The organism is Alteromonas sp. ABH4_452, from assembly GCF_056311825.1.
Window position 1 is genome coordinate 922,742 of sequence record NZ_CM149973.1, and the last position, 49,759, is coordinate 972,500.

At 40.8% G+C, this 49,759-nt stretch carries 43 protein-coding genes (1 of these 43 only partly in view); 36 read left to right on the forward strand and 7 right to left on the reverse strand.

The genetic code is table 11. The features are described from left to right. The 16 genes from secY to ACYX4N_RS04085 all read left to right on the forward strand — a co-directional run. On the forward strand, window positions 1–748 hold the 3' portion of the coding sequence (gene secY / locus ACYX4N_RS04010; RefSeq protein WP_012519218.1) for a preprotein translocase subunit SecY. Its footprint begins 572 nt before the window's first position; 748 of the gene's 1,320 nt are visible here — the last part of the coding sequence; the start codon falls outside the window, past its left edge; its stop codon occupies window positions 746–748. A 38-nt stretch (window positions 749–786) separates the two neighbouring features. After that, entirely contained in the window at window positions 787–903 is a 117-nt protein-coding gene (rpmJ, locus tag ACYX4N_RS04015; protein ID WP_012519217.1) for a 50S ribosomal protein L36, read from the forward strand. Window positions 904–1,078: 175 nt separating this feature from the next. Beyond that, window positions 1,079–1,435: a 30S ribosomal protein S13 gene (gene rpsM / locus ACYX4N_RS04020; RefSeq protein WP_012519216.1), complete on the forward strand. Its 357-nt coding sequence runs from the start codon at window positions 1,079–1,081 to the stop codon at window positions 1,433–1,435. 14 nt (window positions 1,436–1,449) lie between these two features. Further along, the gene (rpsK, locus tag ACYX4N_RS04025) at window positions 1,450–1,842 is read left to right on the forward strand and encodes a 30S ribosomal protein S11 (protein ID WP_012519215.1); all 393 of its coding nucleotides are present in this window, start codon (window positions 1,450–1,452) and stop codon (window positions 1,840–1,842) included. 24 nt (window positions 1,843–1,866) lie between these two features. After that, window positions 1,867–2,487: a 30S ribosomal protein S4 gene (rpsD, locus tag ACYX4N_RS04030; protein ID WP_012519214.1), complete on the forward strand. Its 621-nt coding sequence runs from the start codon at window positions 1,867–1,869 to the stop codon at window positions 2,485–2,487. A 19-nt stretch (window positions 2,488–2,506) separates the two neighbouring features. Beyond that, complete coding sequence (locus tag ACYX4N_RS04035) at window positions 2,507–3,496, forward strand: DNA-directed RNA polymerase subunit alpha (RefSeq protein ID WP_474890166.1); 990 nt, start codon at window positions 2,507–2,509, stop codon at window positions 3,494–3,496. Between the two features lie 41 nt (window positions 3,497–3,537). After that, on the forward strand, window positions 3,538–3,939 hold the full coding sequence (gene rplQ, locus ACYX4N_RS04040) for a 50S ribosomal protein L17 (RefSeq protein WP_012519212.1): 402 nt from the start codon (window positions 3,538–3,540) through the stop codon (window positions 3,937–3,939). Between the two features lie 280 nt (window positions 3,940–4,219). Next, window positions 4,220–5,566: a flagellin N-terminal helical domain-containing protein gene (locus ACYX4N_RS04045; protein ID WP_476055676.1), complete on the forward strand. Its 1,347-nt coding sequence runs from the start codon at window positions 4,220–4,222 to the stop codon at window positions 5,564–5,566. A 220-nt stretch (window positions 5,567–5,786) separates the two neighbouring features. Beyond that, window positions 5,787–6,848 carry a glycosyltransferase family 61 protein gene (locus ACYX4N_RS04050; protein ID WP_476055677.1) on the forward strand — a complete coding sequence of 354 codons (1,062 nt, stop codon included), beginning with the start codon at window positions 5,787–5,789 and terminating at the stop codon, window positions 6,846–6,848. A gap of 59 nt (window positions 6,849–6,907) precedes the next feature. After that, the gene (locus tag ACYX4N_RS04055) at window positions 6,908–7,957 is read left to right on the forward strand and encodes an HAD family hydrolase (RefSeq protein WP_476055678.1); all 1,050 of its coding nucleotides are present in this window, start codon (window positions 6,908–6,910) and stop codon (window positions 7,955–7,957) included. Between the two features lie 2 nt (window positions 7,958–7,959). Further along, window positions 7,960–9,876 carry a rhamnan synthesis F family protein gene (locus ACYX4N_RS04060; RefSeq protein ID WP_476055679.1) on the forward strand — a complete coding sequence of 639 codons (1,917 nt, stop codon included), beginning with the start codon at window positions 7,960–7,962 and terminating at the stop codon, window positions 9,874–9,876. A gap of 4 nt (window positions 9,877–9,880) precedes the next feature. Then, window positions 9,881–11,134: a glycosyltransferase family 2 protein gene (locus tag ACYX4N_RS04065; RefSeq protein ID WP_476055680.1), complete on the forward strand. Its 1,254-nt coding sequence runs from the start codon at window positions 9,881–9,883 to the stop codon at window positions 11,132–11,134. Window positions 11,135–11,145: 11 nt separating this feature from the next. Continuing rightward, window positions 11,146–12,267: a hypothetical protein gene (locus ACYX4N_RS04070; RefSeq protein ID WP_476055681.1), complete on the forward strand. Its 1,122-nt coding sequence runs from the start codon at window positions 11,146–11,148 to the stop codon at window positions 12,265–12,267. 2 nt (window positions 12,268–12,269) lie between these two features. Next, a complete protein-coding gene (locus ACYX4N_RS04075; RefSeq protein WP_476055682.1) occupies window positions 12,270–13,187 on the forward strand; it encodes an acyltransferase in 918 nt (305 codons plus the stop codon). 329 nt (window positions 13,188–13,516) lie between these two features. Next, window positions 13,517–14,602: a GSCFA domain-containing protein gene (locus tag ACYX4N_RS04080; protein WP_476055683.1), complete on the forward strand. Its 1,086-nt coding sequence runs from the start codon at window positions 13,517–13,519 to the stop codon at window positions 14,600–14,602. A gap of 15 nt (window positions 14,603–14,617) precedes the next feature. Beyond that, on the forward strand, window positions 14,618–15,367 hold the full coding sequence (locus ACYX4N_RS04085) for a hypothetical protein (protein ID WP_476055684.1): 750 nt from the start codon (window positions 14,618–14,620) through the stop codon (window positions 15,365–15,367). Between the two features lie 186 nt (window positions 15,368–15,553). Here ACYX4N_RS04085 and ACYX4N_RS04090 read toward each other — a convergent pair whose 3' ends face one another. Genes ACYX4N_RS04090 through ACYX4N_RS04105 form a run of 4 tightly spaced genes read right to left on the reverse strand, consistent with a single transcriptional unit; the run spans window position 15,554 to window position 18,823 of the window. Continuing rightward, on the reverse strand, window positions 15,554–16,486 hold the full coding sequence (locus ACYX4N_RS04090; RefSeq protein WP_476055685.1) for a KpsF/GutQ family sugar-phosphate isomerase: 933 nt from the start codon (window positions 16,484–16,486) through the stop codon (window positions 15,554–15,556). A 2-nt stretch (window positions 16,487–16,488) separates the two neighbouring features. After that, on the reverse strand, window positions 16,489–17,253 hold the full coding sequence (gene kdsB / locus ACYX4N_RS04095) for a 3-deoxy-manno-octulosonate cytidylyltransferase (protein WP_476055686.1): 765 nt from the start codon (window positions 17,251–17,253) through the stop codon (window positions 16,489–16,491). 1 nt (window position 17,254) lies between these two features. Then, window positions 17,255–18,097: a 3-deoxy-8-phosphooctulonate synthase gene (gene kdsA, locus ACYX4N_RS04100; RefSeq protein WP_476055687.1), complete on the reverse strand. Its 843-nt coding sequence runs from the start codon at window positions 18,095–18,097 to the stop codon at window positions 17,255–17,257. A 21-nt stretch (window positions 18,098–18,118) separates the two neighbouring features. Next, a complete protein-coding gene (locus ACYX4N_RS04105) occupies window positions 18,119–18,823 on the reverse strand; it encodes a hypothetical protein (RefSeq protein ID WP_476055688.1) in 705 nt (234 codons plus the stop codon). Window positions 18,824–19,109: 286 nt separating this feature from the next. On the opposite strand from ACYX4N_RS04105, the gene ACYX4N_RS04110 reads away from it, so the two are divergent. From ACYX4N_RS04110 to ACYX4N_RS04180, 15 genes are all read left to right on the forward strand, one after another. After that, the gene (locus tag ACYX4N_RS04110) at window positions 19,110–21,467 is read left to right on the forward strand and encodes a hypothetical protein (RefSeq protein ID WP_476055689.1); all 2,358 of its coding nucleotides are present in this window, start codon (window positions 19,110–19,112) and stop codon (window positions 21,465–21,467) included. A gap of 3 nt (window positions 21,468–21,470) precedes the next feature. Next, the gene (locus ACYX4N_RS04115; protein WP_476055690.1) at window positions 21,471–22,319 is read left to right on the forward strand and encodes a glycosyltransferase family 2 protein; all 849 of its coding nucleotides are present in this window, start codon (window positions 21,471–21,473) and stop codon (window positions 22,317–22,319) included. A 49-nt stretch (window positions 22,320–22,368) separates the two neighbouring features. Then, window positions 22,369–23,502: an NAD-dependent epimerase/dehydratase family protein gene (locus ACYX4N_RS04120; RefSeq protein WP_476055691.1), complete on the forward strand. Its 1,134-nt coding sequence runs from the start codon at window positions 22,369–22,371 to the stop codon at window positions 23,500–23,502. 5 nt (window positions 23,503–23,507) lie between these two features. Beyond that, window positions 23,508–24,206: a hypothetical protein gene (locus ACYX4N_RS04125; RefSeq protein WP_476055692.1), complete on the forward strand. Its 699-nt coding sequence runs from the start codon at window positions 23,508–23,510 to the stop codon at window positions 24,204–24,206. After that, complete coding sequence (locus ACYX4N_RS04130) at window positions 24,203–25,276, forward strand: GSCFA domain-containing protein (protein WP_476055693.1); 1,074 nt, start codon at window positions 24,203–24,205, stop codon at window positions 25,274–25,276. Before ACYX4N_RS04125 ends, ACYX4N_RS04130 begins: the two co-directional genes overlap by 4 nt. Before the next feature lie 35 nt (window positions 25,277–25,311). Further along, a complete protein-coding gene (locus ACYX4N_RS04135; RefSeq protein ID WP_476055694.1) occupies window positions 25,312–28,425 on the forward strand; it encodes a hypothetical protein in 3,114 nt (1,037 codons plus the stop codon). Beyond that, window positions 28,377–29,900: a hypothetical protein gene (locus tag ACYX4N_RS04140; RefSeq protein WP_476055695.1), complete on the forward strand. Its 1,524-nt coding sequence runs from the start codon at window positions 28,377–28,379 to the stop codon at window positions 29,898–29,900. Before ACYX4N_RS04135 ends, ACYX4N_RS04140 begins: the two co-directional genes overlap by 49 nt. Window positions 29,901–29,913: 13 nt before the next feature. Beyond that, window positions 29,914–32,085 (forward strand): glycosyltransferase family protein, encoded by a 2,172-nt coding sequence (locus tag ACYX4N_RS04145; RefSeq protein ID WP_476055696.1) that lies wholly within the window; start codon window positions 29,914–29,916, stop codon window positions 32,083–32,085. Between the two features lie 6 nt (window positions 32,086–32,091). Next, complete coding sequence (locus ACYX4N_RS04150; RefSeq protein WP_476055697.1) at window positions 32,092–32,898, forward strand: sulfotransferase family 2 domain-containing protein; 807 nt, start codon at window positions 32,092–32,094, stop codon at window positions 32,896–32,898. Between the two features lie 3 nt (window positions 32,899–32,901). Then, window positions 32,902–33,780, forward strand: a complete 879-nt coding sequence (gene rfbA, locus ACYX4N_RS04155; protein ID WP_476056415.1) for a glucose-1-phosphate thymidylyltransferase RfbA — start codon at window positions 32,902–32,904, stop codon at window positions 33,778–33,780. A 26-nt stretch (window positions 33,781–33,806) separates the two neighbouring features. After that, entirely contained in the window at window positions 33,807–34,352 is a 546-nt protein-coding gene (gene rfbC / locus ACYX4N_RS04160) for a dTDP-4-dehydrorhamnose 3,5-epimerase (RefSeq protein ID WP_476055698.1), read from the forward strand. Window positions 34,353–34,375: 23 nt separating this feature from the next. Beyond that, the gene (gene rfbD / locus ACYX4N_RS04165) at window positions 34,376–35,245 is read left to right on the forward strand and encodes a dTDP-4-dehydrorhamnose reductase (RefSeq protein WP_476055699.1); all 870 of its coding nucleotides are present in this window, start codon (window positions 34,376–34,378) and stop codon (window positions 35,243–35,245) included. Between the two features lie 35 nt (window positions 35,246–35,280). Further along, window positions 35,281–36,363 carry a dTDP-glucose 4,6-dehydratase gene (gene rfbB / locus ACYX4N_RS04170; protein ID WP_476055700.1) on the forward strand — a complete coding sequence of 361 codons (1,083 nt, stop codon included), beginning with the start codon at window positions 35,281–35,283 and terminating at the stop codon, window positions 36,361–36,363. A 103-nt stretch (window positions 36,364–36,466) separates the two neighbouring features. Beyond that, a complete protein-coding gene (locus ACYX4N_RS04175; RefSeq protein ID WP_476055701.1) occupies window positions 36,467–38,185 on the forward strand; it encodes a glycosyltransferase family 2 protein in 1,719 nt (572 codons plus the stop codon). Window positions 38,186–38,228: 43 nt separating this feature from the next. After that, window positions 38,229–39,416, forward strand: a complete 1,188-nt coding sequence (locus tag ACYX4N_RS04180; protein WP_474804501.1) for a nucleotide sugar dehydrogenase — start codon at window positions 38,229–38,231, stop codon at window positions 39,414–39,416. Between the two features lie 104 nt (window positions 39,417–39,520). Here the strand turns inward: ACYX4N_RS04180 and ACYX4N_RS04185 are convergent, their stop codons facing one another. Further along, window positions 39,521–40,927, reverse strand: a complete 1,407-nt coding sequence (locus ACYX4N_RS04185) for a mannose-1-phosphate guanylyltransferase/mannose-6-phosphate isomerase (protein ID WP_476055702.1) — start codon at window positions 40,925–40,927, stop codon at window positions 39,521–39,523. Window positions 40,928–41,301: 374 nt separating this feature from the next. Here ACYX4N_RS04185 and ACYX4N_RS04190 point away from each other — a divergent pair, with 374 nt between their 5' ends. Further along, window positions 41,302–41,958, forward strand: coding sequence for a YkgJ family cysteine cluster protein (locus tag ACYX4N_RS04190; protein ID WP_476055703.1), 657 nt, complete (start codon window positions 41,302–41,304; stop codon window positions 41,956–41,958). Window positions 41,959–42,124: 166 nt separating this feature from the next. Beyond that, window positions 42,125–42,853: a transposase gene (locus tag ACYX4N_RS04195; protein WP_476055704.1), complete on the forward strand. Its 729-nt coding sequence runs from the start codon at window positions 42,125–42,127 to the stop codon at window positions 42,851–42,853. On the opposite strand, the gene ACYX4N_RS04200 is transcribed toward ACYX4N_RS04195, so the two are convergent. Next, entirely contained in the window at window positions 42,819–43,709 is an 891-nt protein-coding gene (locus tag ACYX4N_RS04200; protein ID WP_476055705.1) for a LysR family transcriptional regulator, read from the reverse strand. The two genes, ACYX4N_RS04195 and ACYX4N_RS04200, sit on opposite strands and share 35 nt — an antisense overlap. Window positions 43,710–43,911: 202 nt before the next feature. Between ACYX4N_RS04200 and ACYX4N_RS04205 the strand changes: the two genes are divergently transcribed. From ACYX4N_RS04205 to ACYX4N_RS04215, 3 genes are read left to right on the forward strand one after another with little or no spacing between them, the layout of a single operon-like run. Further along, window positions 43,912–45,657: an ABC transporter transmembrane domain-containing protein gene (locus ACYX4N_RS04205; RefSeq protein ID WP_476055706.1), complete on the forward strand. Its 1,746-nt coding sequence runs from the start codon at window positions 43,912–43,914 to the stop codon at window positions 45,655–45,657. Further along, window positions 45,658–46,710, forward strand: coding sequence for an HlyD family secretion protein (locus ACYX4N_RS04210; RefSeq protein ID WP_476055707.1), 1,053 nt, complete (start codon window positions 45,658–45,660; stop codon window positions 46,708–46,710). Then, the gene (locus ACYX4N_RS04215) at window positions 46,704–48,158 is read left to right on the forward strand and encodes a TolC family protein (protein ID WP_476055708.1); all 1,455 of its coding nucleotides are present in this window, start codon (window positions 46,704–46,706) and stop codon (window positions 48,156–48,158) included. Before ACYX4N_RS04210 ends, ACYX4N_RS04215 begins: the two co-directional genes overlap by 7 nt. Window positions 48,159–48,351: 193 nt before the next feature. Here ACYX4N_RS04215 and ACYX4N_RS04220 read toward each other — a convergent pair whose 3' ends face one another. Then, the gene (locus tag ACYX4N_RS04220; protein ID WP_474804523.1) at window positions 48,352–49,164 is read right to left on the reverse strand and encodes a hypothetical protein; all 813 of its coding nucleotides are present in this window, start codon (window positions 49,162–49,164) and stop codon (window positions 48,352–48,354) included. Window positions 49,165–49,759: the final 595 nt, after the last annotated feature.

The following is a 49,759-nucleotide window of genomic DNA, read 5'->3' on the forward strand; positions in this document are numbered from 1 at the left end:
TGTTGCCGGTCTGCCAACAGCGATAGGTCAGACTGCGGAACAAGCAAGGCAGGGCGACATTAACTTGTTGTTCCTACTGTTGATTGGCGCAATTGTTATTGCTCTTACATACCTAGTTGTATTTGTAGAGCGCGGACAGCGCAGAATTGTGGTAAACTACGCAAAACGTCAGCAAGGCCGTCAGGTTTTTGCTGCGCAAAGCACCCATTTACCGCTAAAAGTCAACATTGCTGGTGTAATTCCACCAATCTTTGCTTCTAGCATTATTTTGTTCCCGGGTACCATCGCAGGATGGTTCGGACAGAATGAATCAACAGCGTGGTTGCAAGATGTAGCGCTTATGCTATCTCCTGGTCAACCGCTGTACGTGATGTTATACGCAGCTGCGATTATCTTCTTCTGCTTCTTCTACACGGCGTTGGTATTCAACCCGCGTGATACTGCAGATAACTTGAAGAAATCTGGCGCGTTCATCCCAGGCATCCGCCCGGGTGAGCAAACGTCACGATACATTGACAAGGTAATGACTCGCCTTACACTGGCTGGCGCACTGTACATAACCTTTATTTGTTTAGTGCCTGAATTCATGCTAATCGCTTGGAATGTTCCGTTCTACTTCGGTGGTACGTCGCTTCTAATTATTGTAGTGGTTATCATGGACTTTATGGCACAAGTACAGACACATTTGATGTCTAGTCAATATGAGTCTGTGCTGAAGAAAGCTAACCTTAAAGGCTACGGCCGATAAGTTAGCCCCTTAATATTGATAGAAAGGGGAAAGATGTAATGAAAGTTCGTGCATCAGTAAAAAAGATTTGCCGTAACTGTAAAGTTATCAAGCGCAACGGTGTTGTGCGTGTAATTTGCAGTTCTGACCCAAAGCATAAGCAGCGTCAGGGCTAATCAAAGCGGAACAGAATATTTGCAAGACTAAGTGAGCAGAACCTGAATTATACTTGTCAGGTTCTGCTAGTTTTGTTTAAAAGTATTTTGAACCTTAATTTGCAATTTAGTCGACGGGTAAGTATCCTATCGGGCTTTTTAGGTCGTCGACAAATAAACAAGAGGAGTGCTGTTAATGGCCCGTATCGCTGGCATTAACATTCCTGAGCACAAGCATGCTGTAATCGCTATCCAAGCGATCTATGGCGTTGGTCCCACACGTGCGAAAAGCATTTGTGCGGGTGCTGGTGTTGCAGAAAATACAAAAATCAAAGAGCTAGACGAAGCTACTATTGATAAGCTTCGTGACGAAGTGGCTAAATTCACCGTTGAAGGTGACCTACGCCGTGAAGTCTCTATGAGCATCAAACGTTTGATGGACCTGGGTTGCTTCCGTGGTATTCGCCACCGTCGTAGCTTGCCTCTACGTGGTCAGCGCACTAAAACTAATGCGCGTACCCGTAAAGGTCCTCGTAAGCCAATTAAGAAGTAAACGGGGAGTAAGTTATGGCTAAAGCACCAGCTCGTAGCACGCGTAAGCGCGCTAAACGTCAGGTTGCAGACGGAATGGCTCATATCCATGCGTCTTTCAACAACACAATTGTGACTATTACAGACCGTTCAGGCAATGCACTAGCATGGGCGACATCTGGTGGTTCAGGTTTCCGTGGTTCACGTAAATCTACCCCATTTGCTGCACAGGTAGCTGCTGAGCGTGCAGGTGTTGCTGCACAAGAATACGGTCTTAAGAACCTTGAAGTATTCGTTAAAGGTCCAGGTCCAGGCCGTGAGTCTGCGATCCGTGCTCTTAACGCTACAGGTTATAAGATCACAAACATTACCGATGTGACCCCTATTCCTCACAACGGTTGTCGTCCACCGAAAAAACGTCGCGTTTAATCGACGGACAGTTGGAGAAAGATCATGGCAAGATATTTGGGTCCTAAACTCAAACTTAGCCGTCGCGAAGGAACTGACCTGTTCCTAAAAAGCGGCGTTCGCGCAATCGATTCTAAATGTAAAATCGATACAGCGCCTGGTCAGCACGGTGCCCGTCGTGGCCGTCTGTCTGACTACGGTGTTCAGCTGCGTGAAAAACAAAAAGTTCGTCGTATGTACGGCGTTCTGGAAAAACAATTCCGCAACTACTATAAAGAAGCTGCACGTCTAAAAGGCAACACAGGTGAAAACTTGCTACAGCTTTTAGAACAGCGTCTTGATAACGTAGTTTACCGTATGGGTTTCGCTAGCACTCGTGCTGAAGCACGTCAGCTAGTTAGCCACAAGGCGATCATGGTAAATGGTCAAGTTGTGAACATCCCATCGTTTAACGTTTCTGCCGAAGACGTGGTTTCTGTTCGTGAAAAGGCTAAAAAGCAAGCGCGTATCGTTGCTGCTTTGGAACTGGCTGACCAACGTGAGAAGCCAACCTGGATTGAAGTAGACAGCAGCAAAATGGAAGGCACTTTCAAGCGCGTTCCTGAAAGAACTGACCTGTCTGCGGAAATTAACGAACAGTTGATCGTCGAACTTTACTCTAAGTAAAGCTAACTAAAGAGGAAGCATTGTGGGTTCTGTGACTGAATTCCTAAAACCGAGATTAGTTGAGATCGAAAACGTTTCTCCTACTCGTGCCAAAGTAACTTTGGAACCACTAGAGCGCGGCTTTGGCCACACTCTAGGTAACGCCCTACGTCGTATTTTACTGTCATCTATGCCAGGATGTGCAGTTACCGAGGTAGAAATTGACGGCGTTCTTCACGAGTACAGCACCAAAGAAGGTGTTCAGGAAGACGTAATTGAGATTTTGCTAAACCTTAAAGGTTTAGCGGTTCGCCTTGAAGGTAAAACTGAGGCAACCCTAACTCTAGTGAAATCTGGCGCTGGCCCTGTTGTTGCTGGTGATATTCAGCATGATGGCGACGTAGAAATTGCAAACCCTGATCATGTTATTTGTACTTTAACTGGCGAAGCTGAAATCAGCATGCGCATTAAAGTAGAAATGGGCCGTGGTTATGTACCAGCTTCTACCCGTCGCTCCTCTGAAGAAGATGATCGTCCAATTGGTCGTTTGTTAGTTGACGCTTCATACAGCCCAGTTGAACGTATTGCTTACAGTGTAGAGTCTGCACGTGTTGAACAACGCACAGACCTAGACAAACTAATCATCGACATGGAGACGAACGGCACTTTAGATCCTGAAGAAGCGATCCGCCGTTCTGCTACTATCCTAGCTGAACAGCTAGATGCATTCGTAGACCTACGTGATGTATCTGAGCCAGAAGCGAAAGAAGAGAAGCCAGAATTCGATCCGATTCTGCTTCGCCCAGTAGATGACCTAGAGCTAACAGTACGTTCTGCAAACTGTTTGAAAGCAGAAGCTATCCAGTACATTGGTGACCTGGTACAGCGCACTGAGGTTGAGCTACTTAAAACGCCAAACCTTGGTAAGAAATCGCTAACTGAAATCAAAGATGTTCTAGCATCTCGTGGTCTTTCTCTAGGTATGCGCCTAGAAAACTGGCCGCCAGAGAGCATCGCTGAAAAAGATTAATCAGGTTTTTATCAAACTGATTTGTAGAGAAGGATAAAACTATGCGCCATCGTAAGAGTGGTCGTCAGTTGAATCGCAACAGCAGCCATCGTCAAGCTATGTTCAAAAACATGGCCGGTTCTTTGGTCAAGCACGAAGTGATCAAAACTACGTTACCAAAAGCGAAAGAATTACGTCGCGTAATCGAGCCTCTAATCACTATGGCTAAAGAAGACAGCGTTGCAAACCGCCGTCTAGCTTTCGCCCGCACTGGTGACAAAGAGGTTGTAGGTAAACTATTCAACGAGCTTGGTCCTCGTTACGAAGCTCGTCCAGGCGGTTACACTCGCATTCTTAAATGCGGTTTCCGTGCTGGCGACAATGCCCCAATGGCATATGTTGAGCTAGTTGACCGTCCAGTTGTAGAAGCTGAAGAAGAAGCAGTAGAAGCAACTGAAGAGTAATTAATACTCGATTAGAAAAAGGGGCCTGAGTGAAAACTCAGGCCCCTTTTTTTGTACCTAAAGAATAATGGGGTCAGAGTTGCAACTCTGACCCCATTATTGTTTTTTATCTCACAATTGCTCATCAAGCTTACGAAGTATTTTGTCACACCGTAATAATCACTTTGGCTTGTTGCTTGCTAAAAGAAATAGGTAAGTTTTTAGTCCATGCATTGAAAGGGCCGTTCTCTGTAAGGTTTTTGGCACTTGGTTACTTCTGTTATTCATAGCAAGGAAGTTTATGTTAACCGTTTCATCATTTACACAGTCGCTATCTTCAAATCCTGTGTTTAGTAAAACGCTCTCTACCGCGTATGAAAGGCTAAGTTCAGGGCTTAGAATAAATAGTGCTGCAGATGACAGTGCAGGTTTACAGATATCAAATAGGCTCACGTCAGAGTCTATTGCTAAGGATCAGCTTCGCCGTAACTTAAACGACGGTATTAGCTATGCACAAATAGCGGAAGGCGGGCTGCAAGAATCTGCCGATATATTGCAGCGTATGCGGCAATTAGCCATGCAGTCACAAAATGGCATTAATACTGATTCAGATAGGCGCGCACTAGATAGAGAATTCCAACAGTTAAAAAACGCACTCAATGGCATTGCCTACAATACCGAAGCATTTAACCGATTGCCTTTGCTTGGTGATAACGACTTATTGTCAGATAACGTCCCTTCAATAGGCGATACCTTTGTAAAGGGTAATACAGTTCAATTGAGCAGTGGCTTACGTTCTGTAGCGTACATTCCCGCAGGTTCAACAAATATATCCATAGATATTGATAGCTTTACTGCAGACGATGATTTGCAGGTATTCACAACAAGCGGTAGGCATCTAGTTGGCACACCACTGTCTGATAATGTCTGGAGTAGTAATAACGTAAACTCGATGAGTGACATCAAACGTTTTCTATTCTTACCTGAAGAAGGGTATGCACCCACAGCAAGCTACGATGGTAGTTCACTGATTACAAGTGGTTCTGGTACGATTAACGGAACAACATTTACTTTTTCTGGCGACCAACACCCAGGCGTTACAACAGAAAGTTTAACCATTGATAACACTAGCGAGCCGCTCATTATTTCCGTAGTGGGGCAAGGCGTTTTTGATGCTACCGTAGATTGGGATACGTTAGGTGCTGCAGGGAGCGGTGGAAACAGCTTTGAAGCGGGCCCTGTGGATATCACTGCTACTAACTCGCTAAGCGATGGCACAGACTTCATAAACCTAACTAAAACGCCAGTGGGTTTATCTGACCTAGACATGGTTGAAAGTGATGTGCTTACCTTTGAAAATGCAGAAATAGCGCTACAGCAAATTGATAATGCCTTAGAGTATGTTAGCGAGAGTCGCGCTTTCTACGGCGCAAAAATGAATCAAATGGAGTCAGCGCTCAAACTAAATGACCGTATGCACGAAGGCGTAATGGCGGCCCGTTCTCAAATCCTCGATACTGATTTTGCTGAAGAAACTGCTAAATCCACACAGGCGCAAATAGTTGAACAAGCGAGCATTTCTGTTCGGGCCCAGGCTAAGTCTAGCGATGAGCAGGTATTGGGGTTGTTGAATGAGGTTGTAAGCTAAAAACCAGTCTTAATAATTAGATTAGCTATAAAGCTTTCACTTAAAATATAGATATCCTGCAATTCAATAAAAACGAGTTCTTCATATCACCTAATTTAACCCAGTAAAGTTAAACATTATATCTGTATAAACATCGAGCTCTGGAGAGCTGTGCATAGGATCGAAATTTAATGTATTATTGCCACCTTTGTGACTCAGTCAATGGCGAAAGGGATATAAGTTGGCATTTACAATTGACATAGAAAAAAACAGAGAAATATCTGAGTTATCTGTTTTATCCGCAGAAGGTGTATATTCCGAAAAGCCTGTATTTAACGATAAGCGCCTTAGTACTCTGTCTGAAGATTTCCGAGAAAGTTTGCCTTCAGTAGGTTTAATTAAACTTAACAATGTTTATGTGTTTGGTAATGGTTGTCTATTGACTGAGTCTAGGGAAAGAATTCAGTCACCTTTCTTACCGTACACCTACCTAAAAAGTGAAGAAGGAATAAAACAAAGTTCAGCAGCTATAAGGAACTTGTCTCCCACTCAGTGGCGCACACGACCTCTTAGAATCACTGAGGTCAAAGAAACTGCAGCTTTACTTACCCAACCTGGTGACAGGATTTTTGGGCATTGGTTGGTTGACCTCATTCCTATGTTTTCCCTTATCAAAAAGTACTATCCCAATGCATTGCCAATCGTAAAATCCAGTGTTTTAAATGGCGAAGCAATTCCAGATATACTTGAGGCATTCGAAATAATAGGTTTGGATAAGGAAAAAGCATTAGGTCTCACTGAAAATCTTGATGCGTATTTCTGCAGAGAGCTTATTGTCCCTACTTCTGTTCGCTATGGTCAGCAGTTGCATCCCATTGTAAACGAAGTATACGGTAATCTAAGAAAACCAGTGGTTTCCAGTAAACCCAACAGAAAACTGTATCTATCTAGAAGGAAGTGGGAAAAATCAGGTTCTCACCGGGTCTTGATCAATGCTGCGGAAGTAGAAGCGCACTACGAGTCATTAGGTTTTGAGATTATACATCCCGAACTACTTACTTTTCGCGAAAAAATAGCACTTTTCCAAAATGCTAGCGAAGTGGTTGGAGAGAAAGGAACTGCATTGCACTTAAGTCTTTTTACAAACAGTATTAAGAAAATGACTGTTCTGCTAAATCCTTATGAGAGGATGACTGGTCTCCCATTGCTTCAAGGTGAAATATGTAAATTACAAAACTGTGATGTTAATTACATAATGGGTGAAGAAGTGAGTTTTGATAGTGGATATACCATCGCCGTTTAAAGCAGTGCAACGATTTTAAAGGTCGTACAACGGTATCAACGTGGAATAGTTGAATTAACATGTTAAAAAATAAGTCTTTGGAAGAGTTCGGGTATAACTTTTTAGGCCCTGTTTTAGCCTCTTATATCATTGAAGTATCAAACAAATTATCTTTTTTGTCTAACAACAAAAGCATAAAGGTTTTTCATCTAGCTAGAGAGGGGTATGCTTTTGAAAAAGCTTTCGATTTAGTTAATAGCGATGCATACCCATCGTCATACTTAAACGTGTCGCGCACGTTTTTATTCAGAATATTGTCAGATATTGAATCATCGTGGCAATACAGTGTTAAGCATAGTTTTGAAGGCTCGCTCGCTGACTTTCTACATGCTCGATTCGCTTTTTCAAAAGAGCAAATTTCAAACCTTTTAGACGAAGGACAAGCGAAAGAAACTATTGTTTTGCCAGATGACTATGAGCGAGTTTGTCAATTCTTAAAAACAAAGCAAACCCAAATAAGTGAGTTGGTGGCACCAGTAAGGGCAGTTTACCTCGAGTATCTGAACTCAATTGGCTTTGTTGATCCTGAGGTTACTCCTGTTCTGCTTGATGTCGGTTATTCTGGAACTATTCAAAAGCTGCTTACCCTACTTGTTAGTAAAGACACTTTTGGTATTTACATGATAACGACTACCTCAGGTGACGAGAAAGTTGGTGACAACATCGCAAATATTGACCATGTTTTTAAAACTAGTGTCAAAATGGGCGGTGGGTATTCAATGCTCGATAGATCAATGTTCTTAGAGGCATTACTCACCGCTCCGAATGGACAATTTATCGATATTTTAAAAGACTTAAATACCGAAGATTTTCATTTCTGTTATGGAAAGCGCACATATACTCAGGAGCACTTTTCAGATCTTGAAATTGTTCAGAAAGGCGCACTCGCTTGTCTGAAGAATTGCATCAAATCAAGTACAGTTTATTCGACGGATGAAGTTGAAGAGATATTTTCCGCATACGTTACTCAGAGAAACTTGTTGCCTCGTGCGAGCTGGCCATTATTTGTTCTTGATGACGCGATATCGGGACAAGGCAACCTGAACCCACTTACTTTCTTTGGGCTGTAAATATGAAAGATAACGTTAGAAAAATTGTAAGACGTGCGCAGCAATCGTTAGAAATGACATCTAACCCTAAGATTGCAAAGGCATTTAAAACAGCAAAGTCAGAGGGCTATTTTGATTACCAGTGGTATCAAGAGCACTACGGGCAATTCCCACATGAGCTAGCAGCATTTTCTGATTATTTAGAAAAGTCTAAATCTTCAAATGTAAATCCTTCTGCGAGATTCGATACTGAATTCTACCTTCGAAGTAACGTAGATATTTACTTAAACGGTGTTAGTCCTTTAATTCATTACCTATATCACGGGCGTTACGAAGGCCGTGCTTCGTCTGGAGTAATAAATCGTTGGCTACCCTCAACGGAATTATTAGCCAAAGAGTCGGCGACGTGGCGTAAGCAGAAAATTGCCATTGTGCTTCATATCTTCTATCCCGATTTTGTAGAAAAGTTTGCTAATACCATCAAAAGCTTCCCCACGAATGTGGATATATTTGTAACAGCAGCTTCACGTGAAATAGAAATAGAATCTCAGGATAAGTTCACCAAGCTTGGGAACGTCAATCAAGTAAAAACGGCTATTTGCGAAAATAGAGGCCGAAACTTTGGCCCATTTTTAGTTAACTTCAGCAAAGAGTTATTAGACTACGACTTAATGTGTCATTTGCACTCGAAAAAATCTCTGTATAGCGGTAGAGAGCAAACGCAATGGTTTGACTATCTGAATAACTTTTTACTCAAAGATAAACATGTAGTGAAATCAGTTCTCAGGTTATTCGATGGTAATCAAGAGTTGGGAATGTACTATCCTTCCTCATTTTGGATGATGCCGGCATGGGTTAACCATTGGACTTGTAATAAACCTCATGCGGTGTCTTTTGTAGATGAATGGCAATTAGATATTTCCGAGAACTTTGTTAATTATCCTGTTGGTGGAATGTTCTGGGCAAGGCCAAAAGCAATTGCTCCATTATTAGACAAACAATACGTTTACGAAGACTTTCCTGAAGAACCGTTGCCAAACGATGGAAGTTGGTTACATGCCCTAGAGCGAACTTTAGGTCTGTTAACTGAAAAGCAGGGATATAAACAGTTTTTCTACTATCCACCGCAAGGTAAGTTTACGCTCGATAAGTCTTATATATCTTCAAGTTACTTTAAAACGCCAGAGTCACTTCTTGCCGATATTCAAAACTTCGAAATAGTTTCTTTTGATGTGTTCGATACGGTACTGCGACGCGAATTTACTGCCCCAGATTATGCAAAGTTCAAGTTAGGAAAAGAGCTAGTTGCGGAAAAATTCTTTAATTCCCCAGAAGATTTTATTGAAAAAAGAAACGACGCAGAATTAGCGTGCAGAAAAGCCAGAAATTTCGAGGGCGATGTAAATATCTTCGAGGCATATGAGCAATTGGCAAAAACGTTAAACATCGATACAGAAGTAGCAAAAGAATGGGCTGAAAGAGAATTTTATTTTGATCTCGAAATGTCGCTACCCAAAGATGAAATGGTAAAAATCGTGCATGAATTAAGTGCAATGGGAAGAGATATTTGGTTTGTAACTGATATCTATTACACCAAAGATCAAATTTCTAAAATGTTAAGAAAAATCGGTATTTCAGTACCCTATACACTTCTGGTGAGCTCCGAGTTGCGTAAGCGCAAAGATGCCGGAACAATGTGGACCTACGTTAAAGACCACGTAGCAAAACTAGGAAAAAGCTTCATTCATGTAGGGGATAATGTGCGATCTGATGCTCAAATTTGCGGGGATTTTGGCCTTCAAAACGTTCATATTTTAAACCCATTAGACAAATGGGCTATCGCAGGCTTTAAGGCACCAGATTTCGATAGAGAAGATCACATACTAAAGTGGGGCAGTATCATTGGAAACTTTGGCCGCTACCCTTACTTTGGTGAATAACTGAATGGATGTATCAAATAAAATGAATGTCGCAATCTTAATGATGCAAAAGAATGAAGATGAGCTGTTAGATAAGTGGATTGCTTATCACTCTTATCTTGTCGGCCATAGAAATCTTTTCATTTATGATAACGGAAGTACAAGCGAACGGACACTACATAAGTTACAAAACGCGCAAAGTAGTGGCATTAATGTACTATCTCAATTTTCATCCAAAGCAGACTATGAAAATCGGGGAAGAATATTTTCAGACCATATCAAAGAGCTTGATAAGAAGGGCGAATTCGACTTCTATATGCTTATTGATTGCGATGAATTTTTAGCGTGTGTAGATAAAGAAGGGGTGATCAGTTGTGATCGCTTGGCGCTAGAACACAGCTTAAAACCATTAAGTACGTGCGACGATGTACTTATGATTGATGGTCAATACTACAACTCTTCTATATCTAAATCGTGGTTCAACAAACAGCCATATAGAAAATGTTACTTTCGAAAAGGTAATATCGAAAGCTTAGACCAGGGTTTTCACTGGGGAAAAGTGACAACGTCGCAGGAAGAATTGCGTACAAACTTAGTCCACATTCACTTTCACAATAAGCCTTTCGAGATTGCTAAAAGCCATGCAAAAGAGAAGTTAACTGGACGTGTGGAAAGCTTTGATCTCGAATATTTAAAGAATTACAAAGGGAAGGGATTTCATTTAACACGATTCTTTTTTGAAGATGAGGAGGAATTCGTATCTCGCCAAGTTAAGCTAAATCACGTGTTTTCTTCATCTTTATCGGGTAAGTTTGACGAGTTGAACATAAGCTGGCCTTATGAAGAAGAAGTGAATAGCTCAAGAGAGAAACTTGGAGTGCAAAATGACCTTTCTCTATTCAATAACGTGCTACCAGAGTTTAGGGGGTCGATAGATACAATTACACGCCAGGGAGAAGATATTCTTTTTCGGGGGTGGGGTATCTTAAGGCATAGTCGACCCGTTCAAAACCTTCTTGTTGAAGTGAACGGCCAAACTTACACAGCAGAGATAAAATCCCGCTATAAGCGAGATGACGTAAACCAGCTTCTTAATGTAGCTGGTGTAGAGCTAGGCTTTGACGCCTACATTTCAGCAAAATCTTTCTCAAGTCTTCCTACAACTCCTGCTTTTGGTGAAGTAAAGTCTTACATTGACTTTGATCGCACTTTTTACAGCTTCGACATGAGAGCAAGCTTGAAAAAGTTTGATTTTGTTTCTTGCCAGGTTATTAGTTAAACAAGCTGTATATGAAAAAACATGTAATTTTGCACATTGGTCCGCCAAAAACAGGAACTTCTGTATTACAAAACTGGTTCAATGCTAATAAAGAGATATTAGCAAAGCATGGCGTTTTATATCCTGAACACAGAGTAGATAAAAATGGTGTTAGTTCTGGCAATAAAGACCTTTTTTTAGATAAGTGCAATGAATCTGGCGTTACTAAATTCAACAACACAAAATATCAGACGCTTCTAGATAATTTCAAAAAAGGAAATTTTAGTCGGTTATTACTAAGCTCAGAGTTTTTCTTTTCAGCTTTGCCACAAATTATTGAGGCTTCCAAAGGCGTTAAGGTAGAAATTGTCGCTTATATTAGGCCTGAATATGAATTTTTAGAATCAATTTACAATCAGTCAGTAAAAAGAAATAAGCAAACTGAACCTATTGCTTTAAAAGAATCCTTGCCGGCGAGCTACTTAGACCGACTCATGGACTATATAAAGACGTATGGAAGTGAAGAGTTTCATTTAAGAGGGTACGGTGTAGGTGATTTTTTTCAAAATGGTATAGTCGCCGACTTTCTAAGCGTTCTTGATATCGATGAAGGGTATGCTACATCGAGTGATAATCAGTATATTAATCGCTCTTACAGTTTTGAATGTTTGGAATTTAAACGTTGGACGAACAGATTTCAGTTAAACGGTTTAGATCGTGAGCTAGACTCACAACTTCAGGCTTACGACAAAGGCATCAAACAATATACGGTTATCCCGTTTAAAGCTTATACCAGATATCAAGAGCAGAGTAAGAAAAAGATTGATGTGCTTAATAGTCTAGCCCCAATAGCAAACTTTAACGCACTTTTTGATTACATAGATAGCAGTAAGCGCGGTGATTATTACCACCAAGACCTTTATGATTCCCACATTGTGCATGTTATTCAATTTATATTGGAACGCGACGCCTCTTTAGTTCAGTCTTTGATTAAATCGATAGAGAAACAGGCCAAAGACGAATTCGATAAAGAGAAGCTGCACGTTATAAAGCAATGTTATTTAAAAGACGCTGAAAGCGCTAAGCTACAGAAAAGCCTATGGAGCCGAGTGGTAAGAAGGTTTAAAGCTATAGCTTCGAAAGTAGGAATTTAGTGATGCATAACCTCGATGATGCAAGTTGGAAATATAGAAAGGATGCAATAGAAATATGGGAAGCCAATGTTTCTGATTCAAGCGAGCAAGAGGCGATTAAAGGAGTACTTAGCCGTAACGCAAATGCTTCTTTTGGGCGAAACTGTTACATCGCTCCAGACTGCAACTTTTTTACTCACAAAGCGACGTTAGCAAATAATGTTCGAATTGGTTCACAAGTAACATTAAGAGGGAATTTAGTTTTCGGAAGCGATGTTACGGTTAATCCAATGGCTAACATTATAGGGAATGTAAATATTGGAGATGCTGTTAGAATTGCTAGTGGCGTTCAAATATTTGGTTTTAATCATGGCTACGATAGAGTTGACCGCTATATAAAAGACCAACCCATCACATCAGAGGGTATTGTTATCGGAAAAGGTACTTGGATAGGTGCTGGCGCCAGCATCGTTGATGGGGTGACGATAGGCGCGAATAGTGTAGTCGCTGCGGGCGCTGTGGTTACAAAGTCTTTCCCTGAATTTTCGATAATAGGTGGAGTGCCAGCAAAAATTCTAAAAAATAGATTGCAAGGTAATGGACGAAAACTAGAAATAAAAATGCATAATGCGGACAGTTTTCCTGCTTTAGTTCATTTAGAAGTGCCTACTACAGGATACGTAGATAATAAGAATCCGTACGTAAATGGTTGGATAGCCTTTAATGATGAAATATGTGATTTGTTTGTGACATCTGCTCAGACCGAGTTGCCCGTTGAATTGAAAGAAAACAGGCCAGATGTTGTGGACTTTCTAAATAGAACTAATCAAAAATTTAGGCAATCTCGCGTGTTCAGTTTTAGAATTCCAGTTTTAGCAACCCCTGTTACTCTGATGGCAAAAAGCATAGGGAAAACGACAGAATTTGTTTCGATTTTGTAAGATTGACAATGTCTCGTTAAACAGTCCTCTTACTGTAAAATGAGACAGATTTAATTGGAGTTTTCTGCAATGATTAATGTAGGAGATGAGCGTAAAAAATTACGCTATACAGAATCTCAGATCATTGCAGAATTAAAAGAAGTTGACAAATGATCTTCTGCCAGAAGAGTATGAAGCCCCCCTCATTAAATGGAAAAAAGAATAAAAACATGATTTTCTAAATTGTTAAAGCCTTTGATAGTGCATGGTGTTAAGTTACTTTTAGTAATATGATTAATTTATTAGTTTAGTAAGTCGCGTCTGGCGCGCAATAATGTACGGAGTTTTTTATGACCTCACAGAACTCACATCCTTACAAATATCTTTCTGAAAAAGCGTTCTGGAGGAAGTCTATTCAGCAACCAAATATGTCAGAAGTTGACCCTGTGGCTAACTTCGGTTTGAAAATTGACAAAAATACTAAAGTTGCCACCGCTGGGAGTTGCTTTGCACAGCACATAGCACGCTACCTCCAGAATTCAGGTTATAACTATTATGTAGCTGAGGCAGCGCATCCTTTAATACCAGAGCATATTGCTCAAAAGTTTAATTACGGCACCTTTTCCGCAAGATATGGCAATGTTTACACGTCACGCCAATTATTACAGTTATTCAGAAGAGCTTTTGGACTGTTTACACCTCAAGAAGTAGCATGGCGAGAAAGTGACGGAACATTAAAAGATCCATTCAGACCCAATATACAGGTTGGTAACTTTTCTTGTCTAGAAGAATTGGAAGCTGATAGAAAACAGCATCTAAGTTTAGTAAGGGAAATGTTTGAGACCTTGGATGTATTCGTCTTTACTTTGGGATTGACCGAGTGTTGGAGATCTAAGAAAGACGGAGCTGTATTTCCGGTATGCCCCGGTACTATCGGTGGTGACTTTGATTTAGAAAAATACGAATTTTATAACCAAACATTAAACGATGTTACGGAAGATTTACAATCTTTTTTGAGTCATTTAATGGAGATTAACCCTAATTGCAAGGTAGTCTTGACAGTCTCGCCTGTACCATTAGTGGCGACAGCAGAAAAAAATCAACATGTTTTGCAAGCTACAACTTACTCTAAGTCAGTTTTAAGAGTTGCTGCTGAACAAATTATTGGTCAGTATAGCTTTGTTGAATATTTCCCATCTTACGAAATTATCACGGGTAATTTTAATCGAGGTGAGTACTATGCAGATGATTTGCGAAGTGTTTTAGAAAATGGCGTAGCGCATGTAATGAGCCTTTTCATGAAATATACCACAGGTGAAGATATCAAGACAAAGCCAAATAGCAAAGCTGCTCGTTTGAAAAACGTACAATTGAACAAAAACTCTCTGCTGGTAGAGGTGGAATGTGAAGAAGCTGCACTTGATGATGGAAATTGAATAGGAAGTGATATCTTGTTAAATAAGATTTTGATAGTCGGAAACAGTCACATAAGTGCCATCAGAAAAGCTAAGAAATTCGAGGCCATATCGTCCCAGATATTAGCGAAAGTTGATACCTATAAACTAGCTGTTGATAAAAGAGGGGTAGGGCTCAACCAAATTACGTTTAGTGACTTCTTGGGAATCTGCGATGATTTAGAGCACGAGGATAGGGTGTTATCAGTAATAGGTGGTAATGTATACAATATGCTCGGTTTAGCTCAGCATGACCTTCCTTTTCACTTGATCTCCAACTCTAATGATGAGAATCAAAACGAATCACAATTATTGCCGCAAGCGTTAATTAAAGAAGTTTTCGAAGAAATGATAGAAGACAACTTTTTATCTAAGTTGAGGAAGCTTAAACTCAAGACAAATGCCAAAATTTTTCACCTATCTTGCCCTCCACCGAAAGAAGATAATAAGTTTCTTGAAGAAAATTTGTCTGGACGCCTTAAAGAACGAAATATATTAAACAATGGGTTTTCTGCTCCTAGGTTGAGGCAAGAACTCTGGAAATTGCAATGCGAGATTTCGAAGAAAAAATTAGAAGAAATTGGTATCAGATTTATTGATTTTCCTTCATTCGCAATCGATGCTGACGGTTATCTAAAAAAGGATTTTTATGCATTGGACGCCACTCATGCTAATCAAAAATACGGAGCAGAGTTATTAAGAAACCTTGAAGATATTCTTGATCTAAATTGTGATAGTATTCGGTAGTTAGTTTTCTAAAATATTCTCTTGTTACTAATTTCTACTCAAATTGTTCGCAAGGTTCATTTAAATATAGCTTTGGCTCATTAAAGGTTGCTCCCTAGGTCGTTTTTGCATAAAGCTTTCTAGAGAGCAACGTGATTTGCAGGTACCAACTCAAATGCGACGTGAATGAAATACGTGTTTTGTTTTTTACTTTCTAAGAATTCCTACAACTTCTTTGTTTTCTTCAACAATAAGCTTGTTTAAACGATTCTTTTCCATAAAGTCGCGGCCGTATCCTGCCAATTCTTTTCTTGTTATCGTATACGGGTTTTTGGTCATTAACATACCAGCATTTAGCATAAAAACGTTTGCACCATGCTTTTCCATTGCGCGGCGAATATCACCATCAGTAATAATTCCGAGTATTTTATCATTACTGTCAGTGATAATTGCAAGACCTTGTTCTCCCTTTGAAATACAGTCGATTACATTGATTAGCGATGACTCTTCTTCGATGACTGGCAAGTTAGATGTCACCATCTCATCTTCGACCTTCAGAAGAAGCTTTCTTCCAAGGCTGCCTCCTGGATGAAAACGCGCAAAATTTTCCGGCATAAAATTACGTTCTTCCATTAATGCTACAGCTAAGGCATCACCCATTGCTAAAGTTGCCGTCGTCGATGCGGTTGGAGCAAGTCTTAAAGGGCATGCTTCTTGAGGAACAGCAATGTTGAGGTGGTAATGGCTTTCTCTCGCTAGAGTTGATGCAGGATTCCCTGTCAACGAAATTAGAGTATTTCCATTGTCTTTTAAAAATGGAAGCAATTTTAAGACTTCCTCAGTTTCCCCTGAATTGGAAATAGCTAGAAATATATCTTCACTCGCAACCATTCCAAGGTCACCGTGAAATGCTTCGCCCGGATGCATTGAGAAGCTGGGTGTACCTGTACTGGCCAATGTTGCTGATATTTTCTTACCAATAATTCCTGATTTGCCCATTCCGCAAACTATTACTCGACCACTTGTGGCTGTAATAACCTTGATTGAACTTGAAAAATCGTCTGTGAGTAACCTCGAAAGATTGCTTATTGCTTCAGATTCGATTTCAAAAACTTGTTTTGCTCGTTTGATAAAATCCATTCTCATTCCAAAATCTTTCTAATTCTTACATAATCTTCCCACGTATCAACTCCATGAGGAACAGCGTCGATAACCTTAGCAACACTGATGCTCTTGCCTAATTGAAGAGCACGTAATTGCTCTAAAGCCTCTAAATTTTCATGCGATGACACAGGGCTATTACTCAGAAGTTTTAATGTACTCACTCGGTATGCGTATAATCCAATGTGTCTGAAATAAGAGTTGCGTTCTATCGATATCGCTGTAAGGTCTTGGATGCTGTCAAACTTTTCACGCTGCCATGGAATTGGGGCACGACTAAAATATAATGCTGAAGAGTTTGAAGCCGTAACTACTTTTACTATATTTGGATTAAAAAGCTCCTTCGCCGTATTGATAGGGCACATCAATGAAGAGATATCTGCCCAGTCATTTTTTTTTAGTTGTTCAACAACGGTAGTGATATACTGGGGATCAATGAGTGGTTCATCTCCTTGTAGGTTTACCACAATGTCTTCATCGCTAAATTCCATTTTAACTGCAACTTCAGCAAGTCGGTCGGTACCGCTCTCATGTGTGTCTTTGGTAATAATCGCTCGACCACCGAAGGCCTCCACCGTGGCATAAATTCTCTCGTCGTCGGTGGCAACAATGATTGAATTTATATTAGTCTCCAATGCTCGCTGAAAAACGTGCCACACCATAGGTTTACCATTGATTTCTAACAAAGGTTTGCCTGGTAATCGAGATGAGTTATACCTTGCTGGAATTATTATATGTACGCTCATTTTACTTTGAAGTATCCAGTTGGCTAAACGATTTGACTAAGTCGTCTATTGCTTTCATTTGATAAAGGAACGGTTTGAGTAAATGTAAAGGCAATGCACTTGGGCCATCACACTTTGCACTATCAGGGTCAGGATGAGACTCTAGAAATAAACCAGCAATTTTAGTTGCAATACCAGCGCGAGCAAGTTCACACACCTGATTGCGTCTTCCTCCTGACGATGATGCGCCCGAGTCCCGTTTCTGCAGCGCGTGAGTGACATCAAATATGATAGGTTTGTTATTGCTCACACTTTTCATTACACCAAATCCGAGCATATCAACTACTAAATTGTCGTAACCATGAAGAGTACCGCGGTCACAAAGCATTAGTTTATCATTTCCCATTTCTTCAAATTTGTTGACAATGTTTTTCATCTGTTCAGGGCTAATAAACTGTGGTTTTTTAATATTTATCGGGCGTCCAGTTTTTGCAAGCGCTGCAACAAGATCCGTTTGTCGCGCTAAAAAGGCGGGTAACTGCAAGACGTCTACTATTTCAGCCACTGGTTCTGCTTGCCATGGCTCATGTACGTCTGTGATTATAGGAATATTTCCAAATTCTTTTTTTACAGCCGTGAATATTTCAAGCCCTCTTTCTAAGCCTGGCCCACGATAGGAGTGGACTGACGAACGGTTTGCTTTATCAAATGATGCTTTAAATACAAGTGGCACATTCAATTCGCTACAAACTTCTACATAATGACCACATACATCAATCGTAAATTGCTCAGTCTCCAGAACATTTACACCACCAAAAAGGCAAAATGGCATTTCATTGCTTATCTCTATACTTTGAATTCTCATGATAGCTCTTAATTCTAATTTTTAATCAATAATGTCGTTTTGTGTGAAGGATTTGCCAGCCATTAATTTATATTCGCTCAACCACAAATCTGCATAGTCGCATTGTTGATAATTTTTGAAATAAGGGCCGCCATCTGTGAAGTGGAGTAATTTAGGTTTACCATTCTTTGGCTCTTTATACCAATCTACCAGCCAATTCCATTCGAGGGAAAGCGCACCTATTTCATGATCTTCAAGCCACATGAACCTGTGAAGATAAAGTGGAGAAATCTCGTTAACTAAGTCCGGTGTTAGAAGTTGATTCTTGGGGTGGTCGAGGTTCCATAAAACCACAGACGACCAATTCTTTCTGGGATATTGGGTTTGGACTTGGCCGTCTAATTTAACGGCTTCGGTAGGAGTGTGGTTGTGTTTAACAACCATTACAGCGTACTTTTCATCGGCTTGGTCAAATAGCTCGTTGACATCTGTTAACGCTAATACATCATTGTCACAAAACATGACCCAGCCTTTATAGCCAGCGAGCCAAGGGGTAAGGAAGCGAGTAATTGAAAACTCAGTAGAACCGTTTTTATCTAATCCTCTGTAGTAAATCCCTAAGTCTCTTAACGCTTGTTGAATAATAGGAAAGCACTTTACGTCGGCTGAGTGCCTTTCTATGGAATGCTTAGCAACTTGGTAAACAACGTCTTGATAGGACGTATACCCAACAAATACTTTTCTCATAATCATGTTCCTTGTAGAAAGTTGAAGAGAGTAATGAAGAAAAGAGTTCATTTCAATGAACTAAGTCAAATTGACATTTTATTACGAAGTTAACGCTTCGTTGTTGACAATAAGCTATCTAAGTTTCTGTGCATATAAACAGTAGTTCTAATGTGCTAATCTACGAATTATTGGTCGAATTGTCTCGAAGAGCAATCAGTTGCAATAAAACATAAATTAATCATGTAGTATGGGGCTAAGCCATTTTATTTGCTACATCGGCAATCTGTCATGGGATTCTTTATTAATGAGTCAGGTAAGGTTAAGTGCAAAGTATTCGTTTGGAACAAGTCAGTCAGCGAGTAACGTTGTTGATTCTCATTCGTATTTTAATAGTGGTGTTGGGTTTGGTTGGGTAAATAAAGCGAGTAGAAAAAATGGATACCGAGAACAGTTTCCGATTGAAGATTTAAGAAATTTTATTCTAGGTAAAGGGTTATCAACATTAAGAATTGACCTAACTCCAGGAAAATATCGCGCTAATGTACATATTGGGGATGGCAAAGGCGTTCTTAGACAAACACATGTCTGGTTTAGTTACGCTGGTATTCACACTGATTTAGGCTTGGTAAAGACTCAAAGAGAGCATTTTGGCTTCATATCTTTCGATTTTGATGTTGAAGCAGATTGTAATTACATTGAGATATCGTTTGATGACGACTCAACTAACGATGGTTGGGCTATCAACTCAATAGAATTATTTACTCGAGACTGCGCGATTCAACCGCCACAGAAAAAGAACTATTTACCAGAGCTAAATAACTGGCAAAAAGCTTTAGCCGAAGAGAATGACGCAGATGAATTATGGGAAGAGTGGTCAAGTAGATTCGGTACACTCAAAATCGAAGGTACTGGGTTAAATAAATCAAACTATCTAGACTTGATTGAAGCTACAGTTGATTTTTTTACGAAGTTTCAAACGGATGAAGGGTGCATTATTGATCCGCAGAAAGGAACGGAATTTCAATATTCAACCCCATGCTTCGCTTATTGCGCATCATTGATCGCTGTAGAGAAAAAACGTAGCGATTTATATCGGCCAGCGTTGGATGCATTTGTTTTTGCATCAAGAGCGTTGGGCAACAAGAATGCGGCTGACGGTCATGAAGACTTTTATCCTGCACCTTTAGCATCAGCCTACAAGTATTTAATTGAAATATTCAACCCGCGAGTCTTGGAGGAGGCCATTCGGTCTCTGAAAGCATTTGATCCTTATTTAACTTATCGAAAGCGACCAGGAGGCACGAAGCGTTCTGGTTCGAACTGGAATTGTAAGGCGTTAAGTGGCCAGTTTATGCTAGAGGTGTTGGGAATCCAAGAGCCCACTGAATATACAAAGGATTCATTACTCCGCCAGGGTAAGTTGTTCAATAACCGATATGGCCTGTATGCTGAAGGCCCTATGACCTATGATGCATTCCCTCGGGCGTGGCTTTCGATGTTACTTGAGTGGGGGTACTCTGATAAAGGAGCTGATGAGTTAACCAAAGCGCTAAAAAGCGCAAGTATTACCTCTTTGTTTATGCAAGGGCCAAATGGTGAAATACCGACGGGAGGTCGCAGTAGTCAACATTTATGGGCTGATGCAGTTCAATGCGTGAATTTCGAATGGGCGGCCAAGCAAGTCAAAAATGAGAATGCTGCACTAGCGGGAAGTTTTAAAAGAGCTGCGAGAAAATCTTTGAATGGAATGCGCAGATGGCAAAGAGCTTCAGGAGAGTTGAATGTTGTAAAAAATTATTTTGAGCCCGAATATCGACATGGTTTCGAAGTTTACTCTTCTCACTCTCAATATAATTTGCTTTGCATGACAGCGCTAGGTTTTGCTTATGAGCTATCGGAACATACCGAATCGGTCACTGAAAAAGTTACTCCATCTGATGCAGGAACTTCTGGTTTTCATGTTGAAGGTGGCATAGAAAAAGGTTTTGCAACCTCACATGGTTTTCAAGTCGAAGTTGCACTCGAAGAAGTCCCCAATCAAACAGCAAGAGGAATAGTCAGGGTTCTTAACTCTGACTTACCTCCACAACTTCCGCTGGGCGATACCCGACCTCGTAAGCCATTATTCAATTTGGGTCTTGAAAATTCTAACCTAAGAGGAGTGGCTCTTGGTATTAGCTGGATGCAAAACGAAGATCAAGATAGATCAGCGACAATTAGAAAAGAGAGTGTCGCTAGCTTATCGCCTCAATACATAACGACCAAAGTATCCCGATGTGAAGCTTCAGCGGACGGGTGGTTTTTTAGTTTAGAATACGAAATTGATATGCCCGGGCTTTTTGTCAGAATATCCGAGAGTATTGAAGTCACTGTTGATGGAGTAGATATCTCATGGGATTGGGAACCTGATTTTAATCGTAAAGTTTTTCTTGACCTACCTTTATTCTTTAAAGATGGCAGAAATGAAGCTGATATTTCACTGGATAACAACGAAATATATTTGAATTTCGAAGGAAAATCAGTTTTGTATAAATTTGAGCAAACAAATAATAAAGTTTTAATACATGATGAACCTTTGCCGTTTCGAATGGGTTATTTCAAGCACGCGGAAGTTGAAGCGAGTAAAAATTCGATTGCAATTTCAATAAGAGTGGTTAAGTAAATCATGAAAGTTAAGATTGTTGCAATGCATAAAGATGAGGAACTCTTGCTTAAAACTTGGGCTACATATCATGGCAATGAGTTTGGCGCTAACAATATATACATTATTGATAATGGAAGCACTAAAGCAAGTGTACTCAGCACATTGAAAGAACTAGAAAGTACTGGAATTAATGTAATCTATGACTACTCAGAGCGTCAGCACTTTGTTCGTAAAGGAGAGGTAGTTAAAGAAGTTATCGAGAATATCGACAATGAAGATCCTAGTGATTTTTATATACCGTTAGATTGTGACGAATTCATTTGCATATACGATAAAACTAGTAAGGAGTTTTTGTTCGGTTTTGACAATATCGCACATTACTTGCGTAAGTATATTGGTTCTAATGAAACACTCATGATTGGTTTTGGAGCCGATAATTGTCCGTGGGATCAGCAAAATTTTATTATCAAAGGGCGCCGGAAGTGCTTTTTTACAAGGGACAATTGTTTAGAGCTTGATGTTGGTTTTCACAAAGGTAGGTCCAAACGTAGCCCTTTTAACATAAAGACTCCGCTTTGCTATTTACACATGCATAATAAACCGATTAAAAAATTGGTAGAGGACGCAAAACAGAAATTGATAGGCCGCGTGAATAGCTTCGAAATTGAAGATTTATTGAAATACAAAGAAGAGAAAGGTCGGGGCTGGCATCTGGTTGACGAGTTGCTAATTGAAACAGAAAAAGATTATCAAAATTTTATTAGACAAAAGTACAAATCGGTCAATCTAATCGAAATACCGGGGTTTATTGATAGCTTGAGTGCAAATAAACTTGAGTACCCTTATCCAAACTTTATTGATAGCTTTTAAGTGTTAATCAAGCTATCCACTATTTATTACGCTAGAAATGAGAGTTTAAATGAACAAAATATTAGTCACTGGCGGCGCCGGATTTATTGGCAGTCACTTATGTCCGCTTCTACAGCAACATGGTTTTATTGTTACAATTTTAGATAACCTGTCGCCTCAAATACACGGTGATTTGCAAGAAGTACCCTCATGGATTGTTGGGGCAAATATAAAGTTTGTGAAGGGGTCAGTTACTGATCGTGATGTTATGAGTTCTTTATTGCGGGATGCTGATAGTATTATTCATCTTGCAGCGGAGACTGGAACTGGCCAGTCTATGTATGAGATAGAAAAATACAACGAAGTGAATAGTCAAGCCACTGCCTTAATGCTAGACATTATAACCAACAAAAAACTACCGATTAAGCGTGTATTATTGGCGTCGAGCCGTTCTGTATACGGGGAGGGAGCATACGTGGCTAGGGGGCAAGATGCATCTGAAAGGATTTATCCAAGACCTCGTCTTCCTGAAGAACTTGCAAATCAACAATGGACAGCCAAGGACTCTAGTGGAAATGAATTAGTTCCAGTTCCAACGCGCGAAGACGACAAAGTTCAACCCGCATCTATATATGCTTCTACCAAATATGCGCAAGAAGATCTAATCGCTATTTGTTGCGAGTCATTGGGTATAGGTTATGGCATTTTGCGTTTACAAAATGTATATGGAGAAGGGCAGTCATTAAATAACCCATATACAGGTATTCTTTCTATCTTTTCCACGCGAGTTAGAATGGATAAACATTTACCTATATTCGAGGATGGCCAAGAAACTCGCGATTTTGTTCATGTATCGGATGTGGCAGGTGCCTTTCTTGCTGCTCTTACAAAAAAAGAAGCTCCCAACACTATTATCAATGTCGGGACTGGTGAGTTCACTACGGTCATCGATATCGCTACTCAACTAACTCGTGCTTTCGGAAAGGAGCCCGATATTCGAGTAACAGCACAATACCGAGTAGGTGACATAAGACATAATTGTGCTGACATTACTCGCTTGAGAGACGTGCTTAATTATTCGCCGAAAGTTTCACTCGAAGAGGGCATGAACCGTTTTGTTAGCTGGGTAAATACTCAACCTCTTCCTGAGGATAAACTTGACAAAGCAAACCAAGAGTTGAAAGAAAAGAATTTAATGGGATAAAAATCATGATTGTTAAGGTTCTTGGCGATAGTCACACGAGTGCAATAAAGAAAGCATTGCAGGAGACGAACAGCTCTACTGGAAGCTGCTTCGACATTAAATGGCTGAAGCTAGGTAAATTTGGAGATATCGAATTTGAAGATGCGCTTAAAGAAGTCAAAGCGCTTAATGATAGTGATCTGCTTGTATTGAGCGTATGGGGAACGCTCCACAACGTCTTTGGCTTACTAAAGCAAAGGCCTCCCTTTTCTTTCTTTCATGATACACTGCATCTCCCTGGCGATTTAATTCCTACAAATACCCTTAAAAGTTTGTTTTTGGGTAAGGTCAAAGCAAACACAAGAGTATTTGAATTGATTGAAGCCGCTAATTGCAAAGTCGTTCATTTGTCGACTCCCCCCCCAAAGGGCGACCAACAGTTTTTGCTCAACACCGCTGCTCGCAAAAATACCAAGTATCGAGATATGGAAATTAATGAGGAGTCTTTGAATTCACCGAGTTATCGCTTGGGATTGTGGAAATTCGAAATGGAGACTCTTCGAAATTACCTCTCTTCTTATGATGTCGAACTATTAGGTGTTCCATCTGAAACAGTTGATTCGTACGGCTTTTTGAAGTCTGAGTACTATGATGCGGATTTTACTCATGCAAATTGGGCTTATGGAACGAAAGTATTAGAGATGCTAGAAGGAGTTTGCAAATGACACACCCTTATAAATCGTTACCCGATAAAAGCTTTTGGAGAAAGTCTGTAGCAAATAAAGACATGACTGCTGTTGAACCTGTCTGTGATTTCAGCTTAACCATTACGAAGAATTGTAAAGTAGCAACCGCTGGTAGTTGCTTTGCCCAGCATATTGCTCGTCATATGAGCAGTTCTGGATTTAACTATTTAGTTACTGAAACTGGAAACCCGCTGTTGGGTGATACAATTAGAAAAGAGCAAAATTACGGCTTATTTTCAGCTCGTTATGGAAATATCTACACAGCAAGACAACTCTTGCAATTGTTCAAGCGAGCTTATGGATTGATAGAGCCTGTTGAGTCATATTGGGTGCATAAAGATGGTTCTTTCAGAGACCCATTTAGGCCAACTACCCAAGTAGGTGGTTATCCGACGATCGAAGAGTTACTGGAAGACAGAAGGCTTCATTTGAGCAAAGTACAAGAAATGTTTTCTACAGTTGATGTCTTTGTGTTTACTCTAGGTTTGACTGAGTGCTGGAGGCGCAAAGACGATGGTCTTGTGTTTCCTATTTGCCCAGGGGTGGAAGGCGGAACTTTCGATTCGGAAATTTACGAGTTCTATAATCAAAGCGTTTTTGACATCATTTCTGATTTAAAGGAATTTATTAGCTTACTTAGGTTAAAAAACCCTTCAGCAAAAGTGTTATTTACCGTTTCACCTGTGCCCTTGATGGCTACCGCTGAGCTTGGGCAGCATGTCCTTACTGCAACAACTTATTCAAAATCAGTACTACGAGTTGCTGCTGAAGAGGTCGTCAAGCAATCAAGAGATGTTTTCTATTTTCCCTCGTATGAGATTATTACTGGCAACTTTAACAGAGGCTCATATTACGCTGAGGATTTACGTAGCGTTGTAGAAGACGGGGTGAACCATGTCATGCGCGTGTTTTTTGATAACGTCACCAGCAGTCACACTCCCGAGAGAACTGAACAAGAATCTAGCGAGTCTATAAAACCAACAAATATAAAAAACAGAAATATCGTTGATGTAGAATGTGATGAAGAACTTTTAGACCGACACAACTAACGATCATTCTAAAATCTAAAACAAGCAGTCAGGCAATGTTAAGTAAAATAAAACATTTTTTGAATAAAAGTGAAATTAATAGTATTAAAGCTTCGTCACTTTTTGATGCAAACTGGTATGCATCAGAGTATGGAATTAACTTACCAAAAAGTGAGTTATTGTCGCATTACCTTGAAGATGGTCACTTGCAAGGTTTAGATCCTTGTTCGAGGTTTAACACTGATGTATACCGGAGGGTTTATTTGAACAACAAGGAAAACCCTCTTGTTCATTATCTTACAGAAGGCCGCTCTAAAGGGTATATAACAGTCTCATCTTCTCGCATTGCAAGTGAAGAAGAAATAATCATCGAATTGAGCAATGCGGTGGATTCAAGCCCTATTGCAATGCTAATAAAAGAAAATGCGGGCTTTTTTGCAAACTGGTATTCGTCTACTTATTGTTTATCAGATAAGTCAAATGAGCTTGCGTTGAGCCACTTTCTAGCCTTTGGTTGTGAGAAAGGCTTAAACCCTAACCCATATTTCTCTACTTCTGCTTATTTAGCAAATAATGCAGATGTTAAAGAAGAAATGATGAACCCTTATTACCATTTTCTGATATGCGGGCAAAACGAAGGGCGGAAAGCCTATCTTCCGCTTAATTTTAAATTTGAAGACCATTCGTTAAGCCATGCAGTAGCTTTCCGCCAAGCGGAGGTTGATGCGATTCTTCATAAAGGTAATTTCGACTTAACTTGGTTCAATAAGGTCTATAATTTCAATTATAAAACACCTAGCTATGCAATTTTGCATTACATTACTGGCAACTACGATAACTCTCTCGACCCTTGTTATTCGTTTAATACGCTAGAATATGTCACTCGCTATGATGATATAAAGCAAGGACATGTAAATCCTTATATTCATTACATTACTTATGGCAAATCGGAGCGTAGAACGGTTTTATTATCAAAACACGCCCGAGAGACTCATATAAATGACTACTTGCGAAGTATCAAGCTTAGTGCACATCAGAAGGAAGAGCTTGTACTTATTGGACGCAGTGAACTTTTTAGTCATCAATTTTATTCTCGCTTGTATAGCAATCTTGGTTTAGAGAATTCTCAGTGTGCAAAGCATTACTACTTATTGGGAGGTAGAGAAGGAAAAGACCCGTCTGCGCATTTTTCAAGTTCTTATTATTTATCTATGCACAAAGATGTTTTAGAAAGTGGTATGAACCCTCTAGTCCATTTTCTGTTGACTCAGAAAACCGAGCAAAGGGCAACATCGCACTCTAAGTCGGCTAAAACAGACCTTTTTGGAGAGATAATTTGTTCTGAGGTAAATACAACTGTTAGCTGTTCTCTACCTTTGGCGCCGGAGGCTTTAGACGCAGCCTCTAATGAAATTACTGAGGTTGTTGTAGAAGAGCGTACTACTGAAGTAAACCACAAATCAATAGAAGATCTTGAGTGGACCGCAACTACAGCACGCCTATTCAATAAATTTGCTCCAGATTTTCGATGTGACAGAGCGATAAGAGAAGAAAATGCCCCAGGGCTTGTAACTCCAAAAGTCACATCATTACAAAATAGGTCATTCAATAAACTGAGACTTGGCTTGGAATGTACAAATAATAGAAGTATCTCTTTGATACTAATTCAAAAACCTCTCTCTTTAACAGCTGCAAACGAGAGCTGCGTAGAATGCGTTTCAATTTGTTTTAGCGGGAATATATATGTTGATTTGCCGTTACCCAATCCATATACGTCTGTTACCGTTCTAATGGTATGCAATAACCTAGTTGTCGATGTTCTCCCTGTTCCATTCCCAACGTTACTTGATGGTGGTCTTCACGAGATTGAACTTGGATATTATTCTGATAATGCAGAACATACTGTTAACGAATACAAGAAACTTTGCGATAAATTTCAATATGCAATGGACAAAGTCCAGCGAAGCGGGCAAAGAATATGGAACGTAGATTTAAGTATTGCTAGAGGTTTCGAGCCAATATTCGATAGTGAATTCAGGCTATGGTTGGAACGTTATTGGAATATTAATGTGCTGACGAGCTGCGAGGTGAGCGTTAATCCCGAACTGCATGCCACGTTGGGCACATGCTCTAAGCTGCTACCCCAATACCAAGCTAGTGAAATTCCCTCACTTCATTATTTAGTGGGGTTAGTATCCAATTATGCAACAGGACCTCAACATATTTTGTTGAGAAATAAGCAGCAGCAAAACTTGTTAGAGCGCCATGTAAGACAGAACTCTCCGAATTCCTCATTGCCACCTTTAGAGCAAGATGTTTCAGCCTTAAGTGTTGATACAACAAAAATTCATATCAATAATGTTTTGGGGGCTGCAAACTTCATAGAGCAAGCTGAAGTCGATTGTATAAAGAAAGTCCACTTGGTGATAAATTATAAACCTTTACTACCTACCCAATTAATATCGGCTTACCAAATGTTGCAGCATCAAAAAGCTGTGGAAGTGATGTCTCTGTCGTTAATTATCGAAAACGAACAGACTGTAGATATGGGGCATTTTTGTGGTTGGCATGGAATTGACATCAGGATATATAGAAAAGGCGATAACCAGTCTTACAATAATGTATTGGAAAAAGTATTTACGACTATTGGTGACGGTCTCGCGGTTCTATTGAGCGACAATGTCTACCTTTATAACTCTTCGACATTATCATCATTACTAAACGAACTTGATACAAATATCAAGATAGTAGCGCCATTGTTGGTTCAATCACATTATGAAAAGAATAAGGAAAGGCTCTCGGAATTGCAGGTTTCGTATAATGTTTTCCGTTCTGCTGAAGGATCAAAATACAATGTTGTAAAGATGAATTCACAACTTGCTTTCAATCGTAACTCTTTTATTGATGCGACATCACACCCACTACTTGCGGTTGATATAGGTTCGTTGCTTCCTATTTTGAGGCAGATAAATCAAACCGCTCAAATTAAAGCAAATATTTGTGAAACGCAGAGTCTATTCCTACTTAGCTACGCAGCACGTTTGGGGGGTAAATCAATACTGAGCACTAACAGGATTGCTGTAGGTGGCGAATTGATCACAGTTGGGGAACTTAATGTCAAATGGGCCGAGGAGCTATTACCTCAACTAGTGTTGGCCAAGGAGAAGTAGAGATGAATATTTGTGTCGTAGTACCTACCTCAGAGTACCTTCTACAGGCTGGTGCTCGAATTCGGTATGAACGTATTAGCTCAAGCCTATTAAAGCAAGATGTTATTTTAAACTTCAGAGTCATTGATGACTTTGTCGGAAACACGCAGTTTAAGGACGACATTTATATTATTAGTAAAGTATATGATTTTAGAGCTGTATTACTTGCCTTTGAATTATCATCTGCAGGTAAGCTCGTCGGACCTGATTTGTTTGATGATTACTTTAGTGATTTAGAAGATTTTCGATTTACGCGTTTGAGAAAATGGCTATCTGAGCTTGCTAAGTTTAGTAATTTCGCACTTTGCTCAACTGACAGAATTAAAAGTCGTCTAAAGTCTTATTTCCCAGACACCCCCATGCACGTGATGAATGATCCAGCAGAAATAACTACCGAAGAGCTTAAGGAAGTTTTCGATCTAGTTGATTTAAAACAGGTATCACTTTCCTCTGATCAAGAGTTAAAAGTACTTTGGTTTGGTATAGGTGATAACCCGCATTTTGATGTGGGTATTCAAGATTTAGTTAGATATGCTCCTTCAGTACTGAGGCAGCTGAAATCGGCTTTCCCTAGTGTTCGGTTGACACTCCTTACTAATCATAGAGCTCTGACGGTAGACGCATATGAAATGTTGAAAAGGTTACCTGTAGAATATGAAGTACAGCTTTGGTCTGAAGAAAAAGAACGTGATCTGCTATCGAAGTGTAATGTCGTTTTGCTCCCTGTTAATTTCCAAGAATTTAGTAAAGTTAAGTCTTTAAACAGAGCTATTACTTCTCTAACAAATGGGGCTCAAGTACTTTCGTTAGGTTATGAACTGTATAAGCCATTGAACCAAATTGTCTATCGAAGCGTTGATGAGCTGATAAATAATTTGAAGGGAAATTCTTTGAAGTTTTCAAAGGAACGTGTAGAAATTGCCAAATCACTGTTCGAACAGTTAGCAAGCGCTAGTAATGAGGCCAACAAACTAACTAAGTTCTTAAAAACATCTATTACTCCGATTAGTCGAATTGGGGAAAAGGTGAAGTTAATACATCTCGGTTCAAACTTAGACAAAGCTCTTTATAAATTTGCAATTAACTATGGCTGGATATGCGTTTCTTCTCCAGTTCTTGGTAAACAGGCTAACTATGTTTTCAGTATTACCAGGGAAGATGTTGATTCGATTTGTGTGCAATTGGGAAAAGGTGTCCAGAAAATTCTTCTTGAGATTCAAAATCAACCTGGTATGTCATTAATATCTAAACCAATTCAAGATAAATTGCTGTTATCTACCAGGCAAAAAGCTATCACAAGTCCAGGTAAGAATTGTTTTGTTTATAGTTATTTGTATAAACAAAGCCTAGCTGATACAGAAAAAGTTATCGACGAATTTTTTGAACGCTATATTTTACTTAACGCAGAAACAAGCAAATCATTCTTCGCTTATTAATTAGAGGTAAGCTGTGCAACACAAAGTTATTTTTTTGCTAAATCTATTGCAAGATGTGAATATTCTCCGTCCTTTAATAAATTTAGCTGCAAAGATAGAAGGTTCATATCCAACTATTATTCAAAGTAGAGCTTTTTCTTTAAAAGATACAAGTAATAATTGGCAAAGAGAGCTCAGAAGTATTGCGCTAGAGGCCGGTGCCACAACTTTTCAGGTAGATGACGAAACTGAAGCTCTTGAATTGATGAAAGATAGCGCGGGTATAGTTTTTGCGGCGAGCGAATCAAACTTACCGCCCCACAAATTCACTCATAATATTTTCAGAATGCTGAGTGACAACTATATTAGCGTGACCTTACAGCATGGATTTGAATGTGTAGGGTTTAAGCAAAGTGCTCAACATGACCTTTCTTACGGTTCTAATGTCTTCTGGGCTGCAGATGTAGTTTGCTCGTGGGTTGGCACAGAAAATTTATCGTCTTTATCAGCTTTACAAAGTCAAAAAATATTACCGTTTGGGCCAACTTTTCTCTTAAATACACCCCCTCCTTCAGCCTCAAAAACTGAAGTAATAGGTTTGATATGCGAAAACTTGCACTCCGTAAGAATGTCTGCCTCAGGCGATTTGAAGAATGATTTCATGGATACATTTGAAACATTTTGTGCATCTCTAGCGAGGCAGAAAAAGAAGGTTACGTTACGTCCTCACCCTGGTGGTCAATATGTTCTCAAAAATAACGTAAAATTGCCAAAGAATGTGATTATAAATAATGAACCAATATACAAGGTTGATTTGAGTTCTTTTACTTTTGGAGTCTCTGCACCGTCTTCTATTCTTATTGATATGCTTTACGCAAAAATACCTGTTGCGGTTTGGGTCGATGAACAAGGGATTATGGATCATTCAAATTACAAAGGTTTGGAGACTATCTCTAATCCCCAAGAATTAGAGCTATTCGCTCAAAGAGCTGAGAAAAATCCAGAATACTTTCTTCAAAAACAAGAAATATTTCTCCAAAATAGTGGGCTTATCCTTGATAGGGCGAGTGCCGCGAAGAAATTTTCAAAGTTAATTTCAAACTCTCTGAAGGGAGGTGATATAAGAGAAGAGACTACAGCGGAAAAGGTTCTGTTTGTAGCAAATGATATGATCCCCACGCTTCAGTTGAGCTTTGTCAAGCCTTTGGGGCCGCTTGTAGAATCCGAAAATATTTTGTGCGAATATTTTACTGAGAAAGAGTTAAAAGACGAATTTGGCGGACTCGTTAGGTCAGCAGTAGCTCAAAATTATGTGATAACACGTTTAGAGAAGTTTCGCCCTAGTAAAATTGTATTCTGTCGTTACAGTGGTCCTCATGCGGTTGCCATAAGGCTATGGGCTTTGCAAAAAAAGGTGCCTGTTATATTTCACATTGACGATGATTTGCTTAATGTGCCTCTATCATTAGGAAGGGCGAAATTCGAACAACATAATTCTCCTAATCGCGTTAAGACAGTACGTTATTTACTGGATCATTCTGATCTTGTTTACTGCTCTACTAAGCCTCTCTTGGAGAGATTCAAAGCACAATTTGTAGAGAACAATATGGTTAGTGGGGAGATTTATTGCTCTGCTGAGGTTGCGGTGCCAGCTTATAAGCGTGAAGTCAGAAAACTAGGATACATGGGATTTGACCATTCTCATGATCTCGATACGGTTTTAGATGTAATCGTTCAGTTACTCGAAGAGTACCCAGAAACGACGTTTTCGATGTTTGGTACCATACCCAAGCCAAAAAAACTTGAACCTTTTGGTGACCGGATCATAATGATTGAGCCGGTTAGGGACTACAAACTTTTCCTCGAGACGTTTGCTAAACTAAGTTGGGATGTTGGAATTTGTCCTCTTGTTGTTGATGAATTTAACAAGGTTAAAGCAAATACGAAGTGGGTCGAATATACTTCAATTGGAGCTGCTGTTGTTGCGACAAAAAATACGGTCTATGACTCTTGTGGAGCTGATGGGTGCGCAATTTTAGCGGAGACTAATGAAGAGTGGTATGAAGGGTTAAAAAGATTGATTGAGAGTCCTTCTATACACTTTGAACAGCTAAGGAAAGCCCAGCACAAATTAAAAAATGACTACAATGTAGAGCGGTTAACTAACCAAGTTTTATCAATATTTCAATCTTTAAAGGTTGGTTGATTGTCTATGAACAAATTATTTCACGCGGCGCAAGCCAATTGTGCTCTCTCTGATAATAGTGAGCACATTTTTGCAGCAAACCATGCTTTAAACGTCTATAGCTCAAACGCGATATATAGCTACATTCCTAAAAATGCATGTTCTACGATGAGACTCAGTTTAGCTTTATCAAATGGAGTGATTACTGACGTGGATTCACAACACAGTTGGATTCATCAAAATAATGCTACATTTGTTGCAAACTTACGAGAATTGGTAACAGCGAACTATACCTTTATAGTACTAAGATGCCCATATCGCAGAATAGCTAGTACTTTCTTAGACAAATTTGTATCTCTGACAAATCTATCTGTAAGATTTGTAGAAAGTCAGTATACCGATTTCAACATACTAGATATGAACTTCGTTAAGTTTCTTAAAAACGTAAAGCGTCAACTTGATAAAAATAGGGACCATCACTGGCGAACTCAACGTGCATTTTGGCTATATGATGAATATAGTGATGTATTTTGTGTCGAGAGCTTTGATGCAGCAGTAAAAACATTGCGTGACAAATCTATATTGGACGTGGTCGATGCCCGTTTATATACAATGCATTCAGTGCAAGACTTTCAAACTACACATAATGAGGTTTTTTCTCGAACAAGCATAAGAGTATTAAATGCGATGAAGAGGAAGAATAGCTTACCCAGCTATGAAAATATGTACTGCGATGAAGCTAAAGAACTTGTTGCAGATATTTATAGAGAAGATTTAGAAATTTATGAAAAGTATTTCAGCGAAGAGAATTTATTATTCAAAAAAGGAGCGTAGATGATGAGAAAAGGAATAATTCTAGCGGGTGGGTCAGGCACTCGCCTTCATCCACTAACGAAAGTGGTTAGTAAACAGTTAATGCCAGTTTACGACAAACCCATGATTTATTACCCACTAACAACACTTATGATGTCGGGTATTCGGGACGTTCTGATTATCACCACTCCAGAAGAACAGCAGCGCTTTATTGACCTTATTGGCGATGGTTCGTCTTTAGGCATGAACATTCAATATGCGGTTCAACCATCACCTGATGGTCTAGCTCAAGCATTTTTAATTGGCGAAGACTTCATTGGCAACGACAGCTGCTCATTGGTACTAGGTGATAATATCTACTATGGTCACGACCTGAAAATATCGTTACAAAATGCATTCAAACAAGAGCATGGCGCTACGGTATTTGGCTATCATGTGCACGACCCAGAGCGTTATGGTGTTGTTGACTTCGACGAAAACTGGAATGCACTTTCAATTGAAGAAAAGCCAGCTAAACCTAAATCGAATTATGCTGTGACTGGCCTTTATTACTACGACAACCGTGTAGTAGATTTTGCAAAAGAAGTAAAGCCTTCTCCACGTGGCGAACTTGAAATCACTGACTTGAATAATTTATATCTTCAAGATGGTTCGCTTAAAGTGGAGCTTATGGGACGTGGTTCTGCTTGGCTAGATACAGGAACGCTTGATTCATTACTTGATGCAGCAAACTTCGTTGCTGCTATTGAAAAACGCCAAGGCTTAAAAGTATGTTGCCCAGAAGAAGTTGCATTCCGTATGGGATATATCGATGCTGAACAATTAGAAAAGCTAGCTGCGCCACTTAAAAAGAGCGGCTATGGTGATTACTTATTGAAAGTAATTCACGACCGCGTTAAATAAATACAAAGAAACGGATATATTTTTTTATGCAAGCAATTAGCACAGCCATCCCTGACGTTAAAATCATTGAACCAAAAGTATTTGGTGACGAGCGTGGTTTTTTCTTAGAAACCTTTCGTACTGACTGGTTTAAGAAAGAGTGCGCGGATGTAGACTTCGTTCAGGATAACCACTCGAAATCTAGCCAAGGTATTCTTCGTGGCCTTCATTATCAGATGGAGCAAACCCAAGGTAAATTAGTACGCGTAGTTAGCGGCGAGGTTTACGATGTAGCAGTTGATATGCGTAAAGACTCACCTACTTATGGAAAGTGGGTTGGCGTTACATTATCTGCAGAAAATAAGCGTCAGCTTTGGGTTCCAGCGGGTTTTGCTCATGGTTTTTACGTAACCAGCGAATCGGCTGAGTTCGTGTATAAATGCACAGACTACTATCATCCGGAGTCTGAAGTATCGGTAAAATATGACGACCCAACGTTGAATATTGACTGGCCTCTGGTGAATGGAGAAAAACCTTCGCTATCTGGGAAAGATGAAGCTGGGGTGGCATTTGTAGACGCACCTACATTTTAATTGTCATTGGGTACTAGCGATAAATGAATATTGTAATAATAGGTAAGTCTGGGCAGCTGGCATTTGAGCTTTCACGAGAGCTAGAAAATAGCGAGCATCAGGTCACGTTTTTAGGGCGCGATGATATTGATATTACTAGCTCTTCTGATATTGAAGAGAAACTAATGCCCTTAAAAGCCGATGTTTTAATAAATGCATCGGCATATACTGCGGTAGATAAAGCGGAAGAAGATACCGACGCGTGCAAGGCTATTAATACGTTTGCTGTGAAGAACTTAGCAAACTTCTGCAAAGATAACGGCGCCTTCATGGTGCATGTGTCTACCGACTATGTATTTAACGGCCACAAAGGTTCACCTTATTTAACGGATGATCCTATCGAGCCGCAAGGTGCTTACGGTAAGTCAAAAGCTGAAGGCGAAAAAGCGCTGCTTGAAATACTGCCAGATGCTAGCTGTCTAATTCGTACTGCTTGGGTTTACTCGTCGCATGGCAATAACTTTGTGAAAACCATGCTTCGCTTAATGGCAGATAAACCCCAGTTGGGCGTAATTGATGACCAAGTTGGTACGCCTACGTGGGCAAAAGGTCTAGCTGAAGCTTGTGTTTCTGCCGCTGAAGATAAAACAGCCGGTGTTTATCACTGGACCGATGAAGGTGTGGCAAGCTGGTACGATTTTGCGTTAGCTATACAAGAACTTGGTATTGATAAAGGTTTACTTAATAAGGCTATTCCGGTTTTACCTATTCCGTCAAGTCAGTACCCAACACCTGCAAAACGTCCTCACTATAGTGTGCTTGATAAACAAACAGCGCGTGAAGCATTTGCTTCGTGCAAGCCTACTCACTGGCGTCAGCAGTTAGCTAGCATGCTAGATGAATTGAAAGCCTAAATGGCAAGAACAGAATTATTTTTGGTAAAAAGAAAATGAGTAAAACGATTTTAGTAACAGGTGGCGCGGGCTTTATTGGCTCTGCGGTAGTTCGCCATCTTATAAACGACACTGACCATACAGTGGTTAATTTAGATAAGCTGACCTACGCGGGTAACTTAGAGTCATTAACTTCGGTTTCAAGCAGCGACCGCTATAGCTTTGAACAAGTTGATATTTGTGATGCTGAAGAAGTAAAGCGTGTTTTCAATACGCACCAGCCAGATATTATTATGCACCTTGCGGCAGAGTCTCACGTAGACCGTTCAATTGACGGGCCAGGTGAGTTTATTCAAACCAACGTTGTAGGCACATACACTTTGCTTGAGCAAGCAAGAGCGTATTGGTCAGCACTTGAAGGCGATAAAAAAGCAGGGTTTAAGTTCCATCATATTTCTACTGACGAAGTATACGGCGACCTTCCTCACCCAGATGAAGTTGAGCCAGAAACGGAGCTTCCACTGTTTACGGAAACTACTCCGTATGCACCAAGTTCACCTTATTCAGCAAGTAAAGCAAGCTCTGATCAGCTAGTGCGTTCGTGGCTTCGCACATACAAGTTGCCAACGCTTGTAACTAACTGCTCTAACAATTACGGCCCTTACCACTTCCCAGAAAAGCTTATTCCATTAGTTATTCTAAATGCACTAGCTGGTAAGCCGCTGCCTGTATATGGCAAAGGTAACCAAATACGTGATTGGTTGTATGTGGAAGACCATGCCCGCGCATTGGTAGTGGTTGCGCTTAATGGTGAAATCGGTGAAACCTACAACATTGGTGGCCACAACGAAAAGCAGAATATTGAAGTAGTGCAAACTATCTGTTCAATTTTGGATGAAGTTAAGCCAAAAGATAGTAAATACGCTGAGCAGATTACTTACGTTCAAGACCGCCCAGGGCACGATATGCGTTATGCAATTGATGCTAGCAAAATTGAGCGCGAGCTTGGATGGAAGCCGCAAGAAACGTTTGAAAGCGGTATTCGTAAAACTGTTGAGTGGTATTTAGCGAACGAAGGTTGGTGGAAAGCGGTTCTTGATGGTAGTTACCAAGGTGAGCGTTTAGGTACTGGAAGCTAATACCTATCACTATAAATCGTGATATGATAGAAAAGCCGCAAAATTGCGGCTTTTTTGTTTTTTAGTGTTGTTAGATATCGCTGTTAGGGATTGAGTTAGCTGTATGAAGAAATTGGCCATGTTAACCGTTAAAGGCGCTGTTGGTTTAGTACCAAAGGCGGTTAGAAACAAGCTGAAAAGCAACCATAAACTTACCGAGTTTTACAGCCGCTCTTTACAGCGTTCGGGGTTGTTTTATGGTTTCCCTTCTGAAAAAAAACGTATGGCTTTGTATAGTGCTTACCTCAAACAACAGACGCAATACTTCCAAGAGCTGGCTTCTATTGACAAAAATGCTCTCGAAATTCACGTGCTTATCTTTGGTGCAAAAAATCTATCTTTAACGTTGGGTTCGCTTAACCAAGCAGGCGTAAAACATGAACGCATCTGTGTGGTGTGTGAAAATAGTGTTGGCGAATCGGTTCGGTGTACCTCAACAGTTTCTGAAGCGGTGGATGATTTATCAGAATCGACGAGGCTTCTACTTTTAAATAGCGGAGATACGATAACTATAGAGTCTTTTGAAACGTTTCTAAAATGCGACAATGGCGGCGATATTGTTTACTGTGATACCGATAAGATTGACGCCAAGGCTCGAAGAGTCTCCCCTCATTTTTTGCCAGATTGGAATCCGGACTTACAGTTCTCTACAGGTTATGTGTTTACGGGCGTAATGTGTAAAGCGGCTTTGGTGAAACGGAATGGGGTAAGATCTTCGACAATTGCAGGTATCGTTTCAGAACTATGGATAAAGCTACCGCACTCATCAGTCGAACATATACCTTATACACTTATTCATCGCTCACCTAATAAAAAGATTACGCTTGAGGCTCTGGCAGATATAAGAACGGTTGTAGAATCCTTTACTTCTGCAACGCCGTCTTATAACGAAGAGCTCGCTGTAAATACTATTCAATGGCCTGTTGAATCTGAGCCTTTAGTCTCTATTATTATTCCTACCAAAAATGGCAAGGCGCTTGTTAAGGCCTGTATAGAGTCAATATTAGAAAAAACCGTTTATCAAAATTATGAAATATTACTCATCGATAATGGATCTGATGAAAAAGAAAGTCTCGACTATTTTGCTAAGTTAGAGAAGCACTCCAAAATTCGTGTTCTTCGTTATCCCGGAGAATTCAATTATTCAGCAATCAACAATTTTGGCGTACAACATGCTTGTAAAACTAGTTCGATAATAGGGCTTATCAATAATGATATTGAAGTAATAAACCCTCATTGGCTATCAAACATGGTAGGGCATGCGGCACGGGACGATATTGGATGCGTTGGGGCTAAACTGTTGTACTCTGATGGCAGAATACAGCATGCTGGTGTTGTACTCGGGTACGGTGGTGGTGCAGGTCATGCACATAAATATTTCCCGAGGTATCACCCTGGGTATATGAAGCGTTTAATTGCAACGCAGAATTATTCTGCAATTACGGCGGCTTGTTTGTTAGTGAAGAAATCATTGTTTGTAGAAGTTAACGGATTGAATGAAAAAGATCTAACCGTCGCCTTCAATGACGTAGACTTTTGCCTGCGAGTCAGAGAGACCGGTGTACGAAATGTTTACTGCGCTGAGGCCGAACTCTATCATCATGAATCGGTGAGTAGAGGGTTAGACCACGCGCCGGAAAAAGCAGCAAGATTTAATCGCGAACTAGAATTTTTAAAAAAACAGTGGGGCAAGTATATACAGCATGACCCCGCGTATAGCCCAAACCTTACACTTATGCGTGAGAACTTTTCCATCAAATCGAAAGAAGAGTTTTCTGGTTAGAAATAGCTTTAAAATAATTTGAAAGTTGGAACTTGTTAGAAAAATGGAATCAACAATGAGCAAATACAAAATAGCAGTAGCTGGTACCGGGTACGTAGGCTTATCGAACGCTGTGTTGTTAGCACAACACAATGAAGTGAAAGCGGTCGACCTAGTACCAGAAAAAGTCGAGATGCTTAACAATAAAAAGTCTCCAATTGAAGACAAAGAGATCTCTGAGTATTTAGCGACGAAAGAGCTTAATCTTGAAGCTACGTTAGACGCACAAGTCGCTTATAAAGATGCTGACTATGTTGTAATAGCAACACCAACAGATTACGACCCGCAAACTAACTACTTCAATACAGGTAGTGTAGAGGCGGTTATCAAAACGGTAATGGAAATTAACCCTAATGCCGTGATGATTGTAAAATCGACCGTGCCGGTAGGATTTACCAAAGACGCAAAAGCCCGTTTTGGTTCTGACAATATTATCTTTTCGCCAGAGTTCTTGCGTGAAGGCAAAGCGCTTTACGATAACCTTTATCCTAGCCGTATTATCGTAGGCGAGCGTAGTGAGCGTGCAGAAGTCTTTGCTAAATTACTTCAGCAAGGCGCAATTAAGGAAGATATTAACGTGTTGTTTACCGACAGCACCGAAGCAGAAGCTATCAAGCTCTTTGCTAACACTTACTTAGCAATGCGCGTCGCTTACTTTAACGAATTAGATAGCTATGCAGAACGTAATGGTCTTGATACTAAGCAAATCATTGAAGGTGTCGGTTTAGACCCGCGTATCGGTAATCACTATAACAACCCTAGCTTTGGTTACGGTGGTTACTGCTTACCAAAAGATACTAAGCAGTTACTGGCTAACTACAGTGAAGTGCCGAATAACATGATTCAGGCCATTGTAGATGCTAACCGCACCCGTAAAGATTTTATTGCTGATTCAATAGTAAGCCGCGGGCCAAAAATTGTAGGCATCTATCGCCTTATCATGAAATCTGGTTCTGATAACTTCCGCGCAAGTGCTATCCAAGGCATCATGAAGCGTATTAAAGCGAAAGGTATTGAAGTTGTAGTTTACGAACCAGTACTTAAAGAAGCAGATTTCTTTAATTCACGCGTAGTAAACGACTTAGAAGAGTTTAAGAAAATCTCTGACGTAATCGTAGCAAACCGTGTAACGGGCGATATCGAAGACGTACTAGATAAAGTATACAGCCGCGACTTGTTCAACGCCGACTAACCCTAAACTGTGGGGTCAGAGTCAGGACTCTGACCCCACGATTGCCAAAAGGCCAGGATACAAACCTGGCCTTTTAGTTTCAGCAAGCTCATATCAAGCCACGATCATTTATCAGATCGCCCATACCTATCAGAAAAACGAACAATGTCGTCTTCCCCAAGATAAGCGCCTGACTGTACTTCGATTAGTTCTAGTGGAATCTTTCCTGGGTTTCCCAAGGCGTGAACCGCACCAATAGGAATGTAGATCGACTCGTTTTCTGTTAGCATTTGCGTTTCATCACCAATGGTCACATTAGCAGTGCCAGAAACTACCACCCAGTGTTCAGCTCTATGGTGATGCATTTGTACAGATAGCTTTTCGCCTGGCTTCACGGTTATGCGTTTAACTTTAAATCGCCCGCCATTGTCGATTGAATCGTAACTTCCCCAAGGCCTAAACACTTCGCGGTGGAATTCAAACTCGGGGCGTTTTTCAGCTTTCAGTTTGTTTACCACTGTTTTGATATGTTCGGCATCTTTCTTATTGGCCACCATAACAGCGTCTTTGGTTTCAACAACCACAACATCTTCCAAGCCAATAACTGCCACTAAACTATGTTCTGCATTTACGTAGCTGTTTTTGGTACCTTCTAATAGCGTATCGCCAGTAGTTACATTGCCGTTTTCATCTTTGTCACCTGTTTCCCACAGGGATGACCAACTACCTACGTCTGACCATCCCGCATCTAATGTTACCATTGCAGCTTCTGTTGTTTTTTCCATCACCGCGTAGTCAATAGAGTCGCTAGGGCATGAAGCAAAGGATTCTTCATCTATGCGCACAAAGTCGAGATCTTTTTCGGTTTTCTCAATTGCTTTTTTACAGGTTTCGTAAATCTCGGGGGCGTGGGCTTCAAGCGCTTTTAAGAAGGCACTAGCCTTAAACATGAACATACCGCTATTCCAGAAGTATTCCCCTGAGTTAACGTATTCGGTTGCGGTAGGCATATCAGGTTTTTCAACAAATTCACTTACATCGAAGCCAATATTTAGTTTATCCCCAGCTTTAATATATCCGTAGCCCGTATGAGGTTGGGTAGGAACAATGCCGAATGTCACTAACTTACCTTGTTCAGCTAAAGCCTGGGCTTCCTTTATCTTCGACTGAAATGTATCGCTATCTTGAATCAAGTGATCAGCTGCCAATACCAAAAGGACGGGGTCGTCGCCACCTTCCATAGCTTGAAATGCTGCCAGTGCGATAGCTGGCGCTGTATTTCTTCCTACAGGCTCTAACAGTATATCGCTGTCATCGACACTGATTTGACGCATCTGCTCAGCAACTAGAAAGCGATGTTCCTCGTTACAGATAATAGAAGGCGGTAGAGACTCTATTCCATCAAGTCGTAGCACAGTGTCTTGAATCATAGTTTTGTCAGATGTAAGTGACAGAAACTGTTTGGGTAGAGCCGCGCGAGATTTTGGCCACAAGCGGCTTCCCGTTCCGCCCGCTAAAATGACTGGCTTCATTAGCGTTCCTTGATTTTTTGGTATATGTATTCTTGGCTCAGTATACTAAGTTATTTCGATATTTAAACGAATAAAGGCTGCTTTGGTGCAGTTCGAATCATTACATATTTTTCTCACAAAAAACTTCCCAAACCTCAAAATTCGAAATAAAATCCGCGCCAATTCAACCCCTGCCATTAAGCCTTAAGCTTAATCACACTTGGCGGGGAAGAAGCATGCTTTAAATTGTGGGGTCAGAGTCGTGACTCTGACCCCACTGCTAACTGCTTATAAGTTATCAAAGCTTACAAGCAGTAAAGTGAGTTCATGCTACCTACCATATACCGCAGCGTGAACTTCGTTTCGTTTAGTTTGCTTTTATTAGCGGAGTCGTTATGAATAGGCTGCGTGAGCTTTCCAGCCAAGTGATGGATGTTTACCAATCTCTTTCTCAAGAATTCAGCGCATATCAATCAAGTCAGTCATTAAACTGTGTTGAGAAATGCGGCGCATGTTGCAATAAACCCGACATTGAAGTGTCGCCTTTAGAAATGCTGCCATATGCACTGCATCTGTTTGATAGTGGCCAAGCCGAACAAGTATTCGATGAGCTTCAAAGCTATAGCGGTTTTGCATGCAAGCAATATCAACGCTTGAGTTTAGACGGTACAGAAGGCTACTGCGGAATTTACGAATACCGCCCCGGGATTTGCCGTATGTTCGGCGCGGCAGGCTATAAAACCAAATCTGGCGAAGCCACGCTTTCGGTATGCAAACCAATAAAGCAAGCCGTACCTGAAAAATATGCGGCCGCGCTAATTTCTATACAGCCGGCATGGGATCAGAGTCACGACTCTGACCCCATGTCTACCATGTCTATATCAAGCAGCAAACCACCAATGATTGCTGAAGGTAGGCAAAGGCTGGCGCAACTGGACTACGAGTTAGGCGATAAGCTTATGCCTATAAACGATGCGCTATGCTACACATTAGAAAAAATACTTACGCTAAGTTTCTATTCACAAAATATAGATGATGGCGTTGCAGCGTAACATGCAGTAAGCATGGGGTCAGGGTCATGACTCTGACCCCCAAGTGCTTCACTAATTCCAAAAACTTCGTTGCTGAACTTTGAGCCTGAATTTCAAGGTACAGGATTGTACTCCGCAAAAGTCCACTTATCATCGATAAATAATAACGACTAGTCGGAGCGAGAGTATGGCAAGAAGGAGAAGGATTTCCCCAGCAGGTTTCCCTGTACATGTTATTCAACGCGGCAATAATCGTTCTAATTGCTTTCTAAGTGAAACGGACTTTATTGCTTACGTAAAATGGCTCAATGTCTACGCGAAGAGGTTTAATATACACATACATGCCTGGGTATTGATGACAAATCACGTTCATTTACTTTGCACACCTCAAGAAGACAATAGGGGGGTGAGTGCAATGATGCAGTCAATCGGTCGAATGTATGTAAGGAGGTTTAATGCAAAATATGAGCGTACCGGAACATTATGGGAAGGACGTTTTCGTTCCTGTATAGTGGATTCAGAGAAATACCTAATGACGGTGTCACGCTACATAGAGCTCAACCCAGTAAGAGCTGGCCTGGCGAAACACCCAGCTAATTATAAGTGGTCAAGCTATCATCGCAATGCACGTGGGGTTCACACCTCATTATGCACTGAGCACCCAATATACACATCATTAGGCGCAGATCCTGAAGCGCGGCAAAAGTCTTACAGCGCACTTTTTCATGACGAACTTTCAAATAAAGATATAGAGCTTATTCGAACATACAGTCAAATAGGTAAGGCGCTTGGCTCAGAACAGTTTAAAACGCGACTATATGAAGCATTGGGGTCAGAGTCCCGGACTCTGACCCTTAACTCTGACCCCATAACTCAAAGCTTTACGCTAAAATTCCACGTGCCGCTTCCACAATAGCCTCACTAATCGTATAGTCGGCACGGCTTTTACCGGTAATGGCGTAGTATCTTTCGTTAAGCGTATTGGCGATACCTATGCAATGCACCCCGTACTGTTCTTCTACATGTTTTGATATAGCTGAAGGGGCACAGAATACGCCAAAGTCCTCGCTGCCGAATAACTTCAGCAGTGCAGTATCATCGAATTCGGCCACAATTTTCGGGTAAAGCTGTTCGGTTTCAAGCCAGCTTGTAAGTGCTTGGCGTATTCCCGAAGTGTTACCTTGTATAAGCAACGGCATTTGGTTTAAACAGTCAGGAAACTGTAGCCCTTCATTTAGGGGCGACTTAGCAAAAAAGCTTAAAGAGCTTTCTCCTAGAAAGTAGCTGTTAGCGCTAATTTGTGTACCGGGCGCTATGCCTCTGTCAGCAACAATAAAGTCGATGGCATTTATAGCCAGCTCTTTAAGCAAACCATCGAAACTATCTTCTTTAATCACGTATTTCACGTTGGCGTGTTCGCGCATGGTATCGTGCACAAAATCGTAAAAAAGCACTTTTGGAATACCATTTGTAATACCTATTACGAATTCCTTCGTATTCACTTCATCGCTATTGTTAAGTATTTCAGCCAGTTGGTTACCCTTGTGAAATATTTCGCTGGCATACTGATAACTTACTTTGCCCCGTGCGTTTAGGTACAGCCGCTTGTTTATTCTGTCGAATAGTGAATAGCCAAGCTGACTTTCAAACGTACTGAGTTGCCCGCTTACCGTTTGCGGAGTAACGTGGAGTAACTTAGCGGCTTTAGCAATGCTACCTTCGCGGGCAACCAGATAAAAATAATATAAGTGATGGTAGTTTAGGTGATGCATACTTTAGCGGCCTGTTAAACGATTAGAGAAAAGTACTCTGACCCCATTATTCGTAAACACAATTATTTTCGATGAAGTATTAAGAATATAACAGATTTAATCTGACTAACCATTGCAATACACTATAAGTGTTGTTGCATATGCTATTTATAACAACGCATAACTAACTTTTCTGAGCTAGCGGTATATTGAAGACATAACTATGGCTAAAACAATAAACTTACGTAAAACGCGAAAAACACTGTTTTCGTTATTGAAACCAGAGGCTGGCTTTTTTTGGGTAGCAATCGCTTATGGCGTTGCAATTAGTTTGATGACACTAGCAGTACCTATTGCTGTACAAACGCTAATTAACAGTATTGCCAATATTGGCTCAACCCGTGCGGTTATCATCCTTGCCGTTATTTTGTTTCTTACCTTGTTTATATCAGGTGTGTTCAGCGCACTTCGTATGCGCGTGATGGAATTTTATGAGCGCAAGGTTTACGCGCGTCTTACCGCAGATTTAGGGCTTAAAACTATTCTTGCTCCGCATAGCTTTTTCGAAGGTCGTCAGAACGTAAGCATTACGCAGCGTTACTTCGATATTATGACGTTTCAAAAGAACATGCCTTCGCTGATGATCGACGGCTTTGCTCTGGTACTGCAGATGCTGGTGGGTTTCACACTTGTCTCGTTTTATCATCCTGCGCTTTTTGCGTTTAACGTAGTACTTCTACTTACTATGTATGCCGTATGGAAGATTTGGGGACGGGGCGCTAAACGCACGGCCATCGAACTTTCTCACGCTAAGTATGATTCCGCTAAGTGGCTGCACGACATTGCTATTGCACACGAGTTTTTCAAATCGGCGGATCACGTGGAATATGCCGGTCGCAGTACCGAAGGCTATATCAGTAACTATGTGAAAAAGCACAAAAGCCACTTCAATTACACTTTCGCGCAAGTGGTAATGTTCCTATTAATGTATGCGGTGGCAAGTGCATCGCTACTTGGTATTGGCGGTGTGCTTGTTGTGCAAGGCGAACTGTCTATTGGTCAGCTAGTCGCGGCCGAGCTGGTGATGTCTGCCGTATTCTTTGGTTTATCCCGCTTTACTCAGTACTTAAAGCTTTATTATGAATTATACGGTGCGGCTGAAAAACTAGGTGGTGCTTTAGCTATGCCTCAGGAAGAGCTTAATGCTTCAGAGCATATTCCCACATCGTCTAAGTTGGTGTTTAACAATGTAGAGCTTAAACATGGCAATGATACCTGCCATTTAAACGTTGTGTTCGAGCCAGGTACTAAGTATTTCGTGACTACTGACAAAAGCTGGGTTCAAAAGCAACTGTTGGGGCTAGTAAAGCAATATGACCGAGTGAAGTCAGGCGATATATTATTAGGTGAGTTTAGCCTAAACGATTATGACACCCATGAGTTAAGGCAGGCGGTAACTATTTTGGATCGCTCTTTAATTATTGAAGTGTCTATCGAGCGATACTTGAAACTGGCTCATCCCGACGCGAGCATTGCCGATATTCGCGCAGCCCTTGAAGAAGTTGAGATGACCAAGGTTATCGATAGCTTACCGGAAGGTCTGCAGACCAAAGTGTCGGTATTAGGTGCGCCTTTACAGCCGCTAGAATTCTTACTGCTTAAGCTGGCTGCTGCTATCGTAGGCAAACCTAAGCTTCTTGTGTTAAACCAGCACTTTGATGCCATACCGGTCGATTTAAGAGCGAGACTACTAAGACGCTTAAGCAAGTACGATTTCACCGTAATGTACTTTACCAATATGCCAATACCGGACTGTTTTGAAGGTGTTTTGCATTTACACGATAATGCAACGGCTATGTTGAACACATATAGCGCTAGCGAATCGCCAGTCAGTGGTGAGCATGAAAGTACTATTGCTAATAATGGACAAAGTAAAAACTTACAGAGAAATGATAAGGAGGGTGAGTAAGTGAATAACGCAGAACGTCGCTTTTTAGACAACATTACATCATTACCCTCTTTAAAAGTGCCCAAGCTCCATCGCGTCATCACAGGCGTGATCATTTTCTTGGTACTGGCTGCCGGATTGATACTGTACTTTACTCCTTGGATCCAAACCGCCTATGGTACAGGTATGGTCGACTCCCTCGATCCGAAAGACAGAACTCAGCCTATTAACGCTCTTGTCGATGGACAGGTTAAAAAATGGCATGTGAGAGAAGGTCAGCAAGTTAAAGCGGGCGAGCCTATTGTTACGCTTATTGATATTGATGCTCAGCGTCTTGAAAAGCTTCAGTCGCAGCTTTCTGCAGCCAACCTGAAGAACCAAGCTAACGAAACGGCGGTGAGAAATGCCGAAAATAACTTGGCGCGCCAAAAGTCACTGCAGGAACAAGGCTTGGTGTCTCGTAAAGAAGTTGAGCAAGCCGAAATCAAAGTACAAGAGTTAAGGGCAAAAGCCGCAGCGTCTGTATCTGAAATAAACGAAGTAAGTATGACGCTATCTCGTCAATCTACCCAAACCAAGTTTGCGCCGGTAGATGGTACCGTGGTGCGTTTACTGTCGGGTGGTGTGTCTACTTTTGTGAAATCTGGCGATATATTGGGTCAGTTTATTCCTGCCGATGCCAAGCGTAGTGTTCGTGTAACGGTAAGAGGATTAGATGCTCCATTAGTAAAGCCTGGAGCAAAAGCGCGATTGCAGTTCGAAGGTTGGCCTGTTTTCCAGTTTAGCGGGTGGCCAGGAAGCGCAATAGGGACCTTTGGCGGTGAAGTGGTATACGTAGAGCCAGTGGCAAATGCCACAGGCGATTTTAACGTTTGGATAAAGCCCGACGAGTCAGACATCCCATGGCCAGCTGAAAGCTCTGCCCGCTTAGGAAGCCGTGTAAAAGCATGGGTGCTGCTAGAGGAAGTACGATTAGGTTATGAAATGTGGAGACAGTTAAATAACTTCCCGCCATTACCTACACAGCAGTCATCAACAGGTGGATCGAAAGGCTCAGGAGCATCGATATGGTAATGCGCAGGTTGTTTTTTACTGCAATTGCATTAGCTACATATATAGGTGGAAGTGTCCCTGGTTCATTCGCGCAGACACAAAATACGAATCAGGTGCAAACTCAACAGGGTAGGCAGGCACCAACCATCGAAGCGTTAGTCGATAGCATGGTGAACTATCATCCTTATGTACAGGCAATTAACGAAGGAAACTATCAAGCAGCCGCTGAACTTGAGATTGCAAGGAGCAGCTTCGACCCCTTTATTGAACAGAAAACGAAAAGCCGAGTGTCAGGTTATTACGATGGGACCAACCTCACTCAGCGTTTCACCAACCCAATTGAAGATTTTAACGCGTCTGTATTTGGTGAGTATCGAATTGCCGCAGGTGACTTTCCTAGCTATGAAGGGTATTACGATACGCTTTCTGCCGGTGAGGCCAGTGTAGGCGTCGCCATGTCGCTTTTGCAAAACAGAGAGATAGATAAACGCAGGACTGAATTGCGCAACGCAGGGCTAGCTACTTCTCAGTGGCAGGCACTGGCGAAAAGCCTCATTAACGACTTTGTATATAAAGGGGTGAGTGAGTACATCGCGTGGTACGAGAGTGCGTTACAAATTCAAGCTGTTACCGAATTACTTAATACGGCGTCTGAACGTGAAAAAGCCCTGGTTACTCGGGTGGAGAAGGGCGACCTAGCCAGTATTGTGCTTACCGAATTTAAAGCCAACTTACTTCAACAGCGCTTAACATTAGCCGAGCTTAAACAAAAGCGCGACATGCACGCGCAAATGCTGTCTTTTTACTGGCGTTCACCAACCGGTGACATGTTGGCAATTAACAGTGACCAGCCACCTACCGATTTAAGTTGGCCTTTTTGGATTGGCAACAGCCAGTTGGTGACGCTTCGCAATGCGCTTCGAAGTCACCCAGAATTAGATGTAATGAAGTTAGAACAGCAGGTGGTAGAAAACAAAGTTGCCCTGGCTGACAACGCGCTACTCCCCAAGCTTGACCTTACAGCCTCTATCGCCAGAGATGTGGGGGCAGGCTCTGAAACATTGGAAGGCACAGAAACCAAAGTGGGCTTATCGTTTTCATATCCACTGGGCAACAGAAAAGCAAAAGCAGAGCGCGCACAATTACAGTCTAAGCAAAGAGAGCTTTCACACAAACTCACTTCAACACAGCAAGCTATTGTACAACGCTTCGAACAAGCGCTAATTTACTGGGCGCAAGCAAAGGATATTGTGTCGCTTCAAAGTGAAAATGCTGCGTTAGCGAAAACTTTGTCGAAGGTAGAGAAAACGCGATTCGATGCAGGAGATAGCGATATGTTCGTATTAAATGCGCGAGCGCAAAATGAGATTAAAGCCAGGATCAAAGAGATCAAAGCCAAGGTCGACTTATTAAAATCGGAGCTTATGCTATACAAAGAAGCAGCGATGCTGCATTCCCTCGACAATTAGCTTTTGTAGAATCCAGTCATCGCAATTGCAATGTAGGCGATGTGCAAGTGCTGACAAGATTATAAGTACGGGCTGCTTTTATTTACGACACACCTTACTGCAATTGAAGTTATCTACAAAGCCATAAACGAAAACGGCGTATTGATTTACTCAATACGCCGTTTCAGTTAAGCACTGTTTATGAACTGGAAGACTAATTGTTTAGCGCACTATTTACGTCGTCTTCACTTAGACCCGCCGACATAGCGTATTCTTTTAACTTATCATCAGACACACCAGCATGTTGAGCGGTGTTCAAAATACGCATCACTTGTTCACGCTGCTGCGCTGATTCTCGTACTGCTGTTTCGACTACTGTTTCCGCTTCGTTAGGAAACACTGCCAAAAGTGCATCTACTACATATTCACCCACAAAAGGTACGGCGTTTAACGCACTTGTCATTATATCGACAATCTTGTTTGGGTGTTCCTGAGACAATGTCTGCACTATGCTGTCAGCAGCATCAGGTTGCGTTAATACGGCAACGCGTACAATCTCATCTAATTCTTCAGGTGTAGAAACCGCAGCAGCTTGCACAACGAAATCGACATAAGTCGGTTCTGCCTTAATAGCTAACTGCACGATGTTAGGGCAGCTACTCACTTCTTTCTCTATAGCAAGCTGAACAATTTCTTCGGTAGAAGAAGGCTGTGCTGATATGGCAGCGAAAATAATCTCACGATATTTGTCAGGGTAGGTATCTAGCGCAATATCTACGATAGACACGATTTCCTGAGGATAGTGACCTGCTATAGAGCTTATAGCTCTACCTACAGACATGGTTTGGTCAACTTGACGTTTTAGAAAGGCTGTTTGAAAGCGATTAGACTCATCAACGGATTTTTCTACACTCGCTGAAGTGGATGGCTGAATCACTTCATCAGAAGAAGTGTCTTGTGCCATTGCCACATAACTAACTTGAGAAGCTAGTATTGCCGCTGATAGCAATGTAAGAGTTCGTAACATAAACCCACCTTTATAATTATTGCGTAGTCAATTTATGACACCACCAGTATTAATACATTTATAAAGAACGCAAAGCGTGCATCGTTTACGCTTATATACATTCTTATACGTATTCCTTTACGCTGGCTTCAATATCAGTAACTAATACTAAGCACTTTTATAATAACGGCAGGATCAAATACTACTTTAAGAACTACTACTTTATAGGATCTGAATATCCATCCTATTAGTAATTAGTCCATATTGTCTACTAATTATCACATTTGAATGAAAAATAGACGGTTAGTTCAGTTTTTTCATCTTTTTTAAAATAAGTGTTGACGTGAGCGCTCATTTCCCTAAAATGCGCATCCGCTTCGGGGGAAAAGCAAAACAGCAACCCTCCTAAAGTAAGTCTCTACTACCTGTATAGGCCAGTAAAGACGGGAGTTTAGAAGAAACGCTTCAGAAAATAAATTTTCAAAAAGTGTTGACAACGAAAACTTCCAGCGTATAATGCGCACCTCACTCGAACAGGGTGAGTCATTAAGAAGCAACGGCTTCTAGTGAATTGCGATGAAGTCGCAACGTTCTTTAACAATTTAGACAAGACAAT

Excerpts from the sequence above, each read along its gene's own strand:
- rpmJ (WP_012519217.1), top strand. The coding sequence starts at position 787 with ATGAAAGTTCGTGCATCAGTAAAAAAGATTTGCCGTAACTGTAAAGTT.
- rpsM (WP_012519216.1), top strand. The coding sequence starts at position 1,079 with ATGGCCCGTATCGCTGGCATTAACATTCCTGAGCACAAGCATGCTGTA.
- rpsK (WP_012519215.1), top strand. The coding sequence starts at position 1,450 with ATGGCTAAAGCACCAGCTCGTAGCACGCGTAAGCGCGCTAAACGTCAG.
- rpsD (WP_012519214.1), top strand. The coding sequence starts at position 1,867 with ATGGCAAGATATTTGGGTCCTAAACTCAAACTTAGCCGTCGCGAAGGA.
- rplQ (WP_012519212.1), top strand. The coding sequence starts at position 3,538 with ATGCGCCATCGTAAGAGTGGTCGTCAGTTGAATCGCAACAGCAGCCAT.
- ACYX4N_RS04045 (WP_476055676.1), top strand. The coding sequence starts at position 4,220 with ATGTTAACCGTTTCATCATTTACACAGTCGCTATCTTCAAATCCTGTG.
- ACYX4N_RS04055 (WP_476055678.1), top strand. The coding sequence starts at position 6,908 with ATGTTAAAAAATAAGTCTTTGGAAGAGTTCGGGTATAACTTTTTAGGC.
- ACYX4N_RS04060 (WP_476055679.1), top strand. The coding sequence starts at position 7,960 with ATGAAAGATAACGTTAGAAAAATTGTAAGACGTGCGCAGCAATCGTTA.
- ACYX4N_RS04065 (WP_476055680.1), top strand. The coding sequence starts at position 9,881 with ATGGATGTATCAAATAAAATGAATGTCGCAATCTTAATGATGCAAAAG.
- ACYX4N_RS04070 (WP_476055681.1), top strand. The coding sequence starts at position 11,146 with ATGAAAAAACATGTAATTTTGCACATTGGTCCGCCAAAAACAGGAACT.
- ACYX4N_RS04075 (WP_476055682.1), top strand. The coding sequence starts at position 12,270 with ATGCATAACCTCGATGATGCAAGTTGGAAATATAGAAAGGATGCAATA.
- ACYX4N_RS04080 (WP_476055683.1), top strand. The coding sequence starts at position 13,517 with ATGACCTCACAGAACTCACATCCTTACAAATATCTTTCTGAAAAAGCG.
- ACYX4N_RS04090 (WP_476055685.1), bottom strand. The coding sequence starts at position 16,486 with ATGGATTTTATCAAACGAGCAAAACAAGTTTTTGAAATCGAATCTGAA.
- kdsB (WP_476055686.1), bottom strand. The coding sequence starts at position 17,253 with ATGAGCGTACATATAATAATTCCAGCAAGGTATAACTCATCTCGATTA.
- kdsA (WP_476055687.1), bottom strand. The coding sequence starts at position 18,097 with ATGAGAATTCAAAGTATAGAGATAAGCAATGAAATGCCATTTTGCCTT.
- ACYX4N_RS04105 (WP_476055688.1), bottom strand. The coding sequence starts at position 18,823 with ATGAGAAAAGTATTTGTTGGGTATACGTCCTATCAAGACGTTGTTTAC.
- ACYX4N_RS04110 (WP_476055689.1), top strand. The coding sequence starts at position 19,110 with ATGAGTCAGGTAAGGTTAAGTGCAAAGTATTCGTTTGGAACAAGTCAG.
- ACYX4N_RS04115 (WP_476055690.1), top strand. The coding sequence starts at position 21,471 with ATGAAAGTTAAGATTGTTGCAATGCATAAAGATGAGGAACTCTTGCTT.
- ACYX4N_RS04120 (WP_476055691.1), top strand. The coding sequence starts at position 22,369 with ATGAACAAAATATTAGTCACTGGCGGCGCCGGATTTATTGGCAGTCAC.
- ACYX4N_RS04125 (WP_476055692.1), top strand. The coding sequence starts at position 23,508 with ATGATTGTTAAGGTTCTTGGCGATAGTCACACGAGTGCAATAAAGAAA.
- ACYX4N_RS04130 (WP_476055693.1), top strand. The coding sequence starts at position 24,203 with ATGACACACCCTTATAAATCGTTACCCGATAAAAGCTTTTGGAGAAAG.
- ACYX4N_RS04135 (WP_476055694.1), top strand. The coding sequence starts at position 25,312 with ATGTTAAGTAAAATAAAACATTTTTTGAATAAAAGTGAAATTAATAGT.
- ACYX4N_RS04140 (WP_476055695.1), top strand. The coding sequence starts at position 28,377 with ATGGGCCGAGGAGCTATTACCTCAACTAGTGTTGGCCAAGGAGAAGTA.
- ACYX4N_RS04150 (WP_476055697.1), top strand. The coding sequence starts at position 32,092 with ATGAACAAATTATTTCACGCGGCGCAAGCCAATTGTGCTCTCTCTGAT.
- rfbA (WP_476056415.1), top strand. The coding sequence starts at position 32,902 with ATGAGAAAAGGAATAATTCTAGCGGGTGGGTCAGGCACTCGCCTTCAT.
- rfbC (WP_476055698.1), top strand. The coding sequence starts at position 33,807 with ATGCAAGCAATTAGCACAGCCATCCCTGACGTTAAAATCATTGAACCA.
- rfbD (WP_476055699.1), top strand. The coding sequence starts at position 34,376 with ATGAATATTGTAATAATAGGTAAGTCTGGGCAGCTGGCATTTGAGCTT.
- rfbB (WP_476055700.1), top strand. The coding sequence starts at position 35,281 with ATGAGTAAAACGATTTTAGTAACAGGTGGCGCGGGCTTTATTGGCTCT.
- ACYX4N_RS04175 (WP_476055701.1), top strand. The coding sequence starts at position 36,467 with ATGAAGAAATTGGCCATGTTAACCGTTAAAGGCGCTGTTGGTTTAGTA.
- ACYX4N_RS04180 (WP_474804501.1), top strand. The coding sequence starts at position 38,229 with ATGGAATCAACAATGAGCAAATACAAAATAGCAGTAGCTGGTACCGGG.
- ACYX4N_RS04185 (WP_476055702.1), bottom strand. The coding sequence starts at position 40,927 with ATGAAGCCAGTCATTTTAGCGGGCGGAACGGGAAGCCGCTTGTGGCCA.
- ACYX4N_RS04190 (WP_476055703.1), top strand. The coding sequence starts at position 41,302 with ATGAATAGGCTGCGTGAGCTTTCCAGCCAAGTGATGGATGTTTACCAA.
- ACYX4N_RS04195 (WP_476055704.1), top strand. The coding sequence starts at position 42,125 with ATGGCAAGAAGGAGAAGGATTTCCCCAGCAGGTTTCCCTGTACATGTT.
- ACYX4N_RS04200 (WP_476055705.1), bottom strand. The coding sequence starts at position 43,709 with ATGCATCACCTAAACTACCATCACTTATATTATTTTTATCTGGTTGCC.
- ACYX4N_RS04205 (WP_476055706.1), top strand. The coding sequence starts at position 43,912 with ATGGCTAAAACAATAAACTTACGTAAAACGCGAAAAACACTGTTTTCG.
- ACYX4N_RS04215 (WP_476055708.1), top strand. The coding sequence starts at position 46,704 with ATGGTAATGCGCAGGTTGTTTTTTACTGCAATTGCATTAGCTACATAT.
- ACYX4N_RS04220 (WP_474804523.1), bottom strand. The coding sequence starts at position 49,164 with ATGTTACGAACTCTTACATTGCTATCAGCGGCAATACTAGCTTCTCAA.